This is a genomic window from Embleya australiensis (genome assembly GCF_051903075.1).
In the GTDB taxonomy this organism is placed as follows: Bacteria; Actinomycetota; Actinomycetes; order Streptomycetales; family Streptomycetaceae; genus Embleya.
In genome coordinates this window covers 3,327,222-3,383,292 of the sequence record NZ_CP182422.1, presented here as the reverse complement: position 1 = coordinate 3,383,292, position 56,071 = coordinate 3,327,222, and the positions used below count along the sequence as shown (strand labels likewise).

53 protein-coding genes and 1 pseudogene (1 of these 54 running past the window's edge) are annotated in these 56,071 nt (G+C 71.0%); 41 read left to right on the top strand and 13 right to left on the bottom strand.

All coding sequences use genetic code 11. From position 1 onward, the window contains the following. Both ACMXN5_RS14335 and ACMXN5_RS14330 read left to right on the top strand, forming a co-directional pair. A protein-coding gene (locus tag ACMXN5_RS14335; protein ID WP_439675587.1) for a BACON domain-containing protein crosses the window boundary here: on the top strand, positions 1 to 325 show its 3' end. It extends 1,208 nt beyond the left edge of the window; the window shows 325 of its 1,533 coding nt (coding positions 1,209-1,533); its start codon lies off the left edge, out of view; its stop codon occupies positions 323 to 325. A 97-nt stretch (positions 326 to 422) separates the two neighbouring features. After that, complete coding sequence (locus tag ACMXN5_RS14330; RefSeq protein ID WP_439675586.1) at positions 423 to 2,051, top strand: hypothetical protein; 1,629 nt, start codon at positions 423 to 425, stop codon at positions 2,049 to 2,051. 28 nt (positions 2,052 to 2,079) lie between these two features. Here ACMXN5_RS14330 and ACMXN5_RS14325 read toward each other — a convergent pair whose 3' ends face one another. Then, complete coding sequence (locus tag ACMXN5_RS14325; RefSeq protein WP_439675585.1) at positions 2,080 to 2,823, bottom strand: hypothetical protein; 744 nt, start codon at positions 2,821 to 2,823, stop codon at positions 2,080 to 2,082. A 106-nt stretch (positions 2,824 to 2,929) separates the two neighbouring features. Between ACMXN5_RS14325 and ACMXN5_RS14320 the strand changes: the two genes are divergently transcribed. The 15 genes from ACMXN5_RS14320 to ACMXN5_RS14250 all read left to right on the top strand — a co-directional run bounded on the left by ACMXN5_RS14320 (position 2,930) and on the right by ACMXN5_RS14250 (position 18,317). After that, entirely contained in the window at positions 2,930 to 3,856 is a 927-nt protein-coding gene (locus ACMXN5_RS14320; RefSeq protein ID WP_379999108.1) for a Ppx/GppA phosphatase family protein, read from the top strand. A 230-nt stretch (positions 3,857 to 4,086) separates the two neighbouring features. Beyond that, positions 4,087 to 4,902 (top strand): sugar phosphate isomerase/epimerase family protein, encoded by an 816-nt coding sequence (locus tag ACMXN5_RS14315; protein WP_439678006.1) that lies wholly within the window; start codon positions 4,087 to 4,089, stop codon positions 4,900 to 4,902. After that, complete coding sequence (locus tag ACMXN5_RS14310) at positions 4,895 to 5,527, top strand: TetR/AcrR family transcriptional regulator (RefSeq protein ID WP_395793875.1); 633 nt, start codon at positions 4,895 to 4,897, stop codon at positions 5,525 to 5,527. Before ACMXN5_RS14315 ends, ACMXN5_RS14310 begins: the two co-directional genes overlap by 8 nt. A 158-nt stretch (positions 5,528 to 5,685) precedes the next feature. Further along, a complete protein-coding gene (gene ilvD / locus ACMXN5_RS14305) occupies positions 5,686 to 7,539 on the top strand; it encodes a dihydroxy-acid dehydratase (RefSeq protein ID WP_439675584.1) in 1,854 nt (617 codons plus the stop codon). Between the two features lie 161 nt (positions 7,540 to 7,700). Next, positions 7,701 to 8,480, top strand: a complete 780-nt coding sequence (locus tag ACMXN5_RS14300) for an ABC transporter ATP-binding protein (protein WP_439675583.1) — start codon at positions 7,701 to 7,703, stop codon at positions 8,478 to 8,480. Beyond that, positions 8,477 to 9,214 (top strand): ABC transporter permease, encoded by a 738-nt coding sequence (locus tag ACMXN5_RS14295; protein WP_439675582.1) that lies wholly within the window; start codon positions 8,477 to 8,479, stop codon positions 9,212 to 9,214. Before ACMXN5_RS14300 ends, ACMXN5_RS14295 begins: the two co-directional genes overlap by 4 nt. A gap of 116 nt (positions 9,215 to 9,330) precedes the next feature. Further along, positions 9,331 to 10,140, top strand: coding sequence for a pyrroline-5-carboxylate reductase (proC, locus tag ACMXN5_RS14290; protein WP_439675581.1), 810 nt, complete (start codon positions 9,331 to 9,333; stop codon positions 10,138 to 10,140). Further along, positions 10,137 to 10,784, top strand: coding sequence for an HAD family hydrolase (locus ACMXN5_RS14285; protein ID WP_439675580.1), 648 nt, complete (start codon positions 10,137 to 10,139; stop codon positions 10,782 to 10,784). Before proC ends, ACMXN5_RS14285 begins: the two co-directional genes overlap by 4 nt. Before the next feature lie 102 nt (positions 10,785 to 10,886). Then, complete coding sequence (locus ACMXN5_RS14280) at positions 10,887 to 12,092, top strand: MFS transporter (RefSeq protein ID WP_395793883.1); 1,206 nt, start codon at positions 10,887 to 10,889, stop codon at positions 12,090 to 12,092. Between the two features lie 32 nt (positions 12,093 to 12,124). Then, positions 12,125 to 13,327, top strand: coding sequence for an acetoin utilization protein AcuC (locus ACMXN5_RS14275; RefSeq protein WP_439675579.1), 1,203 nt, complete (start codon positions 12,125 to 12,127; stop codon positions 13,325 to 13,327). Positions 13,328 to 13,381: 54 nt separating this feature from the next. Then, positions 13,382 to 14,200 (top strand): phosphatase, encoded by an 819-nt coding sequence (locus ACMXN5_RS14270; protein WP_439675578.1) that lies wholly within the window; start codon positions 13,382 to 13,384, stop codon positions 14,198 to 14,200. Between the two features lie 146 nt (positions 14,201 to 14,346). Then, positions 14,347 to 14,550 carry a helix-turn-helix domain-containing protein gene (locus tag ACMXN5_RS14265; protein WP_020549639.1) on the top strand — a complete coding sequence of 68 codons (204 nt, stop codon included), beginning with the start codon at positions 14,347 to 14,349 and terminating at the stop codon, positions 14,548 to 14,550. A 119-nt stretch (positions 14,551 to 14,669) separates the two neighbouring features. Next, the gene (locus ACMXN5_RS14260; protein WP_012854759.1) at positions 14,670 to 14,768 is read left to right on the top strand and encodes a 30S ribosomal protein bS22; all 99 of its coding nucleotides are present in this window, start codon (positions 14,670 to 14,672) and stop codon (positions 14,766 to 14,768) included. 1,325 nt (positions 14,769 to 16,093) lie between these two features. Further along, complete coding sequence (locus ACMXN5_RS14255; protein WP_379999129.1) at positions 16,094 to 17,128, top strand: NAD-dependent epimerase/dehydratase family protein; 1,035 nt, start codon at positions 16,094 to 16,096, stop codon at positions 17,126 to 17,128. Beyond that, positions 17,121 to 18,317 (top strand): lysophospholipid acyltransferase family protein, encoded by a 1,197-nt coding sequence (locus tag ACMXN5_RS14250; RefSeq protein ID WP_439675577.1) that lies wholly within the window; start codon positions 17,121 to 17,123, stop codon positions 18,315 to 18,317. The genes ACMXN5_RS14255 and ACMXN5_RS14250 overlap by 8 nt, the downstream gene beginning before the upstream one ends. Before the next feature lie 97 nt (positions 18,318 to 18,414). Here the strand turns inward: ACMXN5_RS14250 and ACMXN5_RS14245 are convergent, their stop codons facing one another. From ACMXN5_RS14245 to ACMXN5_RS14235, 3 genes are all read right to left on the bottom strand, one after another. Next, complete coding sequence (locus ACMXN5_RS14245; RefSeq protein WP_439675576.1) at positions 18,415 to 19,647, bottom strand: DUF5667 domain-containing protein; 1,233 nt, start codon at positions 19,645 to 19,647, stop codon at positions 18,415 to 18,417. 145 nt (positions 19,648 to 19,792) lie between these two features. Continuing rightward, the gene (locus tag ACMXN5_RS14240; protein ID WP_395793895.1) at positions 19,793 to 20,578 is read right to left on the bottom strand and encodes an ECF subfamily RNA polymerase sigma factor, BldN family; all 786 of its coding nucleotides are present in this window, start codon (positions 20,576 to 20,578) and stop codon (positions 19,793 to 19,795) included. Between the two features lie 310 nt (positions 20,579 to 20,888). Further along, a complete protein-coding gene (locus ACMXN5_RS14235) occupies positions 20,889 to 21,794 on the bottom strand; it encodes an HAD family hydrolase (protein ID WP_439675575.1) in 906 nt (301 codons plus the stop codon). Between the two features lie 140 nt (positions 21,795 to 21,934). Between ACMXN5_RS14235 and ACMXN5_RS14230 the strand changes: the two genes are divergently transcribed. From ACMXN5_RS14230 to ACMXN5_RS14200, 7 genes are all read left to right on the top strand, one after another. Further along, a complete protein-coding gene (locus ACMXN5_RS14230; RefSeq protein ID WP_439675574.1) occupies positions 21,935 to 22,204 on the top strand; it encodes a glutaredoxin family protein in 270 nt (89 codons plus the stop codon). Between the two features lie 302 nt (positions 22,205 to 22,506). Continuing rightward, positions 22,507 to 23,250 carry a redox-sensing transcriptional repressor Rex gene (locus tag ACMXN5_RS14225; RefSeq protein ID WP_078976624.1) on the top strand — a complete coding sequence of 248 codons (744 nt, stop codon included), beginning with the start codon at positions 22,507 to 22,509 and terminating at the stop codon, positions 23,248 to 23,250. Between the two features lie 58 nt (positions 23,251 to 23,308). Next, complete coding sequence (locus ACMXN5_RS14220) at positions 23,309 to 24,637, top strand: glutamyl-tRNA reductase (RefSeq protein WP_439675573.1); 1,329 nt, start codon at positions 23,309 to 23,311, stop codon at positions 24,635 to 24,637. Further along, positions 24,634 to 25,566: a hydroxymethylbilane synthase gene (gene hemC, locus ACMXN5_RS14215; RefSeq protein ID WP_439675572.1), complete on the top strand. Its 933-nt coding sequence runs from the start codon at positions 24,634 to 24,636 to the stop codon at positions 25,564 to 25,566. Before ACMXN5_RS14220 ends, hemC begins: the two co-directional genes overlap by 4 nt. Beyond that, positions 25,563 to 27,170: a uroporphyrinogen-III synthase gene (locus ACMXN5_RS14210; RefSeq protein ID WP_439675571.1), complete on the top strand. Its 1,608-nt coding sequence runs from the start codon at positions 25,563 to 25,565 to the stop codon at positions 27,168 to 27,170. The genes hemC and ACMXN5_RS14210 overlap by 4 nt, the downstream gene beginning before the upstream one ends. A 77-nt stretch (positions 27,171 to 27,247) precedes the next feature. Then, complete coding sequence (gene hemB / locus ACMXN5_RS14205) at positions 27,248 to 28,246, top strand: porphobilinogen synthase (protein ID WP_439675570.1); 999 nt, start codon at positions 27,248 to 27,250, stop codon at positions 28,244 to 28,246. A gap of 127 nt (positions 28,247 to 28,373) precedes the next feature. After that, a complete protein-coding gene (locus tag ACMXN5_RS14200) occupies positions 28,374 to 28,994 on the top strand; it encodes a Uma2 family endonuclease (protein ID WP_439675569.1) in 621 nt (206 codons plus the stop codon). 7 nt (positions 28,995 to 29,001) lie between these two features. Here the strand turns inward: ACMXN5_RS14200 and ACMXN5_RS14195 are convergent, their stop codons facing one another. Beyond that, positions 29,002 to 29,496, bottom strand: coding sequence for a MarR family winged helix-turn-helix transcriptional regulator (locus tag ACMXN5_RS14195; RefSeq protein ID WP_439675568.1), 495 nt, complete (start codon positions 29,494 to 29,496; stop codon positions 29,002 to 29,004). A 122-nt stretch (positions 29,497 to 29,618) separates the two neighbouring features. On the opposite strand from ACMXN5_RS14195, the gene ACMXN5_RS14190 reads away from it, so the two are divergent. From ACMXN5_RS14190 to ACMXN5_RS14180, 3 genes are all read left to right on the top strand, one after another. Continuing rightward, the gene (locus ACMXN5_RS14190) at positions 29,619 to 30,458 is read left to right on the top strand and encodes an alpha/beta fold hydrolase (RefSeq protein ID WP_439675567.1); all 840 of its coding nucleotides are present in this window, start codon (positions 29,619 to 29,621) and stop codon (positions 30,456 to 30,458) included. A gap of 1,310 nt (positions 30,459 to 31,768) precedes the next feature. Further along, positions 31,769 to 32,200, top strand: coding sequence for a DUF4260 family protein (locus ACMXN5_RS14185; RefSeq protein ID WP_439675566.1), 432 nt, complete (start codon positions 31,769 to 31,771; stop codon positions 32,198 to 32,200). Continuing rightward, positions 32,193 to 32,780, top strand: a complete 588-nt coding sequence (locus ACMXN5_RS14180) for a TetR/AcrR family transcriptional regulator (protein ID WP_439675565.1) — start codon at positions 32,193 to 32,195, stop codon at positions 32,778 to 32,780. Before ACMXN5_RS14185 ends, ACMXN5_RS14180 begins: the two co-directional genes overlap by 8 nt. Positions 32,781 to 33,783: 1,003 nt before the next feature. Here the strand turns inward: ACMXN5_RS14180 and ACMXN5_RS14175 are convergent. Beyond that, entirely contained in the window at positions 33,784 to 34,158 is a 375-nt protein-coding gene (locus tag ACMXN5_RS14175; protein WP_395793917.1) for a Rieske (2Fe-2S) protein, read from the bottom strand. A 221-nt stretch (positions 34,159 to 34,379) separates the two neighbouring features. Here ACMXN5_RS14175 and ACMXN5_RS14170 point away from each other — a divergent pair, with 221 nt between their 5' ends. After that, on the top strand, positions 34,380 to 35,942 hold the full coding sequence (locus ACMXN5_RS14170) for a class I adenylate-forming enzyme family protein (protein ID WP_379999157.1): 1,563 nt from the start codon (positions 34,380 to 34,382) through the stop codon (positions 35,940 to 35,942). 77 nt (positions 35,943 to 36,019) lie between these two features. On the opposite strand, the gene ACMXN5_RS14165 is transcribed toward ACMXN5_RS14170, so the two are convergent. Continuing rightward, positions 36,020 to 36,634, bottom strand: coding sequence for an isochorismatase family protein (locus ACMXN5_RS14165; RefSeq protein ID WP_126639303.1), 615 nt, complete (start codon positions 36,632 to 36,634; stop codon positions 36,020 to 36,022). Positions 36,635 to 36,732: 98 nt separating this feature from the next. Between ACMXN5_RS14165 and ACMXN5_RS14160 the strand changes: the two genes are divergently transcribed. The 4 genes from ACMXN5_RS14160 to ACMXN5_RS14145 all read left to right on the top strand — a co-directional run bounded on the left by ACMXN5_RS14160 (position 36,733) and on the right by ACMXN5_RS14145 (position 41,510). Then, positions 36,733 to 37,998, top strand: a complete 1,266-nt coding sequence (locus ACMXN5_RS14160; protein ID WP_395793923.1) for an amidohydrolase family protein — start codon at positions 36,733 to 36,735, stop codon at positions 37,996 to 37,998. A 230-nt stretch (positions 37,999 to 38,228) separates the two neighbouring features. Then, the gene (locus ACMXN5_RS14155; RefSeq protein ID WP_439675564.1) at positions 38,229 to 39,137 is read left to right on the top strand and encodes an SDR family oxidoreductase; all 909 of its coding nucleotides are present in this window, start codon (positions 38,229 to 38,231) and stop codon (positions 39,135 to 39,137) included. Between the two features lie 149 nt (positions 39,138 to 39,286). Further along, entirely contained in the window at positions 39,287 to 40,474 is a 1,188-nt protein-coding gene (locus ACMXN5_RS14150) for an acyl-CoA dehydrogenase (RefSeq protein ID WP_439675563.1), read from the top strand. A gap of 49 nt (positions 40,475 to 40,523) precedes the next feature. After that, complete coding sequence (locus tag ACMXN5_RS14145) at positions 40,524 to 41,510, top strand: acyl-CoA dehydrogenase family protein (protein ID WP_439675562.1); 987 nt, start codon at positions 40,524 to 40,526, stop codon at positions 41,508 to 41,510. A 189-nt stretch (positions 41,511 to 41,699) separates the two neighbouring features. On the opposite strand, the gene ACMXN5_RS14140 is transcribed toward ACMXN5_RS14145, so the two are convergent. Continuing rightward, a complete protein-coding gene (locus tag ACMXN5_RS14140) occupies positions 41,700 to 42,506 on the bottom strand; it encodes a class I SAM-dependent methyltransferase (RefSeq protein ID WP_439675561.1) in 807 nt (268 codons plus the stop codon). Positions 42,507 to 42,852: 346 nt separating this feature from the next. After that, a complete protein-coding gene (locus ACMXN5_RS14135) occupies positions 42,853 to 43,623 on the bottom strand; it encodes a hypothetical protein (protein WP_439675560.1) in 771 nt (256 codons plus the stop codon). Between the two features lie 326 nt (positions 43,624 to 43,949). On the opposite strand from ACMXN5_RS14135, the gene ACMXN5_RS14130 reads away from it, so the two are divergent. The 4 genes and pseudogenes from ACMXN5_RS14130 to ACMXN5_RS14115 form a co-directional block, all read left to right on the top strand. Then, positions 43,950 to 44,729 carry an SDR family NAD(P)-dependent oxidoreductase gene (locus ACMXN5_RS14130; protein ID WP_439675559.1) on the top strand — a complete coding sequence of 260 codons (780 nt, stop codon included), beginning with the start codon at positions 43,950 to 43,952 and terminating at the stop codon, positions 44,727 to 44,729. Between the two features lie 319 nt (positions 44,730 to 45,048). Next, a complete protein-coding gene (locus ACMXN5_RS14125) occupies positions 45,049 to 46,017 on the top strand; it encodes a BP74-related protein (protein WP_439675558.1) in 969 nt (322 codons plus the stop codon). Between the two features lie 275 nt (positions 46,018 to 46,292). Next, positions 46,293 to 46,919 carry a glyoxalase gene (locus ACMXN5_RS14120; protein WP_439675557.1) on the top strand — a complete coding sequence of 209 codons (627 nt, stop codon included), beginning with the start codon at positions 46,293 to 46,295 and terminating at the stop codon, positions 46,917 to 46,919. A 178-nt stretch (positions 46,920 to 47,097) separates the two neighbouring features. Continuing rightward, a pseudogene (locus ACMXN5_RS14115) lies at positions 47,098 to 48,051 on the top strand (DUF4419 domain-containing protein); the annotation flags it as partial. Positions 48,052 to 48,423: 372 nt separating this feature from the next. Here ACMXN5_RS14115 and ACMXN5_RS14110 read toward each other — a convergent pair. Continuing rightward, positions 48,424 to 49,290 (bottom strand): AraC family transcriptional regulator, encoded by an 867-nt coding sequence (locus tag ACMXN5_RS14110; RefSeq protein ID WP_439675556.1) that lies wholly within the window; start codon positions 49,288 to 49,290, stop codon positions 48,424 to 48,426. A gap of 305 nt (positions 49,291 to 49,595) precedes the next feature. On the opposite strand from ACMXN5_RS14110, the gene ACMXN5_RS14105 reads away from it, so the two are divergent. From ACMXN5_RS14105 to ACMXN5_RS14095, 3 genes are all read left to right on the top strand, one after another. Next, complete coding sequence (locus ACMXN5_RS14105) at positions 49,596 to 50,168, top strand: dihydrofolate reductase family protein (protein ID WP_439675555.1); 573 nt, start codon at positions 49,596 to 49,598, stop codon at positions 50,166 to 50,168. 123 nt (positions 50,169 to 50,291) lie between these two features. Then, complete coding sequence (locus tag ACMXN5_RS14100) at positions 50,292 to 50,861, top strand: GNAT family N-acetyltransferase (RefSeq protein WP_439675554.1); 570 nt, start codon at positions 50,292 to 50,294, stop codon at positions 50,859 to 50,861. Between the two features lie 51 nt (positions 50,862 to 50,912). Continuing rightward, positions 50,913 to 51,458 carry an AAA family ATPase gene (locus tag ACMXN5_RS14095; RefSeq protein WP_439675553.1) on the top strand — a complete coding sequence of 182 codons (546 nt, stop codon included), beginning with the start codon at positions 50,913 to 50,915 and terminating at the stop codon, positions 51,456 to 51,458. Positions 51,459 to 51,615: 157 nt separating this feature from the next. Here the strand turns inward: ACMXN5_RS14095 and ACMXN5_RS14090 are convergent, their stop codons facing one another. The 3 genes from ACMXN5_RS14090 to ACMXN5_RS14080 form a co-directional block, all read right to left on the bottom strand. Beyond that, positions 51,616 to 52,254, bottom strand: coding sequence for a radical SAM/SPASM domain-containing protein (locus ACMXN5_RS14090; RefSeq protein ID WP_439675552.1), 639 nt, complete (start codon positions 52,252 to 52,254; stop codon positions 51,616 to 51,618). Between the two features lie 101 nt (positions 52,255 to 52,355). Then, the gene (locus ACMXN5_RS14085) at positions 52,356 to 52,829 is read right to left on the bottom strand and encodes a hypothetical protein (protein ID WP_439675551.1); all 474 of its coding nucleotides are present in this window, start codon (positions 52,827 to 52,829) and stop codon (positions 52,356 to 52,358) included. A 140-nt stretch (positions 52,830 to 52,969) separates the two neighbouring features. Then, the gene (locus tag ACMXN5_RS14080) at positions 52,970 to 53,440 is read right to left on the bottom strand and encodes an ATP-binding protein (protein ID WP_439675550.1); all 471 of its coding nucleotides are present in this window, start codon (positions 53,438 to 53,440) and stop codon (positions 52,970 to 52,972) included. Between the two features lie 244 nt (positions 53,441 to 53,684). Here ACMXN5_RS14080 and ACMXN5_RS14075 point away from each other — a divergent pair, with 244 nt between their 5' ends. After that, positions 53,685 to 54,575 (top strand): helix-turn-helix domain-containing protein, encoded by an 891-nt coding sequence (locus tag ACMXN5_RS14075; protein ID WP_439675549.1) that lies wholly within the window; start codon positions 53,685 to 53,687, stop codon positions 54,573 to 54,575. Next, the gene (locus ACMXN5_RS14070) at positions 54,541 to 54,750 is read left to right on the top strand and encodes a DUF397 domain-containing protein (protein WP_439675548.1); all 210 of its coding nucleotides are present in this window, start codon (positions 54,541 to 54,543) and stop codon (positions 54,748 to 54,750) included. The genes ACMXN5_RS14075 and ACMXN5_RS14070 overlap by 35 nt, the downstream gene beginning before the upstream one ends. The last annotated feature ends 1,321 nt before the right edge of the window (positions 54,751 to 56,071 follow it).

Here is a 56,071-nt window from a genome sequence, read left to right as displayed (position 1 = left end):
GGCGCCGGGCACCCTGTCCTGGTCCCGCTCGACGGTGGACCTCGGCGCGGACGGCGCCGCGCAGACCGTCCGGCTCACCGCGACCGGCGGGCCGGTCACCTGGTCGCTGGCGGTCTCGGAAAACGACTGGCTCACGATGAGTTCGCACGCCGGCACACTGGCCAACGGCCAGTCGATATCGATCACGATCTCGGCAAATCCGGACAGGGCACCGGCCACCACGTGGGCAGTGTCCGTTTCGGCGAATCCGACCGGTGTTTCGCTGACGGTCACCGGAGGACCGGCGTCGCATGGAGGCGCGACGAAGGAATTCGGTCAAAGGTGACGGATATTCACTCGAAAGTATGATTGTCGACCTCGAAAGGCGTATGAAAGTGCAAATCGCCTGAGTCGACGGCTCTCCGACACCTACGTTCACGAACGTGACGGATTCGGTAACCGGCCGGGCATCGGCCCCCGCCGCGGTGCTTTCGTGGGGACGCGCCGCCTACGACGCCTACGCCGAAGGGCTCTACACCTACTGCCTGTCGGTGCTGCGCGATCATCGGGCGGCCGCGGAATCCCTCCGCAGCACGTTCGTGCTCGCCGACCGTCACATCGGCCGACTGCCGGACCTGGATCTGCTCAAACCGTGGTTGTACGCGCTCGCCCGCTACGAGTGCCTGGTCCGCCTCGACGCCCACGTGCGGGTCGGCACCGGGCCCGCCCGGCCCGAGGACGTACGGGTGGTGTGGGCGCACGAGCGCAGCCTGCCGCCGCTGGCGGGCGGCGCCGACGAGCCGACCGACCTGTTCCCCGGCACCGAGGCCGGGCGCGTCCCCGGGCGGCGCGGCGACCTGGACGAACTCGCCTGGCCCGACGCGGTGGGACTGGCGCCGGAGCGGCGCGAGGCACTGGAGTTGTCGGTCCGGCACGGGCTCGATCCGCGCGGCCTGGCCGCCGTGCTCGGCTGTGACGAGCAGCACGCCCGCAGCCTGCTCCTGTGCGCCGGTCGCGAGGTGGACCGGACCCGGGCGGCGGTCGCGGGGGCCGAGGCCTCGCACGGCTGCCCCGAGGGTCAGGAGTTGGCCACCGGGCGGCTCACCTCGGCGCTGCGCGAACGACTGATCGCGCACGTCGAGACGTGTCGGCGGTGCGGGCCGCACGTGCGCCGCGCGGCGACGCTGCTCGCGCCGACCACGGGCGCCGCGGCGGCGCCGGTCGCCCTCGCGCTGGTCGCCCCGCCCGCGACGCTGCGGATCGAGGTGCTGGGCGAGGTGGGCAAGGGTCGCTCCGCCCAGCGGCCGCCGGAGCTCGCCCGCCGGGTCGCCGAGTTCGACCGGGCCGGCTTCCCGGTCTTTCGGGCCCGGGTGGTCGAGCGCGGCAATCGGCGCCGGGCCACGGTGATCGCGGCGGTCGTGGTGGCCGCCGTGGTGGCCGCGCCCGCGCTGGCCCTGTGGCAGGCCTCCGGCGGGTCGGCCGCCGGGCCGACCACCAGGGTGGTCACCATCGCGTCGGCGCACGTGGACACCGCCGACGGGACCGTGCCGAACGTGCCCGACGCGCCGACGGCCTCCCCGGCCGCGACCGCCGTGCGGCCCGGTGTCGGCGGCCCGTCGCACGGACGCGGCTCGGCGCCGGCCGCCGTCGCGCCGCCCGTGACGCCGCCGGACCCGATCGCGCCGGGCGTCGTGTTCGTGCCGCCGCCCGGCGACCCCGCCCCCGTGCCGCCGCTGGTCAGGGCCGGCCACACCGGCGACCGCACCGTGATCACGCTGCGCAACGTCGGCGCGGTCCCGGTCGACTGGCAGGCCCGGACCGGGGCGGCCTGGCTGCGCCTGAGCCGACCGCACGGCACGCTCGCGCCGGGCCAGGAGGACACCGTCACGATCTCGGTCGTCGCCGCGAAGGCGCCCCGGGGGTCGTGGTCGGCCAAGGTGGTGATCGAGCCGGGCGGCACCGTGGTCACCATCGAGGGCCGCACCGGCGACCCGGCCTCGTCGGGCCCGCCGCCGACCAGCGCGCCCGCGAGCACGCCGCCGCCGAGCGGCAGCCCGGCCGCCGGCGGCTGAGCCGGGCCCGCTCCGGGCCGAGCCCCGGTCAGTCGACCGGATCCGCCGGATGCGGCGCGATCGGCCGACCGCCGGCCAGCCGGGCCCGGCACGCCTCGACCAGGACCGCGTAGGCCGCCTCGCCCATCAGCTCGCGCAGCTCCGGCCCGTAGGACTCGTACACCGGCTCGCCCGCGCCGTGCGCCTCGGTGCTCCCGGTGCACCACCAGTGCAGGTCGTGGCCGCCCGGGCCCCAGCCCCGGCGGTCGTACTCGCCGATCGTCACCATCAGCACACGCGTCTCGTCCGGGCGGTCGATCCAGTCGTAGGTCCGCCGCACCGGCAGTTGCCAGCACACGTCCGGCTTGGTCTCCAGCGGATGCACACCCTCGCGCAGTGCGAGCGCGTGCAGCGAGCACCCGGCACCGCCGGCGAAGCCGGGCCGGTTCAGGAACACGCACGCCCCGTCGACCAGCCGGGTGCGCTTGTCGCCGTCCTCGAACTCGCTGACCCCCTTTTCGGCGGCCAGGTCGTGGAACTGCCAGGTCTGCGGGGTCAGCCGTTCGGCCCAGCCCAGCACCCGTTTCTCGTCGTCCTCGTCCGACCAGTGCGCGCCCAGCGAACAACACCCGTCGGGCGCCCGCCCGGCCACCACGCCGTGGCAGCCGGCACCGAAGATGCACTGCCAGCGCGAGGTCAACCAGGTCAAATCGCAGCGGAACAGCTGATCGGCGTCGTCGGGGTCGGGAAACTCGAACCAAGCACGCGGAAAATCCAGGTCTACCTCAGGCACACCACCAGCGTAGAGCGCCGGGCGGGATGTCCGGTTCGGCAAAGGCGTGGCAAGCGAGGGAACGCCCCCGCTCACCCGCCCGGGTCGACGGATTACCTTCGTCACCATGCGACTCGGTGTTCTCGACGTGGGCTCGAATACGGTCCACCTGCTCGTGGTCGACGCCCATCAGGGTGCTCGGCCCCTTCCCGCGTACTCGCACAAGCGCGAGTTGCGCCTGGCCGAGCTGCTGGAGCCGGACGGGAGCATCGCCCCGCACGGGATAGATCTGCTGGTCCGCACGATGGCGGCGGCGCTCGAGGTGGCCGAGGACAAGGGCGTCGAGGACCTGCTGCCGTTCGCCACCTCGGCGGTGCGCGAGGCGGCCAACTCCGAGGCGGTGCTCGACCGGGTGCGGAGCGAGACCGGGGTGGACCTCCAGGTGCTCACCGGCGCGGACGAGGCCCGGCTGACCTTCCTGGCGGTGCGCCGCTGGTTCGGCTGGTCCTCCGGTCGGCTGCTCGTCCTGGACATCGGCGGCGGCTCGCTGGAGATCGCGGCGGGCGTGGACGAGGAGCCGGACGCGGCCGCCTCGCTGCCGCTGGGCGCGGGCCGGCTGACCCGGAACTGGCTGCACACCGACCCGCCCACGGCGGACGAGGTACGGGTGCTGCGCAAGCACGTGCGGGCCGAGATCGCCCGCACGGTCGCCGAGTTCAGCCGACTCGGCCGACCCGACCACGTGGTGGCCACGTCCAAGACGTTCAAGCAGCTCGCCCGGATCGCCGGCGCGCCGTCCTCGGGGGAGGGCCCCTACGTCAAACGTTCGCTGAGCCGGACCGGGCTGGCCGACTGGCTGCCCCGGCTGGCGACGATGACCGCGACCGAGCGGGCCGCGCTGCCCGGGGTGTCGGTGGGACGCGCGCCGCAGCTGGTGGCGGGCGCCATAGTGGCCGACGCCGCGTTGGACCTGTTCGACGTGAACACGTTGGAGATATGCCCGTGGGCGCTGCGCGAGGGGATCATCCTGCGCCGGCTGGACTGGATGGACTGAGGCCCACCGGCGGCGACGCCTCGGGTCGGGACGAATCCGGCTGATCGGGGCCGATGAGGTCGAGCCGGACGGGGCGTCGGGTGGCGATTCGGTTCGGATCGGACGCGCCGATGCGGCGGGACGAGGTCGATCCGGCCTTCGATGGTTCTACTCTGGGCGACGTGGCCGACCACGACATACTCACGGGTACGGGGTCCGACCCGGTCGCGGCACGCGTGCCGGACGCGGTGTTGCGGGTGCCCGACGCCAAGATCGCCCTGTCCACCGCCTCCGTGTACCCCGAGTCCACCGCGGACGGTTTCGAGATCGCGGCCCGGCTCGGCTACGACGGCGTCGAGGTGATGGTCTCGACCGATCCGGTCAGCCAGGACATCGAGGCGCTGCGCCGGTTGTCCGACCACCACGCGATGCCGATCCTGTCCGTGCACGCGCCCTGTCTGCTGATCACCCAGCGGGTGTGGGGCACCGACCCGTGGGCCAAGCTGGTGCGCGCGCGGGACGCGGCGATGCGGCTGGGCGCGCACACGGTCGTGGTGCACCCGCCGTTTCGCTGGCAGCGCAGCTACGCCCGCGACTTCGTGCGCGGCATCGAGCGCATGGCCGGCGAGACCGACGTGCTGTTCGCGGTGGAGAACATGTTCCCGCTGCGCTATCGGGACAAGGAGGTCGCGGCGTACGCGCCGGACTGGGACCCCGCCGACGAGGACTACCGGCACTTCACCCTCGACCTGTCGCACACCGCGACCTCGCGCTCGGACGCGCTGGACATGCTGGCCCGGATGGGCGACCGGCTCGGGCACGTACACCTGGCCGACGGCAGCGGCTCGCTCAAGGACGAGCACCTGGTGCCCGGACGCGGCACCCAGCCGTGCGCGGAAGTCCTGGAGCACCTGGCCCGCACCTCGTTCGCCGGCGCGGTCGTGCTGGAGGTGAACACCCGCCGGTGCGGCAGCCGCGCCGAGCGCGAGGCCGACCTCGCCGAGGCGTTGGCGTACACCCGGCTGCACCTGGCGGCCGAGGCCGGGGCGGAGCGCCGGCATGGCTGACCCGAAGACCGCCGCCGACGCGCCCGACGTCCGGCGGCGCGGTCCGGGCCGGCCGCCCGGTCGGCGCGGGGACGCCTCGCGGACCCGGACCGGGATCCTGGAGGCGGCCCGCACCGAGTTCGCCGCGCGCGGCTACGCGGGCGCGTCGGTCCGGGCGATCGCCCGCGGCGCCGGGGTGGATCCCGCTCTCGTGCACCACTACTTCGGCTCTAAGGACCGGGTGTTCATCGCGGCCATGGACCTGCCGCTGGACCCCGCGACACTGGTCGGCACGGTGTTCGCGCACGGTGTCGAGCAGGCGGGCGAGCGGCTGGCCGAGTCGTTCGTGGCGTTGTGGGAACAGCCGGACACCGGTACTCGGCTGTTGGCCATCCTGCGCACCGTGGTGCTGGACGGGGGCGGCAATCCGGCTTTTCGCGAGTTCATCGGCGCGGAGTTGACCACGCGCCTGGCCGAGGGCATCGGCGGCCCGGACGCGGCACTGCGCGCGAATCTGTGCGTGAGCCAATTGCTCGGGGTCGCGCTGACCCGCTACGTGGTGTGCCTGGAGCCGATCGCCTCGACGCCGGCGGCCGAACTCGTCCGCCGGCTCGCGCCGATCCTCCAGCGCCACCTGAACGGTTGACCGACCACCGCGCGCCCACGGGCACGACGGCCCGGCCGGCCCGGCGCCCGGGGTGCGCCGACGGTCGCATCGTGGACGGCCGCGCCGTCGTTCCCGGCCGCGGACGTAAGCTCGAAAGCACCCGGATCCACCGGTGAATTGCTGAGAGGGTGTGTGCAGTGCCGCAACTCAGGTCTCGGACGGTCACCCACGGTCGCGAAATGGCGGGCGCTCGCGCGCTCCTCATGGCCGCAGGCGTCAAGCGTGCGGACTTCGGCAAGCCGATCATCGCGGTCGCCAACAGCTTCACCGAGTTCGTACCGGGGCACACCCACCTCCAGCCCGTCGGCCGGATCGTCTCCGAGGCGATCTCCGCCGCCGGCGGCATCCCGCGCGAGTTCAACACGATCGCCGTCGACGACGGCATCGCGATGGGCCACTCGGGCATGCTCTACTCGCTGCCCTCGCGCGAGCTGATCGCCGACGCGGTCGAGTACATGGTCAACGCGCACCAGGCCGACGCGATCGTGTGCGTGTCCAACTGCGACAAGATCACCCCCGGCATGCTGATGGCCGCGCTGCGGCTGAACATCCCCGCCGTGTTCGTCTCCGGCGGTCCGATGGAGGCCGGCACCGCGGTGATGGTGGACGGTCGGGTGCGTCCGCACCTGGACCTGATCACCGCGATCGCCGACTCCGCGTCGGACAAGGTCTCCGACGAGGACCTGGAGCGCATCGAGGACGCCGCGTGTCCGACCTGCGGGTCGTGCGCGGGCATGTTCACCGCCAACTCGATGAACTTCCTGGTCGAGGCGATGGGCCTGGCGCTGCCGGGCAACGGCTCGGTGCTGGCCACGCACACCGCGCGCAAGGCACTGTACGAGGGCGCGGGCCACACGATCGTGGAGATCACCAAGCGCTACTACGAGCAGGACGACGAGAGCGTGCTGCCGCGCAACGTCGCCACCCGCCAGGCGTTCGAGAACGCGATGGCGATGGACATCGCGATGGGCGGCTCGACCAACACGATCCTGCACCTGCTCGCCGCCGCGCAGGAGGCCGAGCTGGACTTCACCATGGCCGACATCGACGCGCTCTCGCGCCGGGTGCCGTGCCTGGCGAAGGTCGCGCCGAACAACGCGCCGTACCACGTGGAGGACGTGCACCGCGCGGGCGGCGTGCCGGCGCTGCTCGGCGAGCTGTACCGGGCGGGGCTGCTGCACGAGGACGTCACCTCGGTGCACGCCGACTCGCTCGCCGAATGGCTCAAGACCTGGGACGTGCGCGGCGGTTCGCCCTCGGCCGAGGCGGTCGAGCTGTTCCACGCGGCCCCGGGCTGCGTGCGCTCGGCCACCGCGTTCAGCCAGTCGGAGCGCTGGGACTCGCTCGACCTGGACGTGGCCTCGGGCTGCATCCGCGACGTGGCGCACGCGTACAGCCGCGACGGTGGCCTGGGCATCCTGTACGGCAACCTCGCCGAGGCGGGCTGCGTGGTCAAGACCGCCGGCGTGGACGAGTCGATCTGGACCTTCTCCGGCCCGGCCGTGGTGGTCGAGTCGCAGGAGGAGGCGGTCGACGCCATCCTGACCAAGCGGGTCAAGGAGGGCGACGTGGTGGTGGTTCGCTACGAGGGCCCCAAGGGCGGCCCGGGCATGCAGGAGATGTTGTACCCGACGTCGTTCCTCAAGGGCCGCGGGCTCGGCGCGAAGTGCGCGCTGATCACCGACGGGCGCTTCTCCGGCGGTACCTCGGGGCTGTCCATCGGGCACGTCTCGCCCGAGGCGGCGGCCGGCGGGGCGATCGCGCTGGTGCGCGACGGCGACATCATCACCATCGACATCCCCAACCGCCGGATCGAGCTGGAGGTCTCCTTCGAGGAGCTGGCCGAGCGGCGCGAGCGCCTGCTGCACGACCTGGGCAAGTACCGCCCGGCGAAGCGCGAGCGGGTGGTCAGCACGGCGCTGAAGGCGTACGCGGCGATGGCCACCAGCGCGGACAAGGGCGCGGTGCGGGACGTGTCGCTGTTCGACTGACGCGTCGCGCAGCACGTTTTCGAAGGGGCGTCCCGGCTGCGGCCGGGGCGCCCCTTTCGGCTCACGGGGTCGATCGGCCCACACGGTCGCCCCCGTTGCCGCCTGGGGGAAATCGTCGGGAATCGCTTGACGGCGCTTGGGGGGAAGCGCATATTCAACACATGATGAATTATGGCGAGGACGCGATCCGAGCCGAAGGGCTGCGGGTCGTGCGCGGCGGGCGCGTGGTGCTCGACGACGTCTCGTTCGCCGTGCCGCGCGGGAGTGTCACCGGGCTGCTCGGACCGAGCGGATGCGGCAAGAGCACGCTGATGCGGGCGATCGTCGGCGTGCAGGCGCGGGTGAGCGGGCGGCTGGACGTGCTCGGGCTGCCCGCCGGGCATCGGCGGCTGCGCAGCGCGATCGGCTATGTGACGCAGGCGCCGTCGGTGTACGCGGATCTGACCGTGCGGGAGAACCTGCGCTACTTCGGCCGACTCCTCGGCGCCTCGGCCGACGACCTCGACCGGGTGCTGCGCGAGGTGGACCTGACCGATCGGCAGGACGCCGCGGTGGCCCGGCTCTCCGGCGGGCAGCGGGCCCGGGTGTCGCTGGCCGCCGCGCTGCTCGGGACGCCGGAGCTGCTGGTTCTGGACGAGCCGACGGTGGGCCTGGATCCGGTGTTGCGCCGCGACCTGTGGGGTCTGTTCCACCGGCTCGCGGCCGGCGGCGTCACGCTGCTCGTGTCCAGCCATGTGATGGACGAGGCCGAGCGCTGCGAGCGGCTGTTGCTGCTGCGCGACGGCGCGCTGCTGGCCGACGACACCCCCGAGGCGCTGCTCGCCCGCACCGGGACCCGGGACGCGGAGGCGGCCTTCCTGGCGCTGGTCGACGCCGCCGCCGAGCCGGAACCGGCCGCATCGACCGCCGCGACCGCATCGGCCCCGAGGAGCGCGTCATGACCGGCACCGCCACCACCGCCACCGCCCGCCGGGTGCTCGGCCAGTTGCGGCACGACCCGCGCACCGTCGCGCTGATGCTCCTGGTGCCGTGTGTGCTGCTCACGCTGCTGTACTGGCTCTACGACGACCGGCCGCAGCAGTTCGACCACATCGGCGGGCCCCTGCTGGGGATCTTCCCGTTCGTGGTGATGTTCCTGGTCGCCTCGGTGGCCACGCTGCGCGAGCGCTCGACCGGGACGCTGGAGCGGCTGCTCACCATGCCGATCGGCAAGATGCAGCTGATCGGCGGCTACGCGCTCGCGTTCGGGATCGTCGCGGTGCTCCAGGCGGCGGTGGCCACCGGGCTCGCGATCGGACTGCTCGATCTGGACGTGGTCGGGCCGACCTGGCTGATCCTGTGCGTCGCGGTCCTGAACGCGCTGCTCGGGATGGCCCTGGGCCTGCTGGTGAGCGCGTTCGCCGACACCGAGTTCCAGGCGGTGCAGTTCCTGCCCGCGGTGATCCTGCCGCAATTCCTGCTGTGCGGGCTGTTCGTGCCGCGCGATCGCATGCAGCCGGTGCTCGAAGCGGTCTCCGACGTGCTTCCGCTGTCCTACGCGGTGGACGCGATGACCCGGCTCTCCACCGAGCACGAGGTCTCCGGCCTGCTGCTGCGCGATGTCGCGGTGATCGCCGGCTGTGTGCTCGCCGCACTCGGGCTCGGGGCGCTGACCCTGCGCCGACGCACCCCCTGAGCGGCCCGGAACCCGCGCGAAGGCCCACCCTCGGACACGTGTACGTACCGTACGGTGGCCATCGTGGGCACCGGGCGTGCCCCTGACGGACCAGGAACGCGAGAAAGTGTGGGGCCATGGCTCAGCGGGTCGCCGTCGTCGGCACCGGGAAAATCGGTGAAGCGCTGTTGTCCGGGATGATCCGGGCGGGCAAGAGCCCCGACGACCTCCTCGTCACCACCCGTCGCGCCGAACGGGCCGAGGACCTGCGCCGCCGCTACGGCGTCGAGGCGGTGAGCAACGCCGAGGCCGCCAAGGCCGCCGACATCCTGATCCTGACCGTCAAGCCGCAGGACATGGGCGTGCTGATGGACGAACTGGCCCCGCACGTACCCGCCGACCGGCTCGTGGTCAGCGGCGCGGCGGGCATCACCACCAAGTTCCTGGAGGCCCGCCTGATCACGGGCACCCCCGTGGTGCGCGTCATGTCCAACACCCCCGTGCTCGTGGACGAGGGGATGAGCGCGATCTCCGGCGGCGCGCACGCCACGGAGGCGCACCTGGAGCGGGTCGAGGAGATCTTCGGATCGGTCGGCAAGACCATCCGGGTCCCGGAGAAGCAGCAGGACGCGGTCACCGCGCTGTCCGGCTCGGGGCCGGCCTACTTCTACTTCCTGGTCGAGGCGATGACCGACGCCGGCATCCTGCTCGGCCTGCCGCGCGCCGCCGCGCACGACCTGATCGTGCAGGCCGCGATCGGCGCGTCGGTGATGCTGCGCGACTCGGGCGAGCACCCCACGCTGCTGCGCGAGGCGGTGACCTCGCCGGCCGGCACCACGATCGCGGCGATCCGCGAGTTGGAGAACCACGGCGTGCGTGCCGCGCTGCTCGCCGCCCTGGAGGCCGCGAGCAACCGTTCCCAGGAGATCGCCGAGGGCCTGTCGTGAGGCCGGGGCTGGTCCTGTTCGACAACGACGGCGTGCTGGTGGACAGCGAGCCGATCGCCAACCGGGTGCTCGCCACGCTGCTCACCGAACTCGGCGTGCCCACCGCCTACGAGGACTCGCTGCGTGACTACCTCGGCGGCACCATGGCCCGGGTGCACACGATCGTCCGCGAGCGGGACGGCGTCACGCTGCCCGAGGACTTCGATCACGTCTACCACGAGCGGGTGTTCGCCGGATTCCGGGCCGAGCTCGAAGCGGTGCCGGGGGTCGTCGACGTGCTGGCCGCGCTGGACGCCGCGGGCGTGCCGTACTGCCTGGCCTCCTCCGGCACGCATGAGCGGATCCGGCTCGCGCTGACCCGCACCGGGCTGATCGGGCGTTTCCCCGAATCGGTGATCTTCAGCAGCCAGGACGTCGCCCGGGGCAAACCCGCGCCGGACCTGTTCCTGCACGCGGCGGCGACCATGGGCGTCGATCCCGCGCGCTGCGTGGTGGTCGAGGACAGCCCGCTGGGGGTCGAGGCCGCGCGGGCGGCCGGGATGACCGTGTACGGCCACGCCGCGATGACGCCGGCGGAACGGCTCGCGGACGCCGACGCGCTGTTCAAGGACATGGTCGAGCTGCCGGGACTATTGGGCATTTGACGGATTTCGCCGGGTTTTGTCCGGTCGGCGAATCTGACGGTTCATCAAAAGATCTCCTCGGCCCCTGTCCGTGGAAGTGACCCGTCGGTAGCGTGCTCGCCCATGCGGGTGAGAGAACCGGCCGCCGGGTCGGCCAAGGACGAGACGCTGCGCCGTGCGCGGTTCAGCCTGCTCGCGTGCTTTTTGATCCAGGGCGCGTCCTTCGCGCTGCTCGTCACCCGGATCCCGGCGATCCAGCGCCGCTACGACATGGGCGACGGCACGCTCACCGCGGTGCTCTCCGTGGTGCCGATCGTCGCGGGCGTGGGCAGCGTGATCGCGGGCGCCCTGGCCCGGCGGTTCGGCAGTCGTACCGTGCTGCGGGTGTCCCAGCCGATTGTCTGCGCCACCCTGATCGGGGTCGGCGCCGGGGACGGGCTTTGGCAGTTGGCGATCGTGCTCTTCGTGTTCGGGCTGTCCCTGGGCGCGGTGGACGCCACGATGAACATGCAGGGCGTGGCGATCCAGGCCCGCGCGGGGCGCAGCATCATGCTCGGCTTCCACGCGTCGTACAGCCTCGGCGGCCTGGCCGGGGCGGGCGTGGCCGGACTGTGCGCGTGGGGCGGGGTGCCGCTGGTCGCGATGTACGCGGGCGCCGCCGCGCTCACCGTGCCGGCCCTGCTCGTGGTCGGCCCCGGCTACCTGCGCGCGGACGACGCGCCGCAGGTCGTGGCCGCCGACCCGGAGCGGCCCCGCCGCACCCTGCCCTGGCGTCCGCTGATCCCGCTGTGCCTGGTCATGACGTTCGCCTACATCGGCGACTCGACGGTGGCCAACTGGAGCGCGGTCTACCTGGAGAAGGTGCTGGACAGCTCCGAGGCGTTCGCGGTGGTCCCCTACATCGCGTACATGGTCACCACCCTCGTCGGCCGCAGCGTCGGCGACCTCGCGGTGCGCCGCTGGGGCATGGTCGAGGTGGTCCGCGGCGGCGCGGTGGTCGCGGCGGCCGGCTTCGCGGTCGTACTCGCCGCCCCGCACGCCGCGGTGGGCCTGCTCGGCTTCGTGATCCTGGGCGTGGGGCTGTGCGTACTGGTCCCGCAGACCTTCGCCGCGGGCGGTCGGCAGTCGCCGGAGGACGCCGACGAGGCGGTCGCCCGGCTCAACATCTTCAACTACGTCGGCTTCCTGATCGGCACCCCGCTCGTGGGCGGGATCGCCGACCTGGCCTCGTTCCGCCTGGCGATGCTCGTGCCGCTGTTCCTGGTGCTCGCCGTACTGCCGCTCGCCCGCGCCTTCGCCCCGCACGGTGAACCCGCTCACGACCGATGATCGGGAGCCGACCCGGGCGGTAGCGTGACCGCATGAGTCGAGCGGTGCACGTGCTGTGGGACGACGGGATGACCGGGTACGACTTCGGATCGTGGCACCCGATGAACCCCGTCCGGCTGCGCCTGACCATCGACCTGATCCGCGCGTTCGGCCTGCACACCCTCCCCGAACTGCGGGTGCGCAGCCCGAAGTCGGCGACCGACGCGGACCTGGCCATGGTGCACACCGACGTGTACACCGCCGCCGTGCGCGCCGCCTCCCTCGACCCCGGGATCGCCGACGGAACGTTCGGGTTCGGCACCGAGGACACCCCCGCCTTCGCCGGGATGCACGAGGTGTCCGCGCTGATCGCGGGCGCCTCGATCGCCGCGGCCGAGGCGGTGTGGCGCGGGCCGGAACACCCCGACGGGGCGGACCACGCGATCAACTTCGCGGGCGGGCTGCACCACGCGATGCCCGACGCCGCGGGCGGGTTCTGCATCTACAACGACCCGGCGCTCGCGATCGCGCGCCTGCTCGAACTCGGCGCCGAGCGGGTCGCGTACGTGGACATCGACGTCCACCACGGCGACGGTGTGCAGCGGGCGTTCTGGAACGACCCGCGCGTGCTCACGATCAGCCTGCACGAGAGCCCGCGCTTCCTGTTCCCGGGCACCGGTTTCGCGAGCGAGATCGGCGGGCCGGACGCCGAGGGCTTCGCGGTCAACGTCGCGCTGCCACCCGGCATCGCCGACGCCGCGTGGTTGCGCGCGTTCGACGCCGTGGTGCCCCCGCTGCTCGCGGACTTCCGCCCCGACGTGCTGGTCAGCCAGCACGGTACGGACACCCACGTGGACGATCCGCTGGCCCACCTCGCGCTGAGCCTCGACGCGCAGCGCACGGCACACGCCGCGCTGCACGCGCTCGCCCACGAACACGCCGGCGGGCGCTGGATAGCCACCGGCGGCGGGGGCTACGCGACGATCGACGTGGTGCCGCGCTCGTGGACGCACCTGGTGGCGGAGGCGGCCGGCCATGCCATCGAGCCCACCCGCGAGGTGCCGCTCGACTGGCGCGAGGAGGTCCGGATGCTCACCCGCCAGACCGGTCCGCACCGGATGACCGACGGCGGGACCGGCGATTTTCGGCCGTTCTCCACCGGCTACGACCCGGCGGACCGCACCGACCAATCGATTCTGGCCACCCGGCGGGCGGTCTTCCCGGCGCACGGCCTCGACCCGATGTTCGACCTGTGACCCGGTGGTCCCGACGCCTGCGGTGACCCCGACCCGTGACCCAAGGAGCTGTGCGTGACCGTTGCGGTTCCCACCCCCTCGGAGCTTCGCTCCCATCTCGTGCGCGGCCGGATCGCCGGCGACGTGGCGACCACGAGGGAGAACAACCTCCGGCACTACCGACTGATGAGCGAGCGGCATCCCGGCCATCTGTTCGGCCTGGAGCCGGACGGCCGGTGGACCGCGGACGACGTACTCGCGCTGATGGTGCGCCGTTGCGGAGTGGTGGCCGACCCGGCCCACCGCAGCGGGCAGGACACCATCGATCCGGACCTGACCGTGGCCGCGCTGGACGCGTACGCGGACCGGATCGCGCTCGCCGCCGAGCGTCGTGAGCGGGTGATCGTGGCCACGGGCCACCCGAACGGCCTAGGCGATTGGTACCGCACGCTGGCGCGCGTGTTGCGCGAGGCGGGGTGTACGCTCCTGCGCCCCGCCGCCGGGTGGAGCTATCGCACGCCCACGGCCGAGGGCGGGCAGGGTCGCGCGATCCGGTATCGGGGCGACGTGGCGATGGTGGTGGACGACGCGGGAGATTTCCGACACACCCACTCCGCGCGTGGGGTCCGGGCGATGCTGGCCGAGTTGGCGGCCCGGTCCGAGCCGCTGCCGGATCTGTTGATCGGGGACCACGGCTGGGTCGGAGGCGCAGGTCAGGCGGGGATTGCGGCGATCGGCCTCGCGGACTGCAACGACCCCGCGCTGTTCGTGGCGGCGGAGGAGGGGCGGGTCGAGGTGGTCGTCCCGCTGGACGACAACGTGGCGCCACACCTGTACGAACCGGTCATGGCGTATGTGCTCGATCGGTCCGGACTGTCCGGAATCGATCGGTAAAGCAGCCTGATGGGCGATTCAGGTGGGATAACTACTCCTCTTCCCCACTGGTACCACACGCCACTACTCTGGAGGGACGCACGTGCGTGTGGCAGTCGCCGGAGGGGAAGCCGGCGCCCGACGCGTGCTGAATGGTTCGGTGCGTCATGGCTTCTGGAGAGAGGCCTCTCAACGAGGTCAACTTCTTGACTGTGGCCGAGGTGGCCGCGGTGATGCGGGTGTCCAAGATGACGGTGTATCGCCTGGTCCACAGTGGCGAGATGCCGGCCATCAGGGTTGGTCGGTCCTTCCGAGTTCCGGAGCAGGCCGTCCACGACTACCTGCGAGACTCCTACGTGGAAACAGCGTAGGGGGGCATTACGGACCGCCTCGTTTAGAGGTGGGCCGGGGCGGCGAGTAGGCTGACCCCCAGTTGTGCGGGCTGATCCGGCTCCGCGCGGTAGAAACGTCACGTGAGCGAGGGTTGTCGGTGGGCTCTGTCATCAAGAAGCGTCGCAAGCGCATGGCGAAGAAGAAGCACCGCAAGCTTCTCAAGAAGACGCGTGTGCAGCGTCGCAACAAGAAGTAGGCATCCCACCGGCTTGCGCCGCTGAAGCCTTGGGCGACCGCCCGCCACGCTCCCGTTCCGGGGGCGCGACGGGCGGTCGCCGTGCGTTCGGGCGCGTGCGCGCGCGGGGGGATGGACGCGCCGGGTTCGCGCCGCGGCCGCCGTGCCGCGGGGCCGGGCCCGGCGCCTTGGCCCCGGCGCCTTGGCCCCGGCGCCTCGGGTCCGGTGCTCCGGGTCGGGAGGCTCGGGTCCGACGCTTCGCGTTCGGAACCAGGGTTCGAAGGCTCGGGTTCCGCTCTCCGAGTTCGCTCTGAGCCCACCGCCCCGGGCCCCCGCCCGGGGGCCGGCATCCCGAGTTCGTGCCCCGGGTTCGGCGCCCTGGGTTCGAGCCCCGAACCCGCGCTCCGAACCTGCGCCCTGGGTTCGCGCCCCGGGCCGGTGCTCCGAGCCCGCGTCCCGGCCCCGCGCCCCGGGTTGGCGCTTCCCGCATGCTCCGAGCCTGTGCCCCGGCCCCGCGCCCCGCCCCGCGCTCCGGGCCCGCACTCTCGGCCTGCGCTTCGAGCCCGTGCTCCGGCCGCCCCGTGCTCCGGCCGCCCCGAGCTCCGGGCCGGCGCTCCGCGCCCGTGCCCCGCGCTCCGGCCCCGAGCCGGCGCTTCCCGCACGCTCCGAGCCCGTGCCCCGAGCTCGCGCCCCGACCCCGCGCTCCGCGCCCGCGCCCCGAGCCCGTGCCCCGGCCCCGAGCCCCGGCCCCGAGCCCCGGGCTGGCGCTTCCCGCGCGCTCCGAGCCCGTGCCCCGGCCCCGTGCTCCGAGCCCGTGCCCCGGCCCCGTGCTCCGAGCCCGTGCCCCGGCCCCGTGCTCCGAGCCCGTGCCCCGGCCCCGAGCCCCGGCCCCGAGCCCCGGGCTGGCGCTTCCCGCGCGCTCCGAGCCCGTGCCCCGGCCCCGTGCTCCGAGCCCGTGCCCCGGCCCCGTGCTCCGAGCCCGTGCCCCGGGCCCGCGCTCCGGGCCCGCACTCTCGGCCTGCGCTTCGAGCCCGTGCTCCGGCCGCCCCGAGCTCCGGGCCGGCGCTCCGCGCCCGCGCCCTTCCGGGGCGGCGTCCCGGCCCTGCGCTCGGGGCCGTGTTTTTCGGGTTCGTGATTTGGGGGTGGTCCGAGTTGCTGGGTTTGGGGTTTGGGGGTGGGTTGTGGGGGTGGGGTTTGTGAATGGCTTGTTAATGGGTGGCCCGGTGGGGGCTGGTGGGGCGTGCGTACGGTTACGTTGGGAGTTGGTGGCTCGGGTGCGCCTACCGTAGGGGTCCGAGTGTGTCGTGGATTTGGTGCGGGCCGGGTCGGGTTGGGGAGGACGCAGGATGGGGCGTGTCGTCCTGGTTACCGGGGTTGCCGGTGATCCTGGGGCCGGGTTTGTGCGGATGATTCGCGATGAGCCCGATGTCGACCGGGTGATCGGGGTCGACATGGTGGCGCCCGTTTCGGAGCCGGCCGGTGTGGACTTCGTGCTCGCCGATATTCGCAACCCGATGATCGCCAAGGTGGTCGCCTCGGCCGCGGTGGACACCGTGGTGCACCTGAGTCCCAGCGAGCTGCCGCCGATTCGGGGCGGCGCGGTCTCGATCAAGGAGACCAACGTCATCGGCACCATGCAGCTGCTCGCCGCGTGCCAGAAGGCGCCGTCGATCCGCCGTCTGGTGGTGCGCTCGACCACCGCCGTCTACGGCGGTTCGCCGCGCGACCCCGCGCTGTTCGCCGAGGACACCGAACCGCGCGTGCAGCCCTCGGCCGGGTGGGCCAAGGACGCCGTCGAGATAGAGGGCTACGTGCGCGGCTTCGCCCGGCGCCGGCCGGATGTCGCCGTGACCGTGTTGCGGTTCGCGCCGCTGCTGGGGCCGCGTACCGACTCGCCGATGGGCGCCTACTTCGCGCTGCCGGTGTTGCCCACGCTGCTCGGCTACGATCCGCGCCTGCAGTTCGTGCACGAGGACGACCTGCGCGAGGCGCTGCGGATCGCGATGCTCGCCGATCGGCCCGGCACGTACAACATCGCTGCCGAGGGTGTGCTGTTCCTGTCCCAGGCCGCGCGCCGACTGGGCCGACCGGTGGTGCCGTTCCCGGCGGCGGCGGTGGGTCTGGTCAACCAGGGTTTGCGGCGCGCGGGTTCGGTGCACCTGTCCGCCGAGCAGGTGCGCCTGCTCACCCACGGGCGCGTGGTGGACCCCGCGCGGGCCCGGGAGAAATTGGGCTTCGTCGCGGCCAGGAGTACGGCCGAGACGTTCGCCGACTATGCCGAGGGTCGTCGTTCGACCGGCCTGCTCGACCCGAGGCGCCTGGCCCAGGTGCCCGATCGACTCGCCGACCTGCTGCTCACCAGGAGGAACCCCGATGGGTGAGGCCCGCATCATTCCCTTTGACGGCGCCACTTCCGGAGCGCGCCCGCCCGCGCCCCGGTCGGGGCGTCGGCCCACCCGGGCCGCGCGTGCGGTCCGGGTGCCCGAGCCGGTCGAGGGTGAGGTGCCGGTGCGATCGATCGAGGCGCGACCGGGCCGAAAGCGGGCGGAATCCGCGCGGCCGGCCGAGCCGGGATCGGCCGAGACGGCCCCGGCGGACGCGGACGCCGCCTCGGCCGAGGCCGGCCCTCGGCGCGCGCCGGGATCCGGGCGCTCGTTGTTCGGGTCGCTCGCGGGCACGATCGGCGGGGTGGTGGGCGGTGCCGCCGCCGGACTCCTCGACGGCGTGGCCGGACCGGGCTGGGAGGATCGGGCCGCCGACGGACTGGCCTTCCTGCGCCGCCGGATCACCGGTGAGTACGAGGTGGACGAGTTCGGCTTCGATCCCGAACTCAACGACAAGCTGATGGCCGCGCTGAGGGTGGTCTACGAGCAGTACTTCCGGATCGAGGTCAGCGGCCTGGAGCACATTCCGGCCGAGGGCGGTGCGCTGATCGTGGCCAACCACTCCGGCACGCTGCCGGTGGACGCGCTGATGACGCAGGTGGCGGTGCACGACCACCACCCCGCTCGGCGCAATCTGCGGCTGCTCGCCGCCGACCTGGTCTTCCAGCTGCCGCTGGTGGGCTCGGTGGCGCGCAAGAGCGGACACACCCTCGCCTGCCACGCCGACGCCGAACGGCTGCTCGGCAAGGGGGAGTTGGTCGGCGTGTGGCCCGAGGGCTACAAGGGCCTGGGCAAGCCGTTCGCCGAGCGGTACAAGCTCCAGCGCTTCGGGCGCGGCGGCTTCGTGTCCGCGGCGCTGCGCACCGGGGTGCCGATCGTGCCGTGCTCGATCGTGGGCGCGGAGGAGATCTACCCGATGGTCGGCAACGCGCGCACCCTCGCGCGCCTGCTCAACCTGCCCTACTTCCCGATCACCCCGACCTTCCCGCTGCTCGGCCCGCTCGGCCTGGTGCCGCTGCCGACGCGGTGGCGGATCGAGTTCGGCGCGCCGATCCACACCGACGCGTATCCGGAGGAGGCGGCGGACGACCCGATGGTCGTGTTCAACCTGACCGACGAGGTGCGCGAGACCATCCAGCACACGATCTATCGGCTGCTGATGCAGCGGCGGTCGGTCTTCTTCTAGATCGGGTTCCGATGGATCGGGTTCCGGAACCCGGAACACGAAGGCGGCGCGTGGACGGTGGTCCGCGCGCCGCCTTCGGTGTCGCCCACCGGCGCGGTCAGCTGTGTGGCTCCTCCTCGGCGGGGCCGAGCAGGTTGAGCCCGATGCCCGGCAGGCCGGGCAGCAGGGGCGGGAGGATCTGACCCTTGGGCGTCTTCGCCGGCGCCGGGGTGCCCCCGGAGCCGTCGGACCGGTCGGAGGGGCTTTGTGCCGGAGCGCCGCCGAGCAGCGGGATGTTCAGCCCCGGCAGCAGGCCGCCGTCCTGCTGCGGCTGCTGTCGCGGTGCGGCACCGCCCGTCGTGGTCGAGCCGCCCTGCGACGGTGCGCCGTTGGTCGCGCCGCCGCCCAGGCCCGGGAGTCTCGGGACGAGCGGCAGGCCGCCGGTGTCCGGTGCGCCGCCCGGGGCGGTACCGGGCGCGGCCGGTGCGCCGTCGGTGTGTCCACCGGTCCCGGGCTTGGCCGAACTTCGGCCGGGAGTGCCCGCGATCGGGGCGACCTGCTCGTTGATCGCGGTGAGCAGCGTGCGGACCCGGTCCCGCTCGGAGTGCAGCTCCGGCGGGAGTCGGTCGCCGATCCGCTCCATGCGCTCGTTGCCGGAGCGGGCGAAGTCGGCCAGGTTGCGCATCGACCCGTCGCTGCCGCTCTTGCGGAAGTGGTCGGTGAGCAGCGCGCGGCCCTTGTCGGCCTCCTCGCGCCAGTCGTCGAGCACCTGCCGCAGATGCCGCACGGTGTCCTTGTCGGGGCTCCGCCCGGCCCGCCTGAGCAGCCGTTCGGCCTCGCCCATCCGGGTGTCGGCCTGTTGCAGGTAACGCTCGCCGCGTTCGTGGTCGTTGTCCGCGAGCGAGATCTTGAAGTCTTCGACCGTGCGCTTGACGCCGTAGGTCAGGTCGCCGGGCAGCGCGTCGGAGCTGGCGTAGGCCACCCCGCCGAGACCGCCGCCGGTGACCACCACGAACGCACCGGCGATCGCCGCCCGCCGCCGCCAGCGCACGGTGCGCGGCGGGGCCTGCGACTCGCGACGGCGATGCGCGCCGCGCGGTGCCGGCACGGTGGCCGCCCCCTCGGTCGCGGGCAGCGCCGCGGCCTCGTCCAGCAACCGTTGCCGGAGCGCGGTGCGAAAGTCCGCGCTCGGTACGGGTGCCGCCGAGGACCGCTCGCGCAGCCTCTCGGCGGTCCGCAGCAGCGGGACCAGCGCGGGCAGTGGCTCCGCCGATCGGTTGTCGCGGTCGTTCTCGTCGAGGGCTCGCGCGAAGGCGCTCGCGGGTCGCCGATCCAGGGCCGCAATGCTCACAGGCCGCACCTCCTCTCCCCGGATGTCCGTCCAGGGAAGTCTCCGGGTCGGGGGCCACAGGGCGGCTCCCCGCCGCAACGATCCCCGAAGGGGGTCGCTATCGGGAAGAACGAGCCGCGGACCCCGAAGGTTACGGAAGTGTGATTCACCGCACGTCCTCGGGCAGGAGACGGGCGAGCGTCCGTACGGCGCGGTACTGCAACGTCTTGATCGCCCCCTCGTTCTTACCCATGATCTGTGCGGTCTCCGCGACCGATAGACCCTGCAGGAAGCGCAGGGTCACGCATTCCTGTTGCTGGGGGTTGAGCTTGTGTACGGCGTCGAGCAGGGCCGCGTTGGACAACGATTCGAGGACGCAGTCCTCGGGGCTGGACTCGACCTCGTTGGCGTCGAGCATCTCCCCGGTGGTGACCTCCAGGCGGAACCGGCTGGACTTGAAGTGGTCGGCGACCAGGTTGCGCGCGATGGTCACCAGCCAGGCGCCGAAGTCGCGACCCTGCCAGGTGAAGGTGCCGATCCGGCGCAGCGCGCGCAGGAAGGTCTCGCTGGTCAGGTCCTCGGCGACGGCGCGACCGCCGACCCGGTAGTAGATGTACCGGTAGACGGTGTCGAAGTAGTTGTCGTAGAGCTGGGCGAACGCGTCGCCGTCGCCGTCCTGGGCGAGTTCGACGAGGGCCATGATGCGGCGGGCCTCGCCGTCCGGACCCGGGCCCCGGGTGTAGCCGGAGCCTCGGGTGGGACGGGTCGGTTCGGTGGTGCCGGCGCGCGCCGCGAGGGCGAGGCCCACGGGCCCGGCCGAACTCGCGCGACAGACACCGGCGCCGTAACCGGCTGTGGCGGCGAAACCGACGGACGGGGGGGCAAAGCTCGCGCACACCGCCGCACGCAGTGTCGCCAGCCCGGACACGTCAACCCGGACGATTCGGTGCACGGGACTCCCTGTTGCTTCAGCGGTAATTACGTTCGGTGCGGAATCGATCACCCATAGTAGGGAACTTGGATACCGCTGTGCGCCGATCGAGAATAACGCTTAGTAAAGGAAGGGATACCAAGTGTGCCCATCGGCGTTGTGAAGCTACCGGGATCGACCGCTGATGTGTGCTCTTTGCGTGTTTGTCGGGTTGTCGCGTGTCAGGTGTGCTATATGCGGACAACTCGCCGCTCGTCGGGCGGCGCGGGGCAGCCCGAACGGACCCCCTCGCCGCAGGTCGCGGGGGGTGTGCGGGGCCGGGACGGGGCGCTCAGATCCGGGTCGGCACCCGCCGCCGAACGGCGGTTCCGGCGGCCACCGCGCCCGCGACGGCGCCGATCCCGGCGGCGGCCGGCAGGCCGATCCGGGCGGCCTTGCGGCCGGTGCGGTAGTCCTTCACGCGCCACCCGTGCGCCCGGGCGTGGCGGCGCAGTCGGGCGTCCGGATTGACCGCGCAGGGATCGCCCACCAGGGTCAACATCGGTATGTCGTTGGCCGAGTCGCTGTAGGCCGAGCAGTCGCTCAGGTTCAGCCCTTCGCGGGCGGCGAGCGCGCGGACCGCCTCCGCCTTGGCCTCGCCGTGCAGCAGTTCGCCGACCAGGCGGCCGGTGTACACGCCGGCGCGGGTCTCGGGCACGGTGCCGAGCGCGCCGGTCAGGCCCAGCCGGCCGGCGATGGTGTCGGCGATCTCGATCGGCGCGGCGGTGACCAGCCAGACCTGGCGGCCCGCGTCCAGGTGCATCTGGGCCAGCGCCCGGGTGCCCGGCCAGATCTTGTCCGCCATGCACTCGTCGAAGATCTCCTCGCCGATCACCCGGATCTCCTCGACCGTGTGCCCCTTGGCGAAGGACAGCGCGCTCTCCTGCGCGTCGCCCACGTGCCCCATGTGCTCCCCGCCGAGCCGGAACCTGGCCTGCTGCCAGCCGAACCGGGCTATGTCGCGGGTGGTCAGGAACCGGCGGGCGTACAGGCCCCGGGCCAGATGGAAGATCGACGCGCCCTGCATGACGGTGTTGTCCAGGTCGAAGAACGCGGCACCGATCCGGGCGGGCGCATCGGCCTCGCCCGGGGCGCGTGCCGGGGCGCTCGCCTGCGCCGCGGCCGCCGCCGCCTCGCCGGCCCGCACGGCGTTGTCGTGGTTGTTCTCGGTCCTCGGTCGCCGGCGCAAGAAAACCATGGTGTCGAGCCTAGTAGGCCCGTATTGCGCTCGTGTGGCGCCGGTCTTGCGGGTGCGCGCCCCATCGGTGAAGCGCGGCCTCCGGCTCGGGCCGGGAGGTGGTCTCCCGGTGGACCCGCGATGGGGCGACAATCGAGGACGTGAATCCTTTCCGCCGCCGCCCCGACGCCGCGACCCGCTCCGTGACGCTGTTGAGCAAGCCCGGCTGTCACCTGTGTGACGACGCCCGGGTCGTGATCGAACGGGTGACCGCGGAACTGGGGGTGGCCTGGACCGAAGTCGACATCACGCAGGACGCGGACCTCCAGCACAAGTACTGGGAGCAGATCCCGGTGACTCTGGTGGACGGGAAACAGCACGATTTCTGGCGGGTCGACGAGCGGCGGCTGCGCAAGGCGCTCGGCGGCTGAGTCGGTCCGAGGGTCGATCCGCGTCGATCCGATGCGGTCGGGGTCGGTCGTTCGCCGGGGGAGGGGGCCGACCGGGGGACGAATCGCCGACACGTACGGTGGGGAGGTGGATGCGATCGGTCACCACGACTACGCACGGGCCATGCTCGAGTCACCTCATGTGATCGAGTTCACGCCCGACTTCGGAACCAAGGCGTGACGAGCATCACGACAGGCGCGCAAATCGGACACCTACTTTGTGCGTACGTTCACAAAAGCCTAACCTGGCAATCGAAATCCCAGGTCCCACCCACAGGAGCAGCGTGGCTACAGGGCGTACCGAGCGACCGGCGCAGCGGGGACGTGGCATCCCCGAGGCGACGGTGGCGCGGCTTCCGCTGTACCTCCGGGCGCTCAGTGCGCTGTCGGAGCGGGGTGTTCCCACGGTCTCGTCCGAGGAACTCGCCGCTGCCGCCGGGGTGAATTCGGCGAAGCTGCGCAAGGACCTGTCGTATCTCGGCTCCTACGGCACCCGCGGGGTCGGTTACGACGTCGAGTATCTCGTGTACCAAATCTCGCGTGAACTCGGGCTCACCCAAGACTGGCCGGTCGCCATCATCGGCATAGGAAATCTGGGTCACGCCCTCGCCAACTACGGCGGGTTCGCCTCGCGCGGCTTCCGGGTCGCGGCCCTGCTGGACGCCGATCGGGCGGTCACCGGGCAGCGGATCGCGGGCATGGCGGTGCGGCACATGGACGACCTCGAGCAGATCGTGCGCGAGGACCACGTGTCGATCGGCGTGATCACCACGCCGGCACCGGCCGCGCAGGAGGTGGCCGATCGACTGGTCGCCGCCGGCATCACGAGCATCCTGAACTTCGCGCCCACCGTGCTCTCGGTGCCCGAAGGGGTGGACGTGCGCAAGGTGGATCTGTCCATCGAGTTGCAGATCCTGGCCTTCCACGAACAGCGCAAGTCCGGTCTCGACCCCGTCGCGGGGCCGGTCCCGGCGCGACCCTCGAAGCCCGGGGAACGCGGCGACCTCCCCGAGGTGATGCCCGCGTGACCGGCTGTCGCACGGGTATCGCGCCCGCGAACACGGCGATCAACGGTAGGAAGACACCATGAGTGTCCTGGCGGTCGGCCTCAGCCACCGAACGGCCGAGGTCGGTCTCCTGGAGCGGGTCTCGGTGACCGGGACGGCCCAGGAGGCGCTTCTGCACGACCTGGTGGCGGCCGAGCCGGTCGGCGAGGCGGTGCTGCTGTCGACCTGCAACCGGGTCGAGATCTACGCGGACGTGGACCGCTTCCACGGTGGCGTCACCGAACTGGGCAACCTGCTGTCGCGGCACACCGGGGTGCCGGTGTCCGAGCTGACCCCGTGCCTGTACGTGCACTACGAGGACCGCGCGGTCCAGCACCTGTTCTCGGTCGCCTGCGGGCTCGACTCGATGGTGGTCGGCGAGGGGCAGATCCTCGGCCAGATAAAGGCCGCGCTCGCGCTCGCGCAGACCCAAGGCACCGCCGGGCGGGTCCTGAACGAGTTGACCCAGCAGGCGCTGCGGGTCGGCAAGCGGGCCCACGCCGAGACCGGGATCGACCAGGCCGGCCGGTCGCTGATGACCGTCGGGCTGGCCCAGGCCGAGTTGTCGATGGGCCCGATCGGCGGAAGCCGGGCGCTGGTGGTGGGCGCGGGCTCGATGAGCGCGCTGGCCGCCAAGACGCTGCACCGCGAGGGCGTGGGCCACATCGTGGTCGCGAACCGCACCTACGCGCGTGCCGAACACCTGGCCGAGGCGGTCTCGGGCCGCGCGGTGCCGATGTCGGCGCTGCCGGAGGCGCTGGGCTCGGTGGACCTGGTGGTCTCCTGCACCGGCGCGGCCGGGCTGGTGATCGGTCGGGACGAGATCGAGGCCGTGCTCGCCGCGCGGTGCGAGCGCGGGGTCGAGCAGCCGTTGGTGCTGATCGACCTGGCGCTGCCGCGCGACATCGACCCCGGCGTGCGCGAGCTCGACGGTGTGGTGCTGATCGACCTGGAACTGCTCGCCGAGGTCTCCGCCGGTACGGCCGGCGAGGCCGACGTGGAACTGGTGCGCAAGATCGTCTGCGAGGAGGTCGCGGCGTTCGCGACCGCGCGGCAGGCGCAGCAGGTCGCGCCGACCGTGGTCGCGCTGCGCAGCATGGGCTCGGACGTGGTCCGGGCCGAGCTGGAGCGGCTGGTCGGCCGGGTGCCGGAGATGGACGAGCGGGTGCGCGCCGAGGTCGAGCAGACCGTACGGCGCGTGGTGGACAAGCTGCTGCACGCGCCGACCGTGCGGGTCAAGCAGTTGGCCGGCGAGCCCGCCGGCTCGTCGTACGCCGACGCGCTGCGGATGTTGTTCGATCTCGACCCGGGCACCCCCGAGGTGGTCCGCCGGGCCGACACCCCCGACAGCGTGGAAGGTGTGGCGTGACCGAGGCACCGTTGCGACTGGGCACCAGGCGAAGCGCCCTGGCGATGGCCCAGTCGGGTCATGTCGCCCAGGCCGTCACGCGCCTGACCGGCCGCGCCGTCGAACTGGTGGAGATCACCACCCAGGGCGACGTCTCGCGCGAGCACCTGACCCAGATCGGCGGCACGGGCGTGTTCGTCAACGCGCTGCGCGACGCGCTGCACGCCGGCGAGGTCGACTTCGTCGTGCACTCGCTCAAGGATCTGCCCACGGGCAAGCCCGAGGGCATCACCCTCGCGGCCGTCCCGCAGCGGCACGATCCGCGCGACGTGCTGGTGGCCCGGGACGGGCTCGCGCTGGCCGAGTTGCCGGCCGGGTCCCGGATCGGGACCGGCTCGCCGCGCCGCGCCGCGCAGTTGCGACTGCTCGGCCTCGGCCACGAGATCCTGCCGATCCGCGGCAACGTCGACACCCGGGTCGGCTACGTACGCTCGGGCAAGCTCGACGGCGTCGTTTTGGCCAAGGCCGGCCTCGGCCGCCTGGGCCGTGCGGAGGAGGTCACCGAGACCTTCGATCCGCTCCACATGCTGCCTGCCCCCGGTCAAGGGGCATTGGCCGTCGAGTGCGCGGCACACGATGCCGCCCTCGTCGAACTGCTCGCCGGTTTGGACGACTCGGACACCCGAGCCGCCGTACTGGCCGAGCGCACGCTGCTCGCCGTCCTCGAAGCCGGATGTTCGGCTCCGGTCGGCGCCCTCTGCGAGGTCGCCGAAGGCGAGCAGGTCACCGAGCTGTACCTGCGGGCCGTAGTCGCGAATGTCGACGGCACCGACAGCGTACGGTTGTCCGCCACCGGAACCCTCGACGAGGCGGAGAAGATCGGGCGCGAACTCGCGACCGAACTCCTCGCCCGAGGGGCCTCCGGTTTGATGGGGGAGCGCGTCCCTTGAGCCCCAGAGCGAAGAAGAAGCCCAGCGGCGTCGTGACCTTCGTGGGTGCCGGTCCCGGCGACCCGCGACTGCTCACACTGCGGGCCATCGAGGTGCTGGCAGAGGCCGACGTGGTGGTCGCCGACGAGGCGACGCTGCGCCAGGTCCTGTTCCACTGCAAGAGCGGGGTCGAGGTCCTGGACCCGGTGACCGGCGACGACGGGGAACTCCTGTCCGCCGTGGCCCGGGCCAAGGTCGTGGTGGCCGCCGCGCGATCGGGCAGGCAGGTGGTCCGGGCCGTGGCCGGCGACCCGTGCGTGGACCAGTCGGTCATCGACGAGGTCACCGCGGTCGCGAAGGCGAAGATCGTCTTCGAGGTCGTGCCGGGTGTGCCGGTCAGCACGGCCGTGCCCACCTACGCGGGTATCCCGCTGCACCCGACCAAGGGCAGCGGCGGCGTGCGTGTGCTGGACATGGCCGAGGGCACGATCGACTGGGCCACGGTCGGCTCCGTCGAGGGCACCCTGGTGCTGCGCGGCGTGCTGGACTCGATCGCCGAGATCGCCCAGGAGCTGGTCGCGGGCGGGCGCAAGCCGGCCACGCCGGTCGCGGTCACGATCAACGGCACCACCACCGAGCAGCGCACCCTGGTGAGCACGCTCGCCCAGGTCGCCTCGGATGTGCGGGCCGCGAAGATCACGCTGCCGGCCGTCGTGGTCGTCGGCGAGGTGGTCGCGCAACGCGACACTCTGTCGTGGTTCGAGACCAAACCGCTGTTCGGGTGGAAGGTGCTGGTCCCGCGGACCAAGGAGCAGGCGGTCACGCTCTCCGAGCAGCTGCGCTCGTACGGCGCGGTGCCGCACGAGGTGCCGACCATCGCGGTCGAGCCCCCGCGCACGCCGCAGCAGATGGAGCGGGCGATCAAGGGCCTGGTGACCGGCCGCTACGAGTGGATCGCGTTCACGTCGGTCAACGCCGTGCGCGCGGTGCGCGAGCGGTTCGAGGACTACGGCCTGGACGCGCGTGCCTTCGCGGGCATCAAGGTGGCGGCCGTGGGCGAGGCGACCGCGCGGGCGCTGGTGGAGTTCGGCGTCAAGCCGGACCTGGTGCCCTCGGGCGAGCAGTCGGCCGCGGGGTTGCTGGAGGACTGGCCGCCGTACGACGCGGTCTTCGACCCGATCGACCGGGTGTTCCTGCCGCGCGCCGACATCGCCACCGAGACCCTGGTGGCCGGTCTGGTCGAGCTGGGCTGGGAGGTCGACGACGTCACGGCGTACCGCACGGTGCGCGCGGCGCCGCCGCCGGCGGACACCCGCGAGGCGATCAAGGGCGGCGGCTTCGACGCGGTCCTGTTCACGTCGTCCTCGACGGTGCGCAACCTGGTCGGCATCGCGGGCAAGCCGCACGCGGTGACGGTGATCGCGTGTATCGGCTCGGCCACGGCGAAGACCGCCGAGGAGCACGGGCTGCGCGTGGACGTGCTGGCGCCCGAGCCGTCGGTGTCCGCCCTGGCCGAGGCGTTGGCGGAGTTCGGTACGGCGCGACGGGCCGCGATGATCGAGGCGGGCGACCCGGTCACCCGGCCGAGTGAGCGGCGGCCGGGATCGCGGCGCAAGGCCAAGTAAGTGGTAGGTGCAGTAATCGTGGTGAATCCGCCGGCTGTGGTGGTTTCGGCGGATCGGTGAGAAAGGCCGATTGGCTCATGTCGTACCAGACTGACGCATCGTCAGGGTTTCCCGCGCACCGTCCTCGGCGGCTGCGCACGTCCCCGGCGATGCGCCGGCTGGTCGCGGAGACCCGGCTGCATCCCGCCGACCTGATCCTGCCGCTGTTCGTGCGCGAGGGCGCGAGCGAGCCGGTGCCGATCTCGTCGATGCCGGGCGTGGTCCAGCACACCCGCGACTCGCTGCGCAAGGCCGCGCACGACGCGGTCGCGGCGGGCGTCGGCGGGTTGATGCTGTTCGGCATCCCGTCGGTCAAGGACGCGGTCGGCTCGGCCGGGTTCGACCCCGAGGGGGTGCTCCAGGTCGCGATCCGCGACGTGGTGGCCGAGGTGGGCGCGGACACCGTGGTGATGTCCGACCTGTGCCTGGACGAGTTCACCGACCACGGGCACTGCGGTGTGTTGGCGGCCGACGGCTCGGTGGACAACGACGCGACCCTTGAGGCGTACGCGCGGATGGCCGTGGTGCAGGCCGACGCGGGTGTGCACATGGTCGGGCCGAGCGGGATGATGGACGGTCAGGTCGGGGCGATCCGGCGGGCGTTGGACGACGCCGGGTACCTGGACGTGGCGATCCTGGCCTACAGCGCGAAGTACGCGTCGGGCTTCTTCGGCCCGTTCCGCGAGGCGGTCGAGTCGACGCTGGAGGGCGACCGGAACACCTACCAGCAGGACGCGGCCAACTCCGACGAGTCGGTGCGCGAGGTGCTGCTGGATGTGGCCGAGGGCGCGGACCTGGTGATGGTCAAGCCGGCGATGTCGTACCTGGACGTGGTGCGGCGGATCGCGGACGAGGTGCACGTGCCGGTGGCGGCGTACCAGGTCAGCGGCGAGTACGCGATGGTCGAGGCGGCGGCGGTGAACGGCTGGATCGACCGGGACCGGGTGATCCTGGAGACGCTGACGTCGATCAAGCGGGCGGGGGCCTCGTCGATCCTGACGTATTGGGCGACCGAGGTGGCGCGGCGGGTGCGGTAGGGGACCACTCGTTCGGGTGGCGGGCGGCCGAGGAGCGTTTGCGCGACTCGGGTGACTCGTACGGTTGTCGGGAACTTGTTCGTTACCGGCGACCGTGACCCACGCTGGGGTGAGGAGGTGTTTCCGGATGGCGAGTGCGACGCATGAGCCGATGGTGACTACTTCACCGTCCGGTGACCTCGATGAGTGTCTGTGGCAGATCTGGAAGACGATGACTCTGCCCGAGGGACTCCGTGCCGAGATCATCGAAGGGGCCATCGCGGTGTCTCCCACGGGTTCCCGTCGGCATGGGAAGCTTGCGAACCGACTTCGGGACGCGTTCAAGGAACACTTGGATGCGGACGGGGCGTTCGCCGCCTATCAGGACATCAATGTCATCCATCGCGGCAAGGTGTACATCCCCGACGTCTTCGTGGCTCCCGAGGATGTGGACGAGGCGCCGGACTCCGAAGGGCTCGGGGTGACGGCCTCGGGTGTGGTTCTCGTAGCCGAGATCGTCTCGCCCGGACGGGAGGCCGCGGAACGGGATCGGGAGCGCAAGCTTCGTGCCTACGCCGAGGCCGGCATCGATGTCTATGTGATCGTCGACGACTTCGATGGCGACGGGGTTGTCACGGTGCTGTGTTACCCGGAGGCGGCCAAGAGCGAGTACCGCATGTCGATGCGGGCGGTCTACGGGACGGCGGTCACGATTCCGGAGGGGCCGCTGAAGGGCTTCACGATCGGTCCGGAGATCACGGCGCGCTGAGTCGGGGTCAGGGGCGTAGGCGGGTCAGGGCCGCCGGGGGCAGGTGGCGGGCCAGGACGGTCAGGGCCGCGGTGACTTGGGCGAGGACCTGTTCGTCGGTGGTGGCGAGGGCCCGGGTCAGGGCGTCCTCGATGCCGGCGGCGCGGACTTCGGCGACCCTGGCGGACGGGGTCGCGGCCGTGCGGACCAGGATGCGGCGGCGGTCGGTGGGGTCCTGGGTGGTTTCGATCGAACCGGTTTCCTTGAGGCGGGCCACGGCGGTGGAGACCTGGCTTTGGGGGAGGCCGGTGCGGCGGGCGATCTCGCCGATGGCGCTGTCGGGGTGGGCGGCGATGTCGCTCAGGGCGATCAGGATCGGGCGCACGCTGCCGGGGTGAGGGGCGGTGCCGACCTGGGGGGCGGGTAGGGCGTCCTCGCCGATCTTCATGAGGGTGCGGCCGAGGAGGAAGAGGTCGACGGGGGTCATCGGGGTCATGGGATTCAGGGGGGTGGGGGACGTCATGGGCAGATAGTACATCGGAAAAGATGTATCGATCTTGATGTATCTAGTTCGATGGATTATGTTGCGGTCATGGGTGGGTGGCGGATCGGTGCCGCCTGCGACGACTTCCCGGGGGGATTCTCGTGACCGCGACTGCTGGTGCTGTTTTGTCCGTGCCGGGTGCGGAGCTGTACTACGAAGTGCGGGGCTCCGGGCCGCTGTTGCTGATCGGGGAGAGCGGGGAGGGGGACGCCGGGCGCAGTGTGGACATGGTCGATCGGCTGGCGGCCGACCACACCGTGGTGACCTACGACCGGCGTGGGCTTTCCCGGAGTACGTTGACGGACCCGGCGGCGCCGGTGAGCATCGGAGACCACGCCGACGACGTGGCGCGGCTGTTGGTCGAGGTCGCCGATGGGCCGGCGATGATGCTGGGGCTCAGCATGGGCGGGTTGATCGGGCTGCGGGTGGCGGCGACTCGGCCGGAGTTGCTGCACACGTTGATCGCCCACGAGCCGGTCGCGCCGTGGTTGCTCTCCGATGCGGAACGCGACGCGCATCGGGGTGAGTTGAGCGCGATCCGGGAGGTGCATGCGCGGGCCGGGATGGGTGGTGCGTTTCCTGCGATCACGGCTCACCTGGGCATCGAGCCGGGTGTGGAGGAGCGTGAGCCGGATCTGACCGCGCAGCCGATGAGCGCGCGGCGGATGGCGAACTTCGATTTCTTCATCGGGCGGGAGTTTCCGGCGGTGGTGGACGACGTGCTGTCGCCGGATCTGGTGCGCTCGTCGGCGACGCGCATGATCCCCGGGGTGGGGGCGACCACGGGGCGGCGGGTGTTCACGCGGCGGTGTGCGGTGGCGCTGGAGGGGGTCGTCGGGGTTGCGGCGGCGGTGTTCCCGGGTGGGCACAACGGCAATCTGACGCATCCGCGGGCGTTTGCGGCGGCGGTGCGGGGGGTGTTGGGGGGCGTGGCCGGCTGAGGTGGGTGGGTGAGTGAGGTGGCCGGCCGATGTGGGTGGGTCGGATCGGTGGGGCTGGGCTGGGGGGCGGATCGGTGGGGCTGGGCTGGGCTGGGGGGCGGCCCGGTTGGGTTGGACTGGTGGGGCGGGCCGTTGGGTTGGGCCGGTGGGTCACTCGTATGTGGGATTTTCGGGGGTTCGTTCGGGGTGGGTCGGTGGGTCGGGTCAACCTTGCGCCATGGCCGACTCTCGGGTTGTGGCGCGATTCCTGGTGGTGGCGTGTGTGTGCTTGCCGGCCGTCGGGGGCTGCGGTTCGGCGGCGGGGGCCGAGGGGTGTGGGCGGCGGGCGGGCGCCGTGGTCGAGGCCGGTGGGGGTTCGGGCGGGGCGGGGTGTGGGGTGCGGGTCGGGTGGACGGGCGTCGGGTACGCGCCGGCGGGTGCGGGCGGCGACCGGGGTCGGGGTGACGGAGGCGCGGCGGTACGGGTCGAGGGCGTGGGTAAGCCGCCGACGAAACCGGCGCATCCGCGACCGCCTCGGCCGCCGGCGACCAAGCCCCCGAAGCCGCCTGCGCCGAAGCCGCCGGTGTTGGGGGTGGTGGGGCCGGCGGGGGTGCGGCCGGTGATGACGAAGCTGGCGGGGGTGAGGCCGGTGATGACGAAGCCGGCGGGGGTGAGGCCGTTGGAGCCGAGGCCGTCGGAGTCGGGGCCGCCGGGGGCGAAGGTGCCGGGGGTGAGGCCGGCTGCGTTGCAGGTGGGTGTGGGGTCGGTGGGTGGCGGGGGTGGGGGAGAGCTCGATTGGCCGGTTGAGCGTGGCGGTTCGGCGGTGGACTCGGGTGGTGGGGGCTCGGGTGGTTCGGGGGGCGGGGCCGGGCGTTCTGTGGTGGATCGGCCGTTCGGGTCGGGGTGGCGGGTGGTTGCTTCGCGGGAGAGGGCGGCGCCGGGGCAGCGGGCCGAGGTGGTGGGTTTGGGCGACGTTGCCGGTGGTGGGCAGAAGGTGGCGGGGGCGGGGCGGTGGCCGTTTGTTGCGTCGGCCGTGGATGCCGGGGTACGGGGGGAGGTCGGTGTGCCGGGGGGCGGCGAGTCGGTTCGGGCGGGCGGGTGGGTGTGTCCGATGGTGGATGGGCTGCGGGTGGGTGGGGTGGTGGAGTGGGCGGTTTTCGGGTTTGTGGTCGGGGTTGTGTTCGCTTTGGGGATCGGGATCGGGATCGGGTCGGTGGGCTTGCGGCGCTCTTGATGGGTGGGGATGTCGTCCGGGCTTGACGGCTAATGGTGTTAGCCGGATGATGGACGCAGGCGGCTAACATCGTTAGCCACAGGCGGGTGGAGGCGGCATGAGCACCATCGTGGGCACGGGAATCCGCGGTTCGGCGGCGCTTCGGTGGACGCGGCGCGGCGCGTGGGGTGTACTGGCGCTGTTTTTGGCGGCGTTCGCGGTGTTCGAGAGCGTGAAGTATGGCTTCGCCACTTCTGCGGCGGCGTTGGTCTTCTTCGTACTGCCCGACCTGACCATGTTCGTCGGAGCCGGCGACGCGCTGCGGGACGGCACGCACGAGCGGGGTCGGCTGCAGGCGCGCGCGGTGCCGTTCTACAACGCGTTGCACCGGGCCTGGGTCCCGCTGATCGTGCTGGTCGGCTACTCCGTCGGGCCGATCGAGTGGCCGCCGCTGTTCACCGCCGGCCTCGGCTGGCTCACCCACATCGCGATGGACCGTGCCGCCGGGTACGGACTGCGCACTCCCGAAGGGTTCCGTAAGCATGTCTGACGTTTCGTACGTTTCCGCTCCTCCGGTCGGCGGTCGGGCGCGGGAGATCGTGGCCGCCGCGCGGGAACTCCTGGAGGGGGAGGGGCCGGAGGCGGTGTCGATGCGGCGGATCGCGGAGCGGATCGGGATCAAGGCGCCGTCGTTGTACAAGCACTTCGCGGACAAGTCCGCGGTGGAGAGCGCGTTGATCGCGCAGGCGATGGCGGAATTGGCGGAGGCACTGGAGGCCGCGGAGGCCGGGTCGGCCGGGGCGGGGGGCTCGGCGGGGTCGGCGGCGGGGGGTTCGCGGCTGGAACGGATCACGGCGTTGGCGGGGGCGTATCGGGCCTACGCGCTTGCGCATCCGGATCTGTATCGGTTGATGAGTGGGCAGCCGTTGGATCGTGCCGCGTTGCCGTCGGGGCTGGAGGAGCGGGCGGCGGCGCCGTTGATGCGGGCGGTGGGGGGCGATCACGACGCTGCGCGGGCCGTGTGGGGGTTTGCGCACGGGATGGTCTCGCTGGAGTTGGCGGGTCGGTTTCCGCCGGGGGCGGACCTCTCGGGGGCGTGGGCCAGGGGCTGCGGGGCCTTTGCGGGGTGAACCCGGCTTGGCCGACGGCTCTCCTGCGCGAGCCGGTCCGGGCCCTTGGCCTCAAACGCCGGCCGGGCTGATGGAGCACTTGGCCGGTTCGGTGTTGCTTGGCTTGGGTGGCCTCAAGCGCCGGCCGGGCTGAGTGGGGTTGGCCGGTGTGGTGGATGGGCCTGAAGCGGGGGCCGGGCTGATGGGGCTCTTGGCCGGTTGCGCATTGCTTGGGTGGGGTGGCCTCAAGCGCCGGCCGGGCTGAATGGGGTCGGCCGATGTGGTGGATGGGCCTGAAGTGCCGGCCGGGCTGATGGGGCTCTTGGCCGGTTGCGCATTGCTTGGGTGGGGTGGCCTCAAGCGCCGGCCCGGCTGAGTGGGGTTGGCCGGTGTGGTGGATGGGCCTGAAGCGGGGCCGGGCTGATGGGGCTCTTGGCCGGTTCGGTGTTGCTTGGCTTGGGTGGCCTCAAGCGCCGGCCGGGCTGAGTGGGGTTGGCCGATGTGGTGGATGGGCCTGAAGCGGGCGCCGGGCTGATGGGGCTCCTGGCCGGTTGCGCATTGCTTGGGTGGGGTGGCCTCAAGCGCCGGCCGGGCTGATGGTGGCCGGTTGGGCATTGCTTGGCTGAGGCGGTCTCGAACGCCGGCCGGGCTGGCTGGCCTGGTCGATGTGGTGCATCGCTTCAAGCGCCGGCCGGGCTGGGTGGGGGTGGTGTGGTGTATCGGCTTCGAGCGGCGGCCGAGTTGGTGGGGTTCCTGGCCGGTTCGGTGTTGCTTGGCTGGGGTGGCTTCAAGCGCCGGACGGGCTGGGTGGGGGTGGTGTGGTGTATCGGCTTTGAGCGGCGGGCCGGGTTGAGGGGCTCTTGGTCGGTGGGGTGTTGCTTGGCTGGGGTGGGCTTGAGTGCCGGCCGGGTTGGGTGGCTTGGTCGGGGTGGTGGATCGGCTTTGAGTGGGGCCGGGTTGGCTTGGGTGGCTTTGGGGTGGGGGCTTTGACAGGGTGCGGTGGCCACCTTGGCGGCCGTTGGGGTCAGGGGTGGTTGGGGCAGGGGGAGGCGTTGGATTTTTTGGTGGGGCGGGGGGATGGGGAGTGGTAGACGAGGTTGTTTTCGGTCCAGGACTTGTATGTGCGTAGTGGGCGGCATGGGACCGGGCCGAGGGAGCGGCCTGTGGCTATTTCGAAGGTGGCCTTGTGGGCCGGGCAGGTGAGGTGTTCGTTGGTCAGGGTGCCTCTGGAGAGGATGGCGCCGGCGTGGGGGCAGCGGTCCTCGAAGACGTGGACCGTGTCGCCGTGGCGCAGGATCGCGACCGGGGGGCTGGTGCCGACTCGGGTCGGGACGCCTTCGGGGAGGCTCGCGAGCGGGCCCAGGCACACGGGTGGGCGCTCCCGGCGGAAGGGTGACATCGTGCCCCCGGGGTTGGCGGTATCGCCCCAGGTTAGGCAGTACGGCCTTGCTTCGCCAGTATGCGATCAAGGTCGCCGAGATCCGGTTGTGATCCGCGTGACCACGCGAAGTCTTTCTTCCCGCAAAGCTTCTGACGTACCGTCAGGTCAATGCCCCGGGGCTTCGGCTTCGCCATGCCCCGGCGACGTACCCCGGCCCCGGCTTTCCGCGCGGAGGACACGTGTCTGACCCGATCTACGACGCCACCACTCTCTGGGAGCTGGTGGAGCGCCGCGCGGCGGCGTCTCCCGATGTACCCATGCTGCTCGACCCGGAGGACCGCAGGGTCACCTTCGGTGGGTTCAAGGCGTGGGCCGAGCGCGTGGCCGCGGGCTTCCACGCGCTCGGCGTCACCGCCGGGACCCGTGTGACCTGGCAGTTGACCACGCGGATCGAGTCCATCGTGGTCTCGTTCGCGCTCGCCCGGCTCGGCGCGGTGCAGAACCCGATCATCCCGTTCTACCGGGAGAAGGAGGTCGGGTTCTGTCTGCGGCAGACCGGGGCCGAGTTCTTCCTGTGTCCGCGCGAGTGGAAGGGCTTCGACTTCGTCGGCATGGGTGAGGCGCTGGCCAAGGAGCTGAGCCCGGCGCCGCGCGTCATGGTCGCCTACGACGAGCTGCCCGAGGGCGACCCGGCCGACCTGCCGCCCGCGCCGACCGACGGCGACGAGGTGCGTTGGCTCTACTACACCTCCGGGACCACGTCCGACCCGAAGGGCGTCCAGCACAGCGACTCGACGCTGCTCGCGGGCGGCAAGGGGCTGGCCGTCGCGCTGGACATGTCGCCGAGCGACATCGGCTCGATCGCGTTCCCGTACGCGCACATCGCGGGCCCGGACTACATCGTCACCGTGCTCGCCTCGGGCTTCCCGGCGGTGATCGTGGAGAACTTCGACCCGGCGGGCGTGGTGCCGGTGTACAAGCGGCTCGGCGTCACCATGGTCGGCGGCTCGACCGCGTTCTATGTCGCGTTCCTGAACGAGCAGCGCAAGCAGCCCGGCGAGAAGATCATCCCGACCCTGCGGATCGTCTCCGGCGGCGGCGCGCCCAAGCCGCCGGAGCTGGTCGGCGAGGTGCGCGACGAGATGCGGGCGATCCTGTGCCACGGGTACGGGATGACCGAGTCGCCGATGATCGCCCAGGGCGGACCGTACGACTCCGAGGACCAGCGCTCGTACACCGAGGGCAAGCCGGTCAGCGGCATCGAGGTGCGCATCGCGCGGGCGGACGGCTCCGTCGCGGACACCGGCGAGGAGGGCGAGGTCCGGCTGCGTGGGCCGATGGTGTTCAAGGGGTACACCGACCCCGCGCTGACCGCCGACGCGTTCGACGAGGACGGCTTCTTCCGCACCGGCGACCTGGGCCGACTGCGCGCCGACGGGCACCTCTCGCTGACCGGTCGGCTCAAGGACGTGATCATCCGCAAGGGGGAGAACATCTCCGCGCGCGAGATCGAGGACCTGCTGTTCGCCCACCCGAAGGTCGCCGACGCGGCGGTGATCGGCCTGGTCGACCGCGAGCGCGGAGAGCGGGTCTGCGCCGTGGTGGAGCGCCAACCGGGTGAATCCGACCTGGAATTCGCCGAGATGGTCGGCTACCTGCGCGAGGCCGGGCTGATGACGCAGAAGATCCCGGAGCAATTGGAACTGGTCGACGCGCTGCCGCGGAACGAGACGCTGCGCAAGGTGTTGAAGTTCAAGCTGCGCGAGGAGTACGACAAGAAGCCCTGGACGCCCCGGCGCTGACCGCCGATTCGGCCTTCCAGGCCACCCCGAACCGCTGCTGATGCCCCGTCACCGGATTGGTGACGGGGCATCAGGGGTCAGGCCCAGGCGGCCAGTACGGCGTCGACCGTGGTGATCGTCGCGATCGCGTTGAAGGTGTTGGCGAGTACGGCTTCGGCGTATTCGGGAGGGAATCCGGCCACCGCCTCGCGCGGTACGACGAATTGGAATCCCGCGTTCACCGCGTCCATCGCGAAGTTGAGCATGCCGACGTTGAGCGAGACGCCGACGCCCACGACGGTACGCACGCCCAGGTTCCGCAGTACGGCGGCCAGTCCGGTGTCGGCCATCGGGCCGAGTCCGTGGTAGCGGGAAAGCACCAGGTCGGAGGGGTGGACGGTGATCCCGTCGGCCACCGCGGCGGCGTCCGAGCCGGGGGCCAGGAGCACCGGCGCCTTGGCCGCGGCGCCGAACATCCGGGCGTTGGTGTTGGCGCCCCGGCCGTCCGGGCGGCGCACCGCCAGGCAGTGCACGACCGGGACTTGGGCCCGGCGGGCGGCCTTGGCGAGCCGATCGACGGCCGGAATCAGCCCCCCGGTGTGCGCGGTCAGCGCGGGGAACACCGCCTGCGTGCCGATCACTCCGTTCTGGCATTCCTGGGTGATCAACGCGGTGTGTCCGGGGTCGATCAGTTCTTCGAGACGCAGGGCCATCCGTGATTCTCCTGACGTTGAGTCAGCTTGTGGTTCCCTCCGCCCAGAGATTACGCTAAATCTGACGGTCCATCAGATTTAGTGAGCGGGAGGGGCCGATGAGCACCAACCAGCCCGGGCAGGCTGCCACACAGTCCGGAAACTCCTTCGGTGAACTGCCGAAGATCATCAGCGTCGATGACCATGTCATCGAGCCGGCACACCTGTTCGAGCGCTGGTTGCCGAAGAAGTACCACGAGCGCGGCCCGAAGCCGGTCACCACGGGCATCGGTCAGCTGGAGTACACCGGGGCGAGTTACAAGATCACCACCGATCCCAACGGCCCACCGGCCGACTGGTGGTTCTACGAGGACCTGCGCTTCCCGTACAAGCGCAACATCGCCGCCGTCGGCTTCAGCCGGGACGAGATGACCCTCGAAGGCATCACGCGCGGCGAGATGCGCCCCGGACTGTACGACCCGGCCGAGCGGCTGAAGGACATGGACGTCAACCATGTCGAGGCCTCGCTGTGCTTCCCGACCTTCCCGCGGTTCTGCGGCCAGACCTTCTCGGAGGCCGCGGACAAGGAGGTCGCGCTCGCGTGCGTGCGCGCCTACAACGACTGGATGGTCGAGGAGTGGTGCGGCGACTCCGGCGGGCGGCTCATCCCGCTGATCATCATCCCGCTGTGGGACGTGCAGCTCGCCGTCGAGGAGATCAAGCGCAATCGCGCGCGCGGGGTCACCGCCGTGTGCTTCTCGGAGATCCCGGCCTTCCTCGGCCTGCCCAGCATCCACACCGGCTACTGGGACCCGTTCTTCGAGACCTGCGCCGATCTGGGCGTGACGATCAACATGCACATCGGCTCGTCCTCGACGATGCCGGCCGCCTCGCCGGACGCGCCGGCGGCGGTCCAGGCGTCGCTGAGCTTCAACAACGCGATGGCCTCGATGGCCGACTTCATCTTCGCGGGCATCCCGGCGCGGTTCCCGAAGATCAAGCTGGCCTACTCCGAGGGGCAGATGGGCTGGATCCCGTACGCCCTGGAGCGCATGGACGACGTGTGGCTGGAGCACCGGGCCTGGGCGGTCACCGGCGAGGTGTTGCCCGAGGCGCCGTCGTACTACTTCCGGCGGAACATGTTCGCCTGCTTCTTCCGGGACCGGCACGGGGTCAACTCGCTCGATGTGATCGGCGAGGACAACGTCACGTTCGAGACCGACTACCCGCACGTCGACTCCACGTGGCCGCACACGAAGAAGATCGCCGAGGAGCATCTGGCGGGGCTGGGGGCGGAGACCGTTTACAAGATCATCCGGGGCAATGCGATTCGGATGCTCGATCTTGATTTCGATCGGGATCGGGTGGGTGCGGCGGGGGCTTGAGGCATCTGATCGCTGCGGGCTGCGGGCTGCTGCGGGTCGGTGTGGTTTGGCTCGGTTCGATTCGGGTCGGTTCGGTTCTTCGGTACGGACGTGCCGCGTGGTCATGGCAGTGGCTCGCGGTGCGGTGGTAGGGGGCGGCTCGTCGAACTTCTCGGCGGGCCGCTTCCGAGGTATTCGACGTGGGTCGGTCCTCGGTACGGCGTCGGTCTTCTACACCAGAGGGGCCTGGAATGAGTGGGATCTGCGAGGGGCGCGTCGTCATCGTCACCGGTGCCGGCGGCGGCATCGGGCGCGAGCACGCGCTGGCATTCGCCCGCGAGGGTGCGCACGTGGTGGTCAACGACATCGGTGCCTCGCGCCAGGGCGACGGGCGTTCGCTCGGCCCGGCCCAGCAGGTCGTGGCCGACATCGAGGCTCTGGGCGGCAAGGCGGTGGTCAACGCGGACGACGTCGCCGACTGGGCGGGCGCCGAGCGCCTGGTGCGGACCGCCATCGACACGTTCGGCCGGCTGGACGTGGTGGTCAACAACGCGGGCTTCCTGCGTGACCGCATGCTCGTCTCGCTGGGCGAGGACGAGTTCGACGCGGTGATCCGGGTGCACCTCAAGGGGCACTTCGCGGTGATGCGGCACGCCGGCGCGTACTGGCGGGCCCAGGCGAAGGCGGGCGTCGAGGTCGACGCGCGGCTGATCAACACCACCTCGGGCGCGGGGCTGATGGGCTCGGTCGGACAGGGCAACTACGCGGCGGCCAAGGCCGGGATCACCTGCCTGACCCAGATCGCCGCGGTGGAGATGGGCCGCTACGGGGTGACGGCCAACGCGATCGCGCCGGCCGCGCGCACCCGGATGACCGAGGAGGCCATGCCGGACCTGGTGCGCAAGCCCGAGGACGGCGGCTTCGACTTCTACGACCCGGCGAACGTGTCGCCGCTGGTGGTCTGGCTCGGCTCGACCCAGTCGCGGGAGGTGACGGGGCGGGTCTTCGAGGTCGAGGGGGACAAGGTCTCCGTCGCGATCGGATGGCAGCACGGTCCCGAGGCCACGGCGGGCCGGCGGTGGGAGCCGGCCGAGCTGGGGCCGGTGGTGGCGAAGCTGCTCGACGAGGCGCCGACGCCGACTCCGGTGTACGGGGCCTGAGTTCGGCGGAGCCGCTGCGGTCGGGCCGCTGCGGTCGGGTCGATGCGGCGGGTTGCTTCGGTCGGTCGCTGCGGTCGGACGCCTCGGTTCGGCCGCCTTCGTTCGCTTTTTCGTTTGCCCGTTCCCAGTTCGACAGGGAGTCGACGACCATGGACCTGCGGTACACCGAGGCCGAGGAGGGCTTTCGCGCCGAATTGCGCGCGTGGCTCGATCAGGCCATCCCGTTGCTGCCACCCAAGCCCGATCGCAACGACTGGCCCGGGCGGCGCGCCTACGACACGGCGTGGCAGCGGTTGTTGTTCGACGCCGGATACGCGGGTCTGCACTGGTCGGTGGAGGCCGGCGGCAAGGGCGCCACGCCCACCGAGCATCTGATCTTCCTGGAGGAGACCGAGCGGGCCGGCACGCCCTACGTGGGGGCGAACTTCGTCGGCCTGCTGCACGCGGGGCCGACGATCGATGCGGCCGGCACGGACGAGCAGCGGCGGCGGTATCTGCCGGGGATCCTGCGCGGCGACGACGTGTGGTGCCAGGGCTTCTCCGAGCCGGGAGCGGGCAGCGACCTCGCCTCGCTGCGTACCCGGGCGGTGCGGGACGGCGACGACTACGTGGTCAACGGTTCGAAGATTTGGACCTCGCACGCCGAAGTGGCCGACTACTGCGAGATGTTGGTGCGCACCGACCCGGACGCGCCCAAGCACAAGGGCATCACCTGGTTGATCGTGCCGATGGACACGCCGGGGATCACCATCCGGCCGTTGGAAACGGTGATGGGGACCTCGGAGTTCGCCGAGGTGTTCTTCGACGACGTACGGGTGCCGGTGGCCAACCGGGTGGGCGAGGAGAACGACGGCTGGCGGGTCACCATGGTCACCCTGTCGTTCGAGCGCGGCACCGCGTTCGTCAGCGAAGTGGTTGCGTGTCAGCGGCTGTTGCGCGAACTGGCGGCACTGGCCAAGAAGGTGACGCGGCGTCAGGCCACTGCCTGGGACGATGTCGCATTGCGGCGCGAACTGGGCCATCTGACCGCCGAGTTCGAGGCGCTGTGGGCGCTGACCAAGTGGAACGTCTCCGAGGCGCAGCGGTCCGGGGTGCCCGGGGTCGGCGGCTCGGTGTTCAAGCTGCGGTTCTCCGAGACGAAGCAGAAGGTGTACGAACTCGCGCACCGGCTGCTCGGGCGGGCCGCCCTGGCGGTGGACGACGTCGCGGGACTGCCGGGCGCGACGCTGATGGACGAGCGGCTGTCGTCGCTGTCGTACACGATCGCGGCGGGTACGTCGCAGATTCAGCGCAACATCGTGGGCGAGCGCATCCTCGGTCTGCCGAAGGAACGGTGAGCGGGGTCGTGGGATTTCGGCCGGGGCTGAGCGAGAAGGTGGTCGGGACATGGATTTCCAGCTGAGCGAGGACCAGCGCGATCTGCGGTCCGGGGTACGGGAGTTCTGCGAGGGCCGGTTCGACCGGGAGCGGATGCGGGCGCTGGTGGACACCGCGCCGGTGCCCGGCATGGTGGATCGGGCGTTGTGGCGGGAACTGGCCGAGACCGGGTTCTTCTCGCTGCGGATCGCCGAGGAGGCGGGCGGGGTCGGACTCGGGGTGGCCGAGGCGGCGCTGGTGTACGAGGAGGCCGGGCGGGTGTTGTTGCCCGGGCCGCTGGTGGCCACGCATCTGGCAGCGTCGTTGCCGGGACGGCTGGGTGAGGACGCGGCTGCGGGCGACGCGGTGGTCGGGCTGATCGAGGGCGACTCGTGGCCGCTGCTCGTGGAGCATTTGGACGCGCTGGACTGCCTGTTGGTGCTGACGGACGAGGGCATCCGGCGGGTGGATCCGGCGTCGGTGCGGGGGGCGCCGGTCGCGCATCCGGTGGATCCGTTCACGCCGGTGACGGCGGTGGACGAGCTGCCGGGCGGCGAGGTGGTGGCCGACGCGCGGGTCGCGGAGGAGTGGCGGCGGGTCGGGGCGGTGCTCACGGCTGCGCTGCAACTGGGCATCGCGGGGCGGCTGACCGAGTTGGCCACGCAGTATGCGAAGGAGCGCGAGCAGTTCGGGCGGGTGATCGGGGGCTTCCAGGCGGTCAAGCACCTGTGTGCGGACATGCTGGTGCGGACCGAGATCGCGCGGGCGGCGGTGTACGCGGCGGCGGTGACGCTGGACGATCCGGCGGTGGGCGACGCCGAGGTCGCGGTGTTGACGGCGAAGGTGATGGCGGACGACGCGGCGACGCGCAATGGCAAGGACGCGACGCAGGTGTATGGGGGGATGGGGTTCACCTGGGAGGTGGACGTGCATCTGTATGTGAAGCGCTCGTGGGTGCATGCGACGCAGTTCGGGGCGGCGGAGGAGAACGAGGCGGCGCTGGCGGCGACGCTTTAGCGGTGCTCGGGTCGGGGGTTGGCCGCCGTTGGGGTTCGGTTGGGTTGGGGTGGCCTCAAGCGCCGGCCGGGCTGGATTGGGTTTTGAGCGTTTGGTCGGCCGAACCCCGACCCCGACCAACGCTTGAAACCCCAACCACGGCCGGGCTGGAGTTGGTTGGGTCGGGGGCGGTTTGCCGATGCTGCGGCCTCAGGCGTGGGGGGAGCGTTTGATGTGGACGATGTCGTGGTCGTGGGCGACGGTGAAGCCGGTTCCGGTTGGGTCGGCGAAGTGTTCGAGGACGTACTGTTCGAGGGCTTTTTGGGTGGGGCGGGTTTCTCGTTGGGCCAGGTCCGGGACGTTGGCCATGAACTCGGCCACCGCGAGGGTGTCGGCGAGGTTGTCGGAGTGGAAGCGGACCGGGACGGTTTCGAGGGTGCAGGACTCGACCAGGTCTTCGTGGCCGGCCTGAAGCGCGCTTGCCGTTGGCGCCAGGTCGAAGCGGATGTCGAAGAAGTGCCGGACCAGGCGCATGCATTCGTTGTCGGGGTTTTGTAGGGCGAGGACCAGTTCGCCGCCCGGTCGGACCCAGCGGAGCATCCGGCGCACCGTGGGCAGATATTGCGACTCGGGCAGGAAGTAGAACATGTGCGAGCACAGGGCGAAGTCGGCGAGGGCGGGCGGCTCGGCCGTCTCGACGGGGTCGCTCAGCACCTCCGCCTCCGGGTAGGCGAGGCGGAGGGCGTCGCGCATGTACTTGCTCGGTTCGATGGCGATGGTGCGCTCGAAGCGACGGCCCAGGTATCTCGTGGTCGCTCCGGAGCCCGCCCCGATGTCCAGGAACACCGCGTGGCGGGGCAGCTGTTCGACCAGGGCGAGCAGGTGGGCGTGGGTGACCGCCTTTTCGTCCGATCCGGCGAGGAAGAGCTCGAAGGCTCTGCGGTAGTCGTCGGTGGTCACGTCGAGGACGCGGATCGGGTCGTCGGACGCATGGGCTTGGGACGCTGGCAACGCCATGTCGGTTCGGCCTCCCGGTGTGGAACACCCGCTGATCGCTCTGTCGTTGCCGGTCGCTGTGTGTCCGGCGCGGACTACGCTACGGGATGTTCGCGCGGGTCCGTGGTCTTCGGGCGGCGGCGGGTCGGCCACCGGCAGGCGCGGCCGGTCGCGGTGGCGTCGCTGTCCGGGGACATGTCCGGCACGGCTCGGATCTCGACCGGGGTGCCGTCGATGGAGCGGGTCGAGGTGGCGGGGGTGCCGACGCCGGGGACGGTGTGCAGGGCACGGGAGACGGCGTCCGCCGCGGCGGCGTCGGTGGGGAACGGGCGGCCCGAGGCGGCGTTTGCCGGGCCTGCCCTTGGTTTCAGCTTCGGCGTGCGCGCGTGGCGGCGGTCACCAGGTCGACCTGCTTGCGGACGAGGGCTTCGTCCGGGGCCTGGGGCGTGGCGCCGGTGAGGTTGACGTGGGTGATTTGGATCAGTGTGCTGTCCACCCGAACCAGGACGACGGAGTGCGCCCATGCCCTGCCGGTGTCGTCGACCCGGGTGACCGTCTCCATGGCCATGCTGTCGTCACCCACGCGGGGTCGGGCGAGTTCGCGTGCGGTTACCCGACTGGACATGTCGTCCTTCTCGTACCGCTCGTCCGGGCATCGGGGAAGCAACTCCCGGACCGCCGGAAGGACCCGCTGCGCGTCGTCGACCGACAGGGACGTCAACCCGGAGCCCAGGATCGCGTACGCCTTGCCACCGGGGGCTGGGTCCCGGGCCACGATCGAGGCCGCGCCCAGGACGGGGTAGATCCCCGAGGACGGGTTGCTCAGGGCGGACAGGCGCTCGCAGCCGACGGACTCGGCGTCCTCGTCTTTGCTGTGGCCGGTGTCGATGATGCTCGGCCAGCCCTCGGGCATGTCCGTCTTCGCGAGGAGGAGACGCTTCAGCTCGCTCGTCGACGAAGGGGCGCCGGATTCGGGCGGGGTCGTGCGTGTGGACGGCGTCGTGGTGGCGGTGACGCCGGGTGTTTGCGGGGACGTGTCGCGGGCGACCTTCTCGGCCGACCCGCCGCATGCCGTGGTGGTGGCCAGGAGGGTGAGCGTGAGCAGGCCGGTCACACTGCGCGGGCGCAGACGTATCAAGGGAAGGACCTCCGCGAGGAATGACAGACGGGGTGAGGCCGGTTCGGGGTGGCGGGTGCCGCATTGGTCGATCACGCCCGCCGTTCGCTTCGCGAACCGCCTTGCCGATCCACCGGGTCCGATGCCTCTGAGCGGCAGGTTATCGCCTGCGACACCTCCCCCACGACCCGGTTTTCGACGGCAACGCGCCGGGCCCGGGTACGGTCGGCTGATTCTCCTCGGCTCGTGCGTTTGGGCTGGTCAGGTGGCGGATCCATTGACACTTCCGGAATCCGGGGTTATTTCTGACTGGTCGTCAGATCAACCTCGGCAGCAGGGAGCCAGTCATGGAGCGCGACTTCGAGGGCCGGGGCGGGGCGGTGGTGGTCGTCGGGGCCGGGGGCGGGATCGGGGCCGCGATCTGCCGCATGTTCGCCGAGCGGGGCGCGGACCTGGCGGTGACCTATCGCAACGGGGCCGCGGCGACCGAGGCCGTGGCCGAGGAGGCGCGGGTCGGGTACGGCCGGAGGGCTCGGGCGTGGCGGGTCGACCTGACCGACGCGGATGCGGTGGCGGCGTTCGTGGCGGAGGCGGCGGCGGAGTTCGGCGGAGTGCATACGGTGGTGTACGCGGCCGGGCCGCACGTACCGATGGTGCATCTGAGTCGGGTCACGCCGGCGCAGTACCGCGAGCAACTGGACGGCGACGCCGCCGCGTTCTTCAACCTGGTGCATCCGTCGCTGCCGCACCTGCGCGCGGCGGGCAACGGCAGCCTGGTCGCGGTCACCACGGCGGCCACCAGCCGGTTCCCGGTGCGGGACGGCCTGTCGTCCTGTACGAAGAGCGCGGTCGAGGCCATCGTGCGCGGCATCGCGGCCGAGGAGGGTCGTTTCGGGGTGCGGGCCAACTGCGTCGGGCCGGGCATGCTCACCGACGGCATGGCGGCGCGGCTGATCGACAGCGGCGACCTCGACGACCGGGCGCTGGACGTCGCCCGCCGGAACATCCCGCTGCGGCGCTTCGGCGGTGCGACGGACATCGCCGAAGCCGTCTGCTTCCTGGCCTCCGACCGGGCGGGCTTCATCAGCGGCCAGAAGCTGGACGTGGACGGCGGCTACGGCGTCTGAGTTTCGGGCGGCTTGGCGGGCCGTCTCGGCTTGTGGTGTGGGTGCCTCGCACACCCGGGTGCGACATCCGTCGGGCGGTGTGCGGCAGGGCCGCGCGGGAGGGTCCTTCCTTCCGGCGGACGCGGTCGGAATCGCCGCTCGAATCGCCCGTCGAATCGCCGCTCGACGCATGCCGATTCCACTACGCTTGGCAATCATCCGAGAGCACTGGGTGATCTCGGAGAGGTCGTCGTCCCTGCCTGCTCGGCCTTCCGGTTCGCCGAACCACCGCTCACGGCCCCGTAGTTCCAGGCGAGAGACCGATGGAGAGGCATTTCCCATGGCTCAGGCGCATTTCGCGTTCCGACAGAGGTCGGAGCCCGAGGAGTTCATCATCGAACTCACCGACGACGCCAAGATCGCGCACGCCAGGAAGATCCTGCTCGGTGAAGAGAAGGACCGGGTGCACGTCCACGGCCGGATCATCAAGCGGACCCAGCCCTACAACCCGAAGTGGAGCTTCCACCTCGACCCGAGCACCATCGACTTCTTCGAGGTCGCCATCGAAGTGTGCGACGCGACCATGCGCTACACCGAGGATCACCTGGATGAGGCATGCGGGGCCTTCCTGCCCGGCTGTCACTGGTGTCCGTGGGACTCGATGCTCGTCCGTGAGGTCGGGGGCCTGCCGGCCAAGAAGATCGCCGACGGTTGGGCGGGGTTGAAGGGCACCGCTTTCGCGACGGGTATCGACGCGGCGTGTGGGGTTCCGGGTAGCGCGACGGATCTGTATCTGTTCAAGGGAAACCAATACGTGCGCTACCAGGCCACCGGGGAGAAGGTCACCGTTGGCCCCAAGGCCGTCGCCGACGGTTGGGCGGGGTTGAAGGGCACCGCTTTCGCGACGGGTATCGACGCGGCGTGTGGGGTTCCCGGCAGTGCGACGGATCTGTATCTGTTCAAGGGAAACCAATACCTGCGCTACCGCACCACCGACGAGAAGGTGACCTCCGGCCCCAAGGCCATCGCCGACGGCTGGTCCGGGTTGAAGGGCACAGACTTCGCCAACGGCGTCGACGCCGCCTGCTCCACACCGGGCAGCCCGTTGAACGTGTACCTGTTCAAGGGATCCCGATACGTGGAGTACAAGACGCCGGACGAGAAGATCGTCACCGGCCCGAAGTCCATCGCCGACACCTGGCAAGTGGCCGACGGCTTCGCCGCCGGTCTCGACGAGGTGTGCCGCGTCCCCGGCCACGCCACCGACATCTACTTCTTCAAGGGCGACGGATACGCACGCGGGCGCTGACCCTCCCGATCCCATCGTGACCGGTTCGGCACCCACCACGGGCCCGGTCGGTGGTCCGACACGGACGGCGGGTGGGTGACGACGCGGTGCAGCGGCGGAGCGAGGAGCGGCCCGCCGCTGCACCCGCGCCGTCGGGCGGATCGGGCGGATCGGGCGGATCGGGCGGTTCGACTGGTTCGGCTGGTTCGGGTGGTTCGATCGAGTCCAACGAGTCGATCGGGATCGATCAGGATTGGAGAAGCGTCGGGGACGAGGGCGGACCTAGCGTGATGGGCATGGCAAACATCGCTTCCGTGACCCTCGACGTCGCCGACCCCTCGGCCGCGCACAGCTTCCACTCCGCCGCGTTCGGTCTGGACACGCAGATCCGACTGCGGGCCTCCGAGGCGCCCACGACCGGCTTTCGCGGCTTCGCGTTGGCGCTGACGGTGTCTCGGCCCGGCACTGTGGACAGCCTCATCGCCACCGCCCTCGATGCCGGCGCCACGGTGCTCAGGCCCGCCGCGAAGTCGCTCTGGGGCTATGGCGGCGTGGTCCGGGCCCCGGACGGGACGATCTGGAAGCTCGCGACCTCGGCGAAGAAGGACACCGGCCCCGTCACCCGGGACATCGACGAGATCGTGCTCCTGCTCGGCGTCGCGGACGTGGTCGCGAGCAAGCGGTTCTACGTCGAGCGCGGCCTGGTCGTGGCGAAGAGCTTCAGCCGCGTGTACGTCGAGTTCGCCGCCGGCGAGAGCCCGGTCAAGCTCGCCCTGTACCGACGCCGCGCCCTGGCCAAGGACGTCGGCGTCCCGGTGGCCGGCACCGGCTCGCACCGCCTCTCGATCGGCGGCGACGCCGGGACGTTCACCGACCCGGACGGGTACGAGTGGGAGGCGACCGTGCCGGCGCGGGCCGCCTGAATTCACGGGCGGTACCGGTGTGTTCCCCGTCCGCGCGTTCCGCCGCCCGCGCGCGTGTCCTCGTCGGTGCGCCCCGATCACCCGCGTGTCCTGCTCGGCGCCGGATAACGCACCGACGCGCGGGACGTGGTTGTGTGCTTCCTTGCGCGTGGGTCGCGCCGATGGGGGAGGGACCCACATGGCGTTCGAGATCGATCTGCCGCTCGGTGAGGATGCCGTGGCGGCTTCGTGGGCCGACGAGATCGCCGAGGTCGGCAACGGGCGGTTCCTGCGGGCCGTGGCGGGGAGTTCGGCGCGATTCCACTACGTCGGTATGGACCGACTGGTGGGCCGGCCGTCCGACGCGCCGGAGGCGATGGAGTCGTCGGCCAGTCTGTTGTTGCGGGCTCTGCACATGTGCTTCTCGGCTCATCTGCCGCTCTCCCTGTCGCCGGATGTGCTGTGGTACGCCGTCGTGCACGAGGTGGCCGTGCACGTGCGGCTCAACCCGGACGCCTATGCGGAGTTGTTCACCGACACCCCGGGACAGCGGCAGACCATCACCGTGCGCGACGACGCGGCGCCGTTCGACTGGGGCCGCTCGATCGGCCGGGTGCAGGGGCCGTTGCGGGCGCGGATCGGGGACGAGACGGCCGACCTGTTCCAACCGGCCTTCTCGACCACCGCCGCCGCCGAGGCCACCGCCGTGCTGGTGGCGCTGATGGATGTGGTCGGCCCGTACTACGACTTCCACTGGAAGACGCTGTGCGGCATTCCCCGGATTCGGCTGGAGGGTACGGACCGCGACTGGCGGCTGCTCGCGGACCGGGCGCGCGGGTTGGCCGAGCGGTTCGGGGGGCTGCGGGCGTGGTTCGCGGGATTGTGCCCGGTGCTGGACACGATCGCCGCGACCGCCTCGGGGCACGGTGTGGACGACGAGTTCTGGCGGTCGATCTACAAGTATCGGTCGGTCTCCGGCGGCGCCTGGGTCAGCGGATGGATCAACGCCCTTCTTGCCCATGAGTATGGGGACAGCGGGCCCGTGCCCAAGGACGAGTTCGGACCGGGGAGCACCGCCGAGGGCCGGTTTCCCACGCATGTCTCGAAGGTGCCCTTCCGGTGGGAGACCCTTGCCGGCACGTTCGACATGGGCTTTTTCGGAGGCGTGCTGGGCATCGAACGCGACGGCGAGTGGATCCGGCCCCGACTGGGCAATGCCGTGGTCGAGTTCCTGCCCGATGCCGAACCCCGTGACGAGCGGTTGCCCCCGCCCTGGACGCTGACCGACATCCGGCGCCTCACCGGGTGCCCCGACATTCGGATTCTCGACACTCCCGGCACTGTTGCCTACGACGGCCGGCCCCTCCGCGCCGGCTGTGTGATCGGCGCGGAGGGCGTGTGTGTCGTCGGGGATGTGGGCGGCGATTGGTTCCTCGGGAAGTCGTCTCCGAAGCGGGTGACATCGTGTGCTGGGAGAACTTCGGCCCGGACTTCGTCGCCGCCCTGCGCGTCCTGTGAACTTCGGTCAGGACGCGGTGGGTTCCACCGGGATCCACAGGGACGCCTCCGCGTGGGTGCCGTCCTGGGCGGGGCGGACGCGGAGGATTTCCGGGCCCGGGCGGCTGCGGTACGGGTTGGACGGGAACCACTGGGTGAACACGTCGCGCCACAGGTATTGGAGGGCCTGCGGGTAGGGTCCGGAGTTCTCGAAGACGGCCCAGGCTCCGCCCGGGACGGGCAGTGTGTCGAGGTCGTCGGGGCCCTGATGGGTCGTCACGACAGCGTGGTAGTAGTCGAGTTCGGTGCCTTCCGCGCGGCTGGGGTCGAGGTTGTCGGTGACTGCGACGATGCCGTCCGGGTCCTGGTCGGACAGGGACTTGATGCGGGCGGTCGTCTCTTGGTCGATGCCCTGTACGAAGGCGGCGATCGCCGGGTTCACGCCCTCGTGGACGAGTGGGACCCGGGTCCTCTTGCCGACCACGTGGAACGCGTCCTTGTGCACGATTCGGTATTGCATGCTGCTGCTCCCTTCGACGACGAGGCGGAAGGACATCCGCGGCTGGGCGTTGAGCGTCGCGCCGGTGCGGCGGGCCTCGCCGGGGCCCACGCCGTGCATGGCGCGGAACGCGCGGGCGAACGCCTCGCCGGAGGAGTAGCCGTGGCGCACCGCGACCTCCAGCAGGGTGCGCTCGTCGGCCAGCACCTCGGCGGCTGCCAGGGTGAGTCGTCGGCGTCGGATGTACTCCGACAGCGGCATCCCGGCCAACGCGGAGAACAGGCGGCGGAGGTGGTACTCCGACGTCATCGCGATGCGCGCCAGCTCGGCCACGTCGATGTCCCGGTCGAGTTGCGCCTCGATGCGGTCCAGGGCGCGGTTCAGGTGCTCCAGCACTGGGATTCCTTCTTGTCCTTCGTGTGCTTCGTGTGCTTCGTGTGTTTCCGGTTCTGCCGGTTCTTCCGTTGCAACGACAACGTTAGGAAGCGGGGGGTGGGGCGGACCCGACAGTTTGTGTCCGGTTCGGTCGGGTGGGCGGCGGGGTGGTGTCGGCGGGGCCTGGGAGCGTGGGGCGTGCGCCGTGTATGGGGGGCCGGGACGGGGAACGGGCGGTGGTGGTGTCGCGCCGGGTCCGGAACGGTCCGGTGCGGTGCGAGTTGCGGTGCCGGGGCCGGTCCGAGACGAGGTTGGTGAGGCTCGCTATGCGCAGGATCGTGTACTTCCAGTCGATGTCTCTCGACGGCTTCATGGAGGGGCCGAATCGGGAGATCGATTGGCATCGGGTCGACGACGAGTTCCACGAACACATGAACGAGCGGCTTGGGGCGATGAGCGCCTTTCTGCAGGGCCGGGTCGTGCACGCGTTGATGGCCGACTACTGGCCGACTGCGGATGCCGATCCGGCGAGTGGCGGTCCGATGGTCGAGTTCGCCGGGATCTGGCGGGACATGCCGAAGATCGTGTTCTCCCGGACGTGGGAGAACACCGATTGGAACACCACGATCAAGCGCGAAGTGGTGGCCGAGGAGATCCGGGCGCTCAAGGCGGAACCGGGCGGTGACATGGTGGTGGGCGGGGCGAACCTGGCGGACACGTTTCGGCGGTTGGGGCTGATCGACGAGTACGCGATGTACGTCCACCCGGTGCTGATCGGACGCGGGAAGCCGGCGTTCCGGCCGACGGACGAAACGACGGACGGGACGACGGGCCTGGAGTTGGTGGAGAGTCGGGTCTTCGGGAACGGGGTGGCGCTGCTGCGCTATCGGGTCGGGTGACCGGTGGACGGCGGGACGGCCGGCGGCTCTCGGGGCGGTGCTTCGGGGGCTGTCGGTTTTTGATGGGTGGGTGGCCGATGTACCCCGTTGCGGACGGGCGATGTGCAAACGATCATGGCCGTCATGGTGCAACCGAGGCAGATCATCGAATGTGGAGACTTCGTCCTGCGACGCTGGCGGGCGCAGGACGACTTCGCCGCGGCGTTCACGTTGATCGATGAGTCCGTGGACCACCTTCGCCCCTGGGAGCCGTGGGTGGCCCAGCACAGCGAGGAGTACACCCGGAAGCTGCTCGACCGGTTCGAGTCGGGCTGGGCGAGCGGTGACGTGTACAACTACGCCATCACCCGGGGCGGCACTCCCGTGGGCATGTGCCAGACCTACCGCGGACCCGAGCCGCAGGGCCGACGCCTGGGCTACTGGCTGCACCCGGCCGCCACCGGCAAGGGCATCGCCACCAGGGCGACGGCGGCGCTGGTCGAAGAGACGTTCACCCTGCCGGAGTTGGAGTACGTGGAGATCACGCACGACGTGGCCAACACCTCCAGCGAGGCGATACCGCGTCGGTTGGGCTTCACCGAGATCCGGCGCGAACCGGGAACGCCGCCGGTGGCCCCTTCGGGGACCGGGATCGATGTGGTGTGGCGGCTGAACCGCCCGACGGTGTCCGGTGATGGGGCCGTGGACGCCTGAGCGTCGGGCCGGGGGAGGTTCCGGGCGAAGGATCGATACGAGGGGTCGGCAGTGCGGGAGTCGGGTTCGGCGGTTGTCCTCGTCACGGGGGTCATGGCGGCCGGGAAGTCCACGGTGGCCCAGTTGCTCGCCGAGCGGCTGGAGCGGTCCGTGCATCTGCGCGGTGACGGCTTCCGGCGGATGATCGTGTCCGGTCGGGAGGAGGTCACACCCGCGCCGACGGCCGAGGCGACGGAGCAACTGCGGCTGCGCCACCGGGCTTCCGCCGCGGTCGCGGACATGTACGCCGATGCGGGATGGACCGTCGTGGTCCAGGACGTGGTTCTCGGCGAACACCTCGCCACGTTCGTGGACGCCGTGGCCACCCGGCCGCTGTACGTCGTCGTCCTCGCCCCCACGCCGCAGGCGGTGACGGCGCGGGAGGCCGGCCGCGCCAAGAGCGGCTATGGCGGCCCCTGGACGGTCGACGCCCTGGACGCAGCCCTGCGCCGGGATACACCACGCATCGGACTGTGGCTGGACACCTCCGACCGCACACCGGATTGGACGGTCGACCGCATCCTGGCCGACCTGGCGGAGGCCCGCGTCGCCGATTGAGGGAAGGCCGTTGGGTGACGGCCGCCGGGCGACGGGCGACGGTTGTCGGAGTGGGGCGGCTGCCGATGGGGAGCGGTTGCCGTCGATGGGGGTCGGCGGGGGTTCGCGGCGGTCGGGTCCGGCCCGGGAGTGCTCCCGCGCACGCGGTGGTGGGTGGTCAGGGTTTCGGGACGCATGTGGTGGGCGCGGGTTGTGGCTCCGCGGGGGCGGCGAGGATTTCGGCGAGTGGGTCGCGTAGGACATTGCCGATGATCGGGTGATGGCGACTCGGGTCGGCGGTGACGACATCGCCGTTGGCGAGGATGGTGGGGTAAGTCGCCGAGCGGTTGCGGGAGTTGGCTTCTCCGGCACCGGATCGGCGGCGGTCGATGACGATGCGGTCGGGGCGGACGCCGAGCAGGAGGAGTTCGGCTCGGGCGGCGCCGATGCGTTGGTCGGGGACGGTCTCCACGATGTCGACGCGCAGGGGGATGTGTAGTCCGAGCGCGGTGACGATGTTGGTCCGGGTGCGGAGGTGGCTGTCCGGGCGGTGGGTGATCGCCTCGTGTTGCACGGGGTCGTCGGAGTACCAGCGGGTGGCGAGGCGGACTCGTTCGTGGGTGAAGAGGGTCCAGTGGCAGCGGGTGACGTGGATGAGATCGGTGACCACCTCGATCTCCGGGCGGGCGCGGATCGTATGGCGCAGGATCTCGCTGAACGCGGGATGCGCGGTGGGCTCGCCACCCGCGAACCGCACCGATTCGGCGCCGAGTTCGACGGCCTCGCTGAGGACGCGACACCAGGTGTCGGGCGGCATGAGTGGACGGCCGATGGGGCATGGTGGTCGGCATGGGCCGGTGAGTTCGAGCGTGATGTGCGTGACGCGTCGCTTGGGGTCTCGCCGGATGGGGGTGATGATCACGAAGGGGGCTCCGGAGGGGACGGGTTGGCCGGTCCGGTGCGGAATCCGAGGCTCTGGGCGGCGGTTCGGATCGCGCTGCGGACCTGCGGCAGCGTGCAGGAGACCTGCTCGTGGTCGAGGGGGGCGACGAGCCAGACGAGGGCGTCGGTGGGTTGGGCGTTGGGGCGGGGGATGGTGATCCAACAACCTCGGCCGTGATGGCGGGGGCCGCACCGTCGATCGCGTGGCGGCAGGGCGTCAGGGGGCGCGGGCGGGACGAGCAGGCCGATGCGGCGGTATCGGCGATCGAGGATGGTCGGGCCCGGGGTGATGCGGCGGGCGCGGAGGACGTCGAGGGCTGCTCGGCCGAGGGTTTCGTCCACCTCGATGACGTCGAAGGTTTCGCCGGCGGCGACGAGGTAGGGGGCGTAGGGATTGCGGGTGCGGGATTCGTCGGCTTCCACCCATGCGGGTTTCAGCAGGTATTGCATGGCGAACCGCCTTTGTGGGAGCGGGAGGTGTGGTGCGACGGGACTGCCCTTCTCCCGTTGGGGGAGTGAGCCCGGTCCCGAGGGTGTGTTGGGCGTGAGTGGCCCGCGCCGAACTCGTGTGCGGTCGGCGGTGGTTGTTGTCAGAAGAGGTGGGCCCGAGATGGATCCGGGTGGTGGGTTGTGGTTTCGCCCACGTGGATCCAGGCGGAGACGAGTTTGCCGACGGGTGTGCGGGTCCAGGTGAATCCGGCGGCGTCTTCGCAGACCATGGCCAGGCCCCGGCCGCATTGGGCCTCCGGCGGGACGTCCGCCAGGTTGGGTAGAGGTGGACAGGGTGAGGGGTAGTGGTCCCACACAGCGATGTCGAGCTTCCCGCCGTCGAGGGTGACTATCAGCGTGAACTCGGCCGGCCCGGCCTGTCCTCGGGCATGCCGGACCGCATTGGTGGCCAACTCACTGGCAATGAGCCGAGCCACCTCGATGGCCGATGCGGGCAAGCCGAGCTCGACGCAGAAGCGCCGGACGCGGTCGCGCACTGATTTCACGGATGGTTCGTTGAGCGGGAAGTCCTGTTTCAGGGCCTTACGTTGCACGGCGGCTCCCGAGATCACGCCGGAGTGCGTAGGCGGTGGGCGCGAGGGAGCGCGGAGCAACGAACCCGGGTGGGACGTGCCCCTTGTCCTGCCTTGGCACAGATGTTGATCGCTCCTCGGTCGCATTCGAGCGCCGAGAGTGACCATGAACACTGTGGCTTGTTTCGTGAAACACGTCAATTCATTCGCGATACACGATCGGGTGAATCGGTCGTGGACGACCGCCCGACGTAGGAGACTGTCCCGAGACCGAAGGAGGACGATGGGTTACGCAACAGACGATCAACTTGATCTCGCGTCGCTCCTCAGGGAGTTGCGCACCGGCTTGGGCTTGTCGCTGCGGGCCGCCGCTCCGCGTGCCGACCTCTCGGCTCCGGTGCTGAGTCGGATCGAGAACGGTCAGCGACCGCCTGGGTCGGTCGAAGAGGTCGAGAAGCTGCTTGACGGCTACGGCGCATCGGACGAGCAGCGAGATCGAGCGTTGCAGCTGACGCGGAACGTGTTGGCTGAACAGGACCGCAGCGAGCATTGGTCGGATGCGTACGTCAACCTGCTCCCTGCCGGCTACGTGGAATACATCAGGCTCGAAGATGAGGCCGAATCTGTCACGGAAGTTCAGATCAACGGCCTGCCGGGCCTCCTGCAAACCGAGCGCTATGCACGCGCCATCACGCAGCGCACCTATGCCGGGACATCGGATCAGGTGGAAGATCTGGTTGCCGTGCGTCTCAAGCGCCAAGAGCGTCTGCAGGGTCGATCCCCGCTTCTGCTGAACGCGATCTTTACCGAGGCGGCCCTTCGAACACAGGCCGGCAGCCCACAGTTGATGCATCAACAGATGCTGCATCTTGCGGCGACCGCCCAATGGCCGACGATCAACGTGATCGTGATTCCGTTCGCCACGGCTGTTGACGCGGCCTTGGCAAGCACATTTACCGTGTTCGAAGGCGTTGGTGAACCTCGTGGCGACCGTCCGGCGCGAGCCGCGCTGTCGGAGGAGGGTGCCGTAGTCACACGCACGATCACCACGGACGATCTCTTCGTCGAACGGGCGCGACGGGTGATTCGACGCTTGCGGCATGCAGGGTTGGATCCGGATCAATCCCGCAAGATGATTGATGACTATGTCGAGTATTGGGGAACGCGTGACTGACGAAAAGCGGTTGCTGATGTGGCGCACGTCCACGTACAGCCAGAACGACGGGGCCTGCGTCGAGGTCGCGCCGGTGGCATCGGATGTTGCAACCAGAGACTCCAAAGTCATGGAGGGGCCCGCAATCGCCTTCGGCGCAAGCCAATGGACCGCGTTTCTGAGTCATCTCAAGTAGGCGTGAAGGACGGCATGTTGGATGCGCAGTCACCTTTCTTGTTCTGGCGGAAGTCGTCGCGAAGCTCGTAGGAGCATGTGTGCATCGAGATGGCGGCCGACGATTTCGCGGCTTTCGCACGTGACTGGAAGCATGCCGACAACTCGGAGTTGAGCTTCGGGCACGCCTCCTGGAGGCTCTTCCTCGGCGTCACGAATTAGCAGGTGGGAAGAGTCCTTGCTCGCAGGTGGCCTTCCCGAGTGGGTTGGGTGTTTTCGGCGAGAGTCGCGCTTCTGGCCGGGTGGCCCGGGGCCGGTCAGAGTCGGTGATGGGCCGCCGCCAGCGTGCGGGGCTCCGAGGCCCGGGGTTCCCGACGAGACGGGCGCGTTGCTCGGTAGGAAAAGCGGCCGGCAGCGGCGGGGAGGGTGGGCGCTCGGGTCGGGGCCTCCGGGAAGCCTTCCGGAGTGGGTTGGGTGGTTCCGGCGGGCAGAGCGCTTCGGTTGCGGGCCGGGTGGTCCGGGCCGGTCGGAGTCGTGGACCGGGGCGCCGCCAGCGTGCGGGGCTCCGGACCCAGAAGTCCCCGACGAGACGGGCGCGTTGCTCGGTAGGAAAAGCGGCCGGCAGCGGCGGGGAGGGTGGGCACTCGGGTCGAGTCCTCCGGGGGCCTTCCCGAGTGGGTCGGGTGGTTCCGGCGAGAGTCGCGCTTTTGGCCGGGTGGTCCGGAGCCGGCCAGAGTCGGTGATGAGCCGCTGCCAGCGTGCGGGGCTCCAAGACCCGGGGCTCTCGACGAGACGGGCGCGTTGCTCGGTAGGAAAAGCGGCCGGCAGCGGCGGGCAGGGTGGGCACCCGGGCCGAGTCCTCCGAGGAGCCTTCCCGAGTGGGTCGGGTGGTTCCGGCGGGCGTTGGGCTTCGGTTGCGGGCCGGGTGGTGCGGGGCCGCCAGAGTCGGTGATGGGTCGCCGCCGGCGTGCGGGGCTCCGACACTCCGGGCTCCCGAGGAGGCGGGCACGTTGATCGGCGAAAACCGGCCGGCAGTAGCGGGCAGGGTGGGCGCTCGGGGCGCGTCCTCCGGGGAGCCTTCCCGAGTGGGTCGGGCCGGGTGTTTTCGGGGTGCGGTGGGCGTGTGGTCGGCGAGGGTTCACAAACCCGGACGGCGTGAGACGCCGCAGCTCCGGCATGAGGGAAATCCGCAGGTCAGCATGACGAGCAGCCGTTTCGAGTGCCTTCGGGATCCGGTTCCGGCCCCCATTGGACACTTTTGGTCTCCTCGACGGCCTCTGAGAGGCCGCAGCAAGCCAAACAGACCCCCGCCGGGCAGTTTCGGTCTCCACACTCGCGTCGAG

What these genes read in the sequence shown, in the direction of transcription:
- ACMXN5_RS14090 (WP_439675552.1), bottom strand. Translation starts at nt 52,254, where the DNA reads ATGCCGCCCGACACCTGGTGTCGCGTCCTCAGCGAGGCCGTCGAACTC.
- ACMXN5_RS14200 (WP_439675569.1), top strand. Translation starts at nt 28,374, where the DNA reads ATGGCGAGTGCGACGCATGAGCCGATGGTGACTACTTCACCGTCCGGT.
- ACMXN5_RS14265 (WP_020549639.1), top strand. Translation starts at nt 14,347, where the DNA reads ATGGCTTCTGGAGAGAGGCCTCTCAACGAGGTCAACTTCTTGACTGTG.
- ACMXN5_RS14130 (WP_439675559.1), top strand. Translation starts at nt 43,950, where the DNA reads ATGGAGCGCGACTTCGAGGGCCGGGGCGGGGCGGTGGTGGTCGTCGGG.
- ACMXN5_RS14195 (WP_439675568.1), bottom strand. Translation starts at nt 29,496, where the DNA reads ATGACGTCCCCCACCCCCCTGAATCCCATGACCCCGATGACCCCCGTC.
- ACMXN5_RS14280 (WP_395793883.1), top strand. Translation starts at nt 10,887, where the DNA reads ATGCGGGTGAGAGAACCGGCCGCCGGGTCGGCCAAGGACGAGACGCTG.
- ACMXN5_RS14320 (WP_379999108.1), top strand. Translation starts at nt 2,930, where the DNA reads ATGCGACTCGGTGTTCTCGACGTGGGCTCGAATACGGTCCACCTGCTC.
- ACMXN5_RS14310 (WP_395793875.1), top strand. Translation starts at nt 4,895, where the DNA reads ATGGCTGACCCGAAGACCGCCGCCGACGCGCCCGACGTCCGGCGGCGC.
- ACMXN5_RS14085 (WP_439675551.1), bottom strand. Translation starts at nt 52,829, where the DNA reads ATGCAATACCTGCTGAAACCCGCATGGGTGGAAGCCGACGAATCCCGC.
- ACMXN5_RS14140 (WP_439675561.1), bottom strand. Translation starts at nt 42,506, where the DNA reads ATGGCGTTGCCAGCGTCCCAAGCCCATGCGTCCGACGACCCGATCCGC.
- ACMXN5_RS14070 (WP_439675548.1), top strand. Translation starts at nt 54,541, where the DNA reads ATGACTATGTCGAGTATTGGGGAACGCGTGACTGACGAAAAGCGGTTG.
- ACMXN5_RS14105 (WP_439675555.1), top strand. Translation starts at nt 49,596, where the DNA reads ATGCGCAGGATCGTGTACTTCCAGTCGATGTCTCTCGACGGCTTCATG.
- ACMXN5_RS14125 (WP_439675558.1), top strand. Translation starts at nt 45,049, where the DNA reads ATGGCTCAGGCGCATTTCGCGTTCCGACAGAGGTCGGAGCCCGAGGAG.
- proC (WP_439675581.1), top strand. Translation starts at nt 9,331, where the DNA reads ATGGCTCAGCGGGTCGCCGTCGTCGGCACCGGGAAAATCGGTGAAGCG.
- ACMXN5_RS14180 (WP_439675565.1), top strand. Translation starts at nt 32,193, where the DNA reads ATGTCTGACGTTTCGTACGTTTCCGCTCCTCCGGTCGGCGGTCGGGCG.
- ACMXN5_RS14175 (WP_395793917.1), bottom strand. Translation starts at nt 34,158, where the DNA reads ATGTCACCCTTCCGCCGGGAGCGCCCACCCGTGTGCCTGGGCCCGCTC.
- ACMXN5_RS14295 (WP_439675582.1), top strand. Translation starts at nt 8,477, where the DNA reads ATGACCGGCACCGCCACCACCGCCACCGCCCGCCGGGTGCTCGGCCAG.
- ACMXN5_RS14160 (WP_395793923.1), top strand. Translation starts at nt 36,733, where the DNA reads ATGAGCACCAACCAGCCCGGGCAGGCTGCCACACAGTCCGGAAACTCC.
- ACMXN5_RS14075 (WP_439675549.1), top strand. Translation starts at nt 53,685, where the DNA reads ATGGGTTACGCAACAGACGATCAACTTGATCTCGCGTCGCTCCTCAGG.
- ACMXN5_RS14185 (WP_439675566.1), top strand. Translation starts at nt 31,769, where the DNA reads ATGAGCACCATCGTGGGCACGGGAATCCGCGGTTCGGCGGCGCTTCGG.
- ACMXN5_RS14275 (WP_439675579.1), top strand. Translation starts at nt 12,125, where the DNA reads ATGAGTCGAGCGGTGCACGTGCTGTGGGACGACGGGATGACCGGGTAC.
- ACMXN5_RS14120 (WP_439675557.1), top strand. Translation starts at nt 46,293, where the DNA reads ATGGCAAACATCGCTTCCGTGACCCTCGACGTCGCCGACCCCTCGGCC.
- ACMXN5_RS14255 (WP_379999129.1), top strand. Translation starts at nt 16,094, where the DNA reads ATGGGGCGTGTCGTCCTGGTTACCGGGGTTGCCGGTGATCCTGGGGCC.
- ACMXN5_RS14165 (WP_126639303.1), bottom strand. Translation starts at nt 36,634, where the DNA reads ATGGCCCTGCGTCTCGAAGAACTGATCGACCCCGGACACACCGCGTTG.
- ACMXN5_RS14150 (WP_439675563.1), top strand. Translation starts at nt 39,287, where the DNA reads ATGGACCTGCGGTACACCGAGGCCGAGGAGGGCTTTCGCGCCGAATTG.
- ACMXN5_RS14300 (WP_439675583.1), top strand. Translation starts at nt 7,701, where the DNA reads ATGATGAATTATGGCGAGGACGCGATCCGAGCCGAAGGGCTGCGGGTC.
- ACMXN5_RS14155 (WP_439675564.1), top strand. Translation starts at nt 38,229, where the DNA reads ATGAGTGGGATCTGCGAGGGGCGCGTCGTCATCGTCACCGGTGCCGGC.
- ACMXN5_RS14100 (WP_439675554.1), top strand. Translation starts at nt 50,292, where the DNA reads ATGGTGCAACCGAGGCAGATCATCGAATGTGGAGACTTCGTCCTGCGA.
- hemB (WP_439675570.1), top strand. Translation starts at nt 27,248, where the DNA reads ATGTCGTACCAGACTGACGCATCGTCAGGGTTTCCCGCGCACCGTCCT.
- ACMXN5_RS14235 (WP_439675575.1), bottom strand. Translation starts at nt 21,794, where the DNA reads ATGGTTTTCTTGCGCCGGCGACCGAGGACCGAGAACAACCACGACAAC.
- ACMXN5_RS14250 (WP_439675577.1), top strand. Translation starts at nt 17,121, where the DNA reads ATGGGTGAGGCCCGCATCATTCCCTTTGACGGCGCCACTTCCGGAGCG.
- ACMXN5_RS14220 (WP_439675573.1), top strand. Translation starts at nt 23,309, where the DNA reads ATGAGTGTCCTGGCGGTCGGCCTCAGCCACCGAACGGCCGAGGTCGGT.
- ACMXN5_RS14145 (WP_439675562.1), top strand. Translation starts at nt 40,524, where the DNA reads ATGGATTTCCAGCTGAGCGAGGACCAGCGCGATCTGCGGTCCGGGGTA.